The sequence below is a fragment of the Streptomyces sp. NRRL F-5123 genome (assembly GCF_000721495.1).
In the GTDB taxonomy this organism is placed as follows: Bacteria; Actinomycetota; Actinomycetes; order Streptomycetales; family Streptomycetaceae; genus Actinacidiphila.
This window is the reverse complement of record NZ_JOHY01000054.1, coordinates 1-57671: the sequence shown is the minus strand read 5'-3', so window position 1 is coordinate 57671 and position 57671 is coordinate 1. Positions and strand designations below refer to the sequence as shown.

The following is a 57671-nucleotide window of genomic DNA, read 5'->3' as shown; positions in this document are numbered from 1 at the left end:
TGACGATGACCGCGTAGCGGCACTCGGCCTCGGTGCTGTTGTGGAAAGCGCATGGCGCGGGCTCTGCGAGTTCCAAGGTGTCACCGGTGTCGAGTTCGTGGACAGTGGCGCCCTCATGGAAGGTCAGGTGACCGTCGAGGACCCAGATGACCTGGCGGATGAACGCGAACGCGGCAGCCGGGTAGGCCACGCGGGCTCCGGCGGGCAGGCAGATCTCGGAGACCTCCGCCGGGAAGGTCGCCCCGGAGATCTGGCGCCGCCGGTATCCCGTATCAGGGTCGCACCACTCGGTGGCGCGGGCACGGCGGGTGAGTCCGGCTGATCTGTCCGAGTCCTGGCTCGCGGACTGCTCGGCGAGGGCGAGCAGTTCGGACACGCTGAGCTGGAACGCGGCGGACAGTTTGCCCAGGACAACGGCGGTGGGGCTGCTCTCGCCGTTCTCGATCCGGCTGATCATCGCGCGGGACACGCCGGAAGCCTCTGCCAGTTGGGCCAGGGTCCAGCGGTGCCGGTTGCGCTCGGCGCGGATACGGGTTGCGATCTGCCCGACCAGTGGTTCTATTATATTGGACATGAATCTAGTATATAAGAATAACCAGGTCGTGGTGCGCCCAGCCATCCCACAGGACGCGGAGGCGGTCCGCTCGATCCGGAATCGAGCGATCGAGCACTCGACTGCGCTGTGGACGAACACCCCGCTGTCGGGAGCCGATGGCGCCGCCTGGCTGGCCCCTCACCTCCGACGGGGCTCAGCGTTCACCGCCGAGGCATCGGGAGAGGTGGTCGGCTTCGCCGTGTACGGGCCGTGGCGGCACTCCGACGGCTACTGCCACACCGTCGAGGACTCGGTCTACGTCGACGACGGCGAACACCGGCGCGGCATAGGCTCCGCCCTGCTGGGCACACTCATCGACGCGGCCCGCCACGCCGGCCACCGCATCGTCATCGCTGACATCGAAGCCGGGAACACCGCCTCCATCAAGCTGCACGAACGATTCGGATTCGAGCACGTCGGCACCATCCGCGACGCCGGCACCAAGTTCGGGCGCTGGCTCGACCTGACGATCATGCGTCTGCCCCTTGCCTGACCGCACCAGTGCCTTGCACCGGTAAAGCACTGCATCGGCCCACGCCAGGCCGGACGCCTCGGCCCACTGCGCGAACTGCTCCAGCGGCGCCCGGGCCGCAGGACCGAGCCGGGCGGACGCCTCGACGCGGTCCGGCGTGAAACACACGCTCTGGATCTGGCGGCGGACGGGGCCTGCCTGTACCGCGTCCGAGCGCTCCAGGGCCGCCGCGAACCGACCCTGCACGAGGTCTCCCGGCGCCGGCGCCGCCGACCCCGCCCGGCTCGGCGAGCAGCTCGCGCGAGGGACTGACCGCCGTCCAGGCACGGAAGGCTCCGAGAGAGCTGAACGACGAGAACGGCCGGCTCAGCCGCTGCGCGCTCAGCACTCGATGACGTTGACGGCCAGCCCGCCGCGGGCGGTCTCCTTGTACTTGACCTTCATGTCCGCGCCCGTCTGCTTCATCGTGCGGATGACCTTGTCGAGGGAGACGTGGTGGCGGCCGTCGCCGCGCATCGCCATCTTCGCCGCCGTCACGGCCTTGACCGCCGCCATGCCGTTGCGCTCGATGCAGGGGATCTGGACGAGGCCGCCGATCGGATCGCAGGTCAGGCCGAGGTTGTGCTCCATGCCGATCTCCGCGGCGTTCTCGACCTGTTCGGGGGTGCCGCCGAGGATCTCGGCGAGGCCGCCGGCGGCCATCGAGCAGGCGGAGCCGACCTCGCCCTGGCAGCCGACCTCGGCGCCGGAGATCGAGGCGTTCTCCTTGAAGAGCATGCCGACGGCGCCCGCCGCGAGGAGGAAGCGGACGACGCCGTCGTCGTCGGCGCCGGGGACGAAGCGCCGGTAGTAGTGCAGGACGGCCGGGATGATGCCGGCGGCGCCGTTGGTGGGGGCGGTGACGACGCGGCCGCCCGCGGCGTTCTCCTCGTTGACCGCCATCGCGTAGAGGGTCAGCCACTCGGTGGCGTGTGCGGCCGGGTCGCCTTCCGCGCGCAGCTGGCGGGCCGACACCGCTGCCCGGCGGCGGACCTTCAGGCCGCCGGGGAGGATGCCCTCGCGGGACAGGCCGCGCTCCACGCAGTCCTGCATGACCTGCCAGATCTCCAGCAGGCCGGTGCGGATCTCGGTCTCGGTGCGCCAGGCCTTCTCGTTCTCCAGCATCAGCGCGGAGATCGACAGGCCCGTCTCACGGGAGCGCTGCAGCAGCTCGTCGCCGGTGCGGAAGGGGTGGCGCAGCACCGTGTCGTCGAGCTTGATGCGGTCGGCGCCGACCGCGTCCTCGTCGACGACGAAGCCGCCGCCGACGCTGTAGTACGTCTTGGCCAGCAGCAGCTCGCCGCCGTGCCCGCGGGCGGTGAGCGTCATGCCGTTGGCGTGGTAGGGCAGTGAGCGGCGGCGGTGCAGCACCAGGTCGGCCGCCGGGTCGAAGGGCACCTCGTGCGCGCCGAGCAGCGCGAGCCGCCGGGCGGCGTGCACGGCGGCCACCTCGTCGTCGGCGGTCTCGACGTCGACCGTGCGCGGGGAGTGGCCGGCCAGGCCCAGCAGCACCGCCTTGGGGGTGCCGTGCCCGTGGCCGGTCGCGCCGAGCGACCCGAACAGCTCGGCCCGGACGCCGGCGGTCGCGGTGAGCAGGTCCTCGTTCTTCAGCCGCTGCGCGAACATCCGGGCAGCGCGCATCGGGCCCACCGTGTGCGAACTGGAGGGGCCTATGCCGATGGAGAAGAGGTCGAATACGGAGATAGCCATGGCTCGTGTGCTCCCTGGTCACCGCGGACGCCGTTGTCCGCGGGGTGCTGCCGGGTGGTACGGGGTCCCGCGGGTCGCGCGGGGTCCTGCTCGGGCGGCGCGGTCGCGCCGGTGCTGCGGTGGCGCGGGGTCGCGCCGGGGGGCCTGCCGGTGGTGCGGGTCCGCGGCCGCGGGGCGTGTCGTGCCCCGCGGCCGCGGGCGGTCAGGCGCCGAGCCCCGGGTAGAGGGGGAAGCGCTCGGCGAGCGCGCTCACCCTGCCCCGAAGGCTGTCGGCGTCGAAGACCGGCTGGAGGGCGGCCGCGATGATGTCGGCCACCTCCCGGAAGGCGTCGGCGTCGAAGCCGCGGGTGGCCAGCGCCGGGGTGCCGATCCGCAGGCCCGAGGTGACCATCGGCGGGCGCGGGTCGTTCGGGATCGCGTTGCGGTTGACCGTGATGCCGACGTCGTGCAGCCGGTCCTCGGCCTGCTGCCCGTCGAGGGCGGAGTCGCGCAGGTCGACGAGCACCAGATGGACGTCCGTGCCGCCGGACAGCACCTTGACGCCGACCGCCGCGAGGTCCTCCCGGCCCAGCCGCTCGGCGAGGATGGCCGCACCCTCCAGCGTACGGGCCTGGCGGCCGCGGAACTCCTCGGTCGCCGCGGCCTTGAAGGCCACCGCCTTGGCGGCGATCACATGTTCCAGCGGGCCGCCCTGCTGGCCGGGGAAGACCGCGGAGTTGATCTTCTTGGCCAGGTCGGCGGTGGACAGGATGACTCCGCCGCGCGGACCGCCGAGCGTCTTGTGCGTCGTGGTCGTCACCACGTGCGCGTGCGGGACGGGCGAGGGGTGCAGCCCCGCCGCGACCAGCCCGGCGAAATGCGCCATGTCGACCATGAGGTACGCGCCGACCCCGTCCGCGATCCGCCGGAAGGCCGCGAAGTCCAGCTGCCGCGGATACGCCGACCAGCCGGCGATGACCAGCTGCGGCCTGTGCTCCTTGGCCAGCCGCTCCACCTCGTCCATGTCGACCCGGCCGGTCTCGGCGTCGACGTGGTAGGCGGCGACCTTGTAGAGCTTGCCGGAGAAGTTGATCTTCATGCCGTGCGTCAGGTGCCCGCCGTGCGCCAGATCCAGGCCGAGGATCGTGTCGCCCGGCTTGAGCAGGGCGAACATCGCGGCGGCGTTCGCCTGGGCGCCCGAATGCGGCTGGACGTTCGCGGCCTCGGCGCCGAAGAGCGCCTTGATCCGGTCGATGGCCAGCTGCTCTACGACGTCGACGTGCTCGCAGCCGCCGTAGTAGCGGCGCCCGGGATAGCCCTCGGCGTACTTGTTGGTCAGCACCGAGCCCTGGGCTTCGAGGACCGCGACGGGCGCGAAATTCTCCGACGCGATCATTTCCAGGGTGGACTGCTGGCGGCGCAGCTCGGCGTCGACCTCGGCGGCCACCTCGGGGTCGAAATCGTGCAGTGACTGGTTCAGGAGCGACATGGGATCTTCCCTCGGGTACGGGGTGGGGACGACGGCTCAGGCCGCGGTGAAGTCGTCGTACTCGGCAGCGGTGAGCAGCTCCGCGTCCTCGTCGGCGACCCGCACCTTGAACAGCCAGCCGCCCTCGAAGGGCGCGGAGTTGACCAGCGAGGGATCGTCGGCCACGTCCTGGTTGACCTCGGTGACCTCGCCGGACACCGGGGCGTACAGCTCGCTCACGGACTTGGTGGACTCCAGCTCGCCGCAGGTCTCGCCCGCGGTGACCGTCGAGCCCGCCTCGGGGAGCTGGACGAAGACGACGTCACCGAGCGCGTCGGCGGCGTGCGAGGTGATGCCCACGGTGGACACGCCGCCATCGGCGGGCGAGACCCACTCGTGCTCCTTGCTGTAGCGCAGGTGCTCAGGATTGATGCTCATGACGGAATTCTCCCGGATGCGAAGGGTTGCTGGTGGAGGCGGCGCGGCGGCCTGTGGATAACTCTCGTCACCCCGGGCGGCCGCGCCGGACGGAGATCGGCGTGGACGGGCCTGGACGGGCCTGGATCGGCCTGGGCCGGTGTGGATCGGTGGGGAGGCGCAGGACGGGCGCGGCTCGCGGGCGGACCGCCCGGTGGTCCTTCCCGGCCGGCGCCCGCGGGCTCAGCGCTCGCGGCGGTAGAAGGGCAGCGCCACGACCCGGTACGGCTCCCGGCTGCCCCGGATGTCGACGGCGACGTCCGCCGTGTCCGGCGCGGCGGCGGACTCGTCGACGTACGCCATCGCGATGGGCACCCCGAGCGTGGGGGACGGGGCGCCCGAGGTGACCTCGCCGACGACCGCGCCGTCCGGGCCCGTGACCGCGTACCCCGCGCGCGGCACCCGGCGGCCCTCGGCGACCAGCCCGACGAGCGTGCGCGGCGGCTGCTCGGCGGCCCGTGCCGCGGCCGCCAGCAGCGCCTCGCGGCCGACGAAGTTGCCCGGCTTGTCGAATTTCACGACCCGCCCGAGCCCGGCGTCGAAGGGCGTCACGTTCGCCGTCAGCTCGTGCCCGTACAGCGGCATCCCGGCCTCCAGGCGCAGCGTGTCGCGGCAGGACAGGCCGCACGGCACGAGCCCGGCCCGAGCCCCGGCCGCGAGCAGCGCCTCCCACAGCCGTTCGGCGTCCGCCGGCGCCACGAACAGCTCGAAGCCGTCCTCGCCGGTGTAGCCCGTGCGGGCGATCAGCGCGGGCACCCCCGCGACCGTGCCCGGCAACCCCGCGTAATAGCGCAGGCCCGGCAGGTCCGCGTCGGTCAGCGAGCCGACGATGCCGGGCGCCTCGGGGCCCTGCACGGCGAGCAGCGCGTACGCCTCCCGGTCGTCGGTCACGGTCGCGTCGAACTCCGCGGCGCGCAGCGCGAGGGTGTCCAGCACCGTCTGGGCGTTGGAGGCGTTGGCCACGACCAGGTAGTGCTCCTCGCCGAGCCGGTAGACGATCAGGTCGTCCAGGATGCCGCCGTCCGGGGCACACACCATCGTGTAGCGCGCCCGGCCGACCGCGAGCGCCGACAGGTGGCCCACCAGGGCGTGGTCCAGCGCCTGCCCGGCCTGCGGGCCGGTCACGGTGATCTCGCCCATGTGGGAGAGGTCGAAGAGCCCGGCCCTGGTGCGCACGGCCTGGTGCTCCTCGCGCTCACTGCCGTACCGCAGCGGCATGTCCCAGCCGGCGAAGTCGGTCATGGTGGCGCCCAGCGCGCGGTGGACCGCGTCGAGCGCGGTGCGGCGCGGTGCGGCGGAGGAAGGGCTCGGTGCTGCGCTCATCGAAGGTGCTCCCAAAAGCGGCGGACGGGTCGTGGACTGCCGGCCGGGGCTGACCCCGGCCTCCCCATCTGTCATCGGAACCTGAGAGGTTCACCGTGACCCTGCGGGCCCCGGCTTGCACCTTGGGTGGGGCGGGACCGGTGAACGCGGCCCGCCCGCTTTTCAGATCTGCCTCGTCCGCGCGGTATCTGTGCCTGAGAGATTCAAGGGAGGACTTGCTCCTTCGGCGCCCGGCCCCCGCCGTCGTCCGGTGGGGCGGGACTCTCCCGCGCGGCCTTCGAACGGCCGGTATGCGAATTGTGGGTACTGCTCGTGCCGCCGGCGCAGGTCGTGCCCTTCCCGCCGCCGGTACGCGCCGCCATCATCGCATGCCCGGGCGGGGGCGGCGGCCAGCCGATAGGGTTTCCCGGCAGGCAACGGGTGCCGCCGACGGCGGCACACAGCGCGGACGAGGATGGACATGGACAATCCGGCACCGTACATATGGCCGGCGAACGAGCTGGAGGAGGTGCTCGCGGCCAGCCTCGGCAACCCCGCCGCGACCCCCCGGCTGCTGGAGGTACTCGGCCGCTCCCACGTGTGGGTGCCGCTGCCCAACGGCGGCTCGCCCGCGTCCACCGACCTCGACCTGCCCACCGTGGAGCTGGGCGGCGCGCCCTATGTGCCGGTCTTCAGCTCGGAGCAGCAGTACCGGCTCGCCGCCGAGGGCATGGCCTGCACGGTCGCGCCGGTCCGCGACTTCGCCCGCGGCCTGCCCCCGATGGTCGGCATCGCCGTCAACCCCGGCGGAGCCGTGGGAGTGCCGCTGCCGCCCGCCGCGGTCGCCGAGCTGTGCCGCGGGGCCCGGACGCCCGGGGCGTACGGCGAGCAGGTCCCCGGCGGCGCCAGGGTGCGGCTGTGGGAGCCCGCGCCGGACGAGGAGCCGGTCGACTTCCTGGCCATCGCCGCCGCGGAGTACGCCGTCACGCCCGTGGTGCTGAGCGCCCGCCGCGCCATGGCCGCCGTCGAGGAGGAGCCGCCCGCGCTCTTCGTCGGCGTCGAGCTGGACGGCTGGCAGGAGAGCGACCGCGCCGCCGCCATGGACGCGCTCGGCCGGGCACTGGGCGCCGCGCCGCTGCCCTGGCCGGTCCATCTGATCCTGCTCGACGTCGCCCAGGACCCGGTGGCCGACTGGATGCTGGAGACCGTCCGGCCCTTCTACGCCACGGACTGACTCCGGCGGATGCCCGGTGCGGGCGTATACGAGCCGTATACGAGCCATTTAGTCCGTGCCGCTTGAGTCGGTCAGCGTTCCACCGGTCGGAGCCGACCTGATTTGATGGCGTAATGACGGCGTAAGACGAACTGACGGGAAAGGGGCGGTCCGACGTGATCGCGGGCGCGCACGGCGGCGCGGCGGCCGGCCATGTGGAGCAGATGCTGCTCCAGGTGGCGCCCGGCCGCTACGACGCATACGAGAACCTGCTCGCGTCGTTGGCCGACGGCCAGGTCTGGATGCTGCTGTGGCAGGGCGCGCCCGGCACCCCCGACGCCCAGTACGCCGCGATGGAGGTCTCCGGCCACCGCTACGCCCCGTGCTGCACCTCCCCGCGCGAGCTGGGCGCCAGCGGCTGGAACCGCGAGCACGAGGTCGCAACCGGCCGGGACATCGCGCTCAGCCTCTTCCCCGACCACTGCGGCCTGTGGCTCAACCCGCACGCCCCCGGCGGCGGCGTCGGCATCCCCTGGCCCGACCTGCGCCGCGTCGCCGCGGGCCTGGACCTGCTGCCCGCGGGCCCGCTGCGGATCGGCGAGCCGGCGGTGCAGATGCCGCAGTTCTACGCGCTGCTGGCCACGGCGGCGCAGCGTACGCCCGCGGTACGCGCGCTGCGGCAGGCGTGGGTACAGCCCGCGCTGGGCGAGGCGTACCTCGCGATCGGCGTCGAGGTCTACGACTCCTCGCCGCAGGCGGTGGAGGCCGTACGGCTGATGATGCAGCAGGCCGTGCCCGGCGTCCCGGAGGGTCTGCCGGTCTCGACGGTCGCGATGTCCGACCCGCACGACCCGGTCGCGATGTGGCTGCGCGCCAACGCCCAGCCCCTCTTCGACCGCGACGCCTTCAGCAGCCCGCCCGCCTGGGGCCCGCCGCCGCGTTACTGAGCGCCGGGGCGACGCGCAGCGGCGCGGATCCCGGACGGCACGCCCCGGACACGCGCTCAGGTGTCCAGCAGGCCCAGCGGCGGCGCCCCGAGCGCGAGCAACTCGGCGTGGAAGGCCGGCAGCGAGAACGACGCCGAGCGCTCCGCGCGTTCGCGCGCCCGCATGATCTCCAGCTTCCCCCAGGTGTACCGCCCGTATCCGGCGTCGAAGGTCCCGCGGCGCGCCTCCGAGGCGGCCCCCGCCGGGGCCAGATGCGCGTCCCTGACGAACAGGTGCGTGGCCTCGGCCACGTCCATCGCCCCGGTGTGCAGCCCGATCGCGCAGGTCAGCCGGGTCACCCGGACCAGCGCCTCCAGGGCCACGCCGATCGCGAAGCGCGGGTCGCGCGCCCGGAAGCCCTCGTCGAGGCAGACCTCCTCGACGTAATGTGCCCAGCCCTCGCAGAAGGCCAGGCTGTGCAGCACCCGGCGGACCGGGCCGGCCGCCCGGCGCAGGGCGCGGCCGTGCGCGAAGTGGCCGGGCGCGACCTCGTGCACGGTGATCGACGGCAGGCTGGTGCGGCTGAAGACCGTCAGCCACTCCTCCCGCTCCTGCGCGGGCCAGTCCGGCTCGGGCGGGGTCACGTGGTACCAGGACGGCGTCTCGGGCTCGCCCGGGCCCGCCCACGTCATCATGGCCATCGCCCAGCGGCGCGAGGGCGGCGCGGGCCCCACCAGACACTCGCCGTCGAGGTAGGGCGCGAGCTGCCGCTGGCGGGTGAAGGCGATGACCTCCTCGGTGAGCCGGGCGGCGGCCGGGATGACGCCGTCGGCGCCCGGGTGGTCGGCGAGCAGCTCGGGGATGAGGTCGTCGACCGACCGGCGAGGGTCGAGCGCGCGGCAGGAGTCGGCGAGCAGCTGGCCGAGCCGTACGCGCTCCCGGTCCGCCGACTCGGCGAGGGCCGTCAGGTCCACCCGCATGCCCTCCTGGGAGCCCATCAGCGCGGCCAGGCCGGGCCCGCCGAGTCGCGGGTCGGGGTCGCCGTGCTCGGCGGCGTGCTCCAGGTGGGCGGTCAGCCGGGCGTGCGCGTCCAGGGCGTCGGACTCCACACCGTCGTCCGGGTCGAGGCCGAAGGCGAGCCCGCGGGCCGAGCCGAGCAGCGCGGAGGCGACGGGCGCGCTCACCCGGTCGAGCGAGGCCAGGGCGGCGTCCACCGCGTCGGGCCACTGCGCGAGGTGCCTGCGGCGCGCCGCGGCGCGCTCCTTGCGGGAGGCGTATTCCCGGTCGTAGCAGGCGAGTTCGAGGTTGGACAGATGCGGGTAGGGGTCGCGCCGGTGTATTTCCAGCTCGCCGTACTGGACCCGGACCGCCTCTTCGAAGACGCTCAGGTGCGCCTCGTCGTGCGGGTCGGGAAGGCGCGGTGTATTGCGCCGGGCAGTGTCGACCGCGGCAAGGGCGCGGCGTATTCCGTCGGGGGAGAGGTCCTGCACGCGGCCGTCGTACTCGTGCAGCCCGGCCATCTCCCGGACGGTGGGCATCATCAGGTCGCAGACCGCGCGGAGCCGATCATCCATGCTCCGACCGTAGCGTTGCGCGCGCCGTCCGTCTGCCCGCGGGCCGGGCGAGTCGGACCGGGGCGGTGTGTCCACCCGCGGGCGGCGCCGTCAGGTCTGGCCGGCGGTCCTGGCGCGCTCGACGGCCGGGCCGATCGCCCGTACCAGCTCGGCGACCTCCCCGGCGGTCGTGGTGTGGCCGAGCGAGAAGCGCAGCGTCGCGCGGGCGTCCGGGGCGGGGCGGCCCATGGCGAGCAGCACATGACTGGGCTGGGCGACACCCGCGGTGCAGGCCGAGCCGGTGGAGCAGGCGATGCCCTGCGCGTCCAGCAGCAGCAGGAGGGCGTCGCCCTCGCACCCGGGGAAGGTGAAGTGCGCGATCGAGGCGAGCCGGCCCCCGGCGGCCGGGTCGCCGTTGAGTACCGCGTCCGGCACCGCGGCCCGCACCCCGCGCACCAGGTCGTCGCGCAGCGCACCGACCTGCGCGGTGAATTCCGTGCGGTGCCGCGCCGCGAGCGTGCCCGCCGCCGCGAAGGCCGCGATGGCCGGCACGTCGAGGGTGCCCGAGCGGCTGCGCTCCTGCTCGCCGCCGTGCAGCAGCGGCACGGGGGTGTCGTCGCGGCGCAGCAGCAGCGCGCCGACCCCGTAGGGGCCGCCCACCTTGTGCCCGGTCACGGTCATCGCGTCCAGGCCCGAGGCCGCGAAGTCGACGTCCGCCTGGCCGAAGGCCTGCACCGCGTCGGAGTGCATCGGCACCCCGAACTCCGCGCACACCGCGGCCAGCTCCGCGACCGGGAGGATCGTGCCGACCTCGTTGTTCGCCCACATGACGGTGACCAGGGCCGTCTCGTCGGGATGCGCGGCCAGCGCGGTGCGCAGCGCCTCGGGGTGCACCCTGCCGTAGGAGTCGACCGGCAGCCACTCCACGAGGGCGCCCTCGTGGTCGGCCAGCCAGTGCACCGCGTCCAGTACCGCGTGGTGCTCCACCGGGCTCGCCAGCACCCTGACCCGGCGCGGGTCGGCCGCCCGGCGCGCCCAGAACAGGCCCTTGACGGCCAGGTTGTCCGACTCGGTGCCGCCGCCGGTGAAGACGACCTCGCTCGGCCGGGTGCCGAGTGCCTCGGCCAGGGCCTCGCGGGACTCCTCGACCGTGCGCCGGGCCCGGCGGCCGGCGGCGTGGAGTGCCGAGGCGTTCCCGGTCACCGTGAGGTGCGCGGTCAGCGCCTCGACCGCCTCCGGCAGCATGGGCGTCGTGGCGGCGTGATCGAAGTAGGCCATGGTCCGTCGATTCTACGGTCCGCGCGCCGCCCGCTCCCCGGTGCTCTCCGGCCGCCCCCGCGGACCCGGCCCGGCGAGCCCGCCGCCGACCGGCAATACGCCGCGGTCAGGCGCGCAGGGCACGCGCCAGCTGGCGGGACTGCGCCACCAGCCGGTCCTGGGAGTCCCACACCTCGGCGTCCTCCTCGAGCAGCCCGCCCGCCAGGTTGCGGGTGGAGATGGCCACACGCACCGGCCCCGGCGCAGGGGCGGCCCGCAGGTGGACGGTCAGTTCGACCGTCGGCACCCACCCGGCCAGACCCAGGTCGAAGGCGGTCGGCGGCAGGGCGTCGACGGCCAGCAGCAGCGACAGTGCGTCGTGGTCGCGCCCGTCCGCCAGGCCCAGCCAGCCGCGCATCTCGCCCGCGCCGGAGGGCGCCCCGACCGCCCAGCCCGCGGTCGCCGGGTCGAGGCGCAGGTCGAGCCGGTCGAGGATCGCGGTGGAGCCGGTGACGGGCCCGCCGCCGGGCGCGTCCTGCGATCCGACGCAGTCGTCGTAGGAAGGCATCAGCGGCGGCTTGGCCGAGGTGCGGACGTCGTCGGGGAGCGCCCCGAGGTCGCCGTAGCCGGCGATCACCCGGATCCGCTCGACCTCGCGCCCCTCGGCGTCGCGCTGGTGGAGCGAGGCCTGGCCGGTGGACATGCTCCGACCGGCCCGCACGATCTGCGTCCTGACCACCGCGGGCCCGGGCTCGGAGGCCGTCAGGTAGTGCGCGGTGATCGTCAGCGGGTCGGGGTGCGGCAGTGCGGCGCGCAGCGCGCGGGCGACGACGGCCAGCAGGTAGCCGCCGTTGACGGCCCTGATGATCGTCCAGCCCTCGGAGAGCCCGGCGTCGTACGTGCCCGGCTCGTCCGGCCGCGCGACCACTGCCGTGTCGCGGTCGAACTCGCTGTCCCCGATGGCCGCGCGGGCCGGTGCATCTGCCATGGATCGATGTTACCCGTCGGTAGTCGCCGGTTGTCCAGCCCCCCGGGGCGTCCGCCGCAGCACCGCCGCGCCGGGGCGGTCCCGCGGAGGCCGCCGGGCGGCCCCGGTGGTGCAACACCCCGGACCCGCCCGCGTCTTCCGCCCCCGCGGCCCGGATCCGGACGGGCTCGCGCCAGGGCCGCGGCAGGCCTGTGGACAACCGGGAGGCCCGCCGGGAGCGGGCCGTTACCCTGGACTGGTGAACGACTTCCCCCAGCCCGCCGAGCCCCGCCGGCTGCGCGTGCTCGCCGCCATGAGCGGCGGTGTCGACTCCGCGGTGGCCGCCGCCCGCGCCGCCGAGGCCGGGCACGACGTGACCGGCGTCCACCTGGCCCTGTCGGCGAATCCGCAGAGCTTCCGTACGGGCGCCCGCGGCTGCTGCACGGTGGAGGATTCCCGGGACGCGCGCCGCGCGGCGGACGTCATCGGTATCCCCTTCTACGTCTGGGATCTCGCCGAACGCTTCCGTGAGGACGTGGTGGCGGACTTCGTCAGCGAGTACGCCGCCGGCCGCACCCCGAATCCGTGCCTGCGGTGCAACGAGAAGATCAAGTTCGCCGCGCTGCTCGACAAGGCGCTCGCGCTGGGCTTCGACGCGGTCTGCACCGGCCACTACGCCACGATCGTCACCGCTGCGGACGGCACGCGCGAGCTGCACCGGGCGAGCGACGCGGCCAAGGACCAGTCGTACGTGCTCGGCGTGCTCGACGAGCGGCAGCTCGCCCACGCGATGTTCCCGCTCGGCGACACCCTGACCACCAAGGACGAGATCCGCGCCGAGGCCGAGCGGCGCGGCCTGGCCGTCGCCCGCAAGCCCGACAGCCACGACATCTGCTTCATCGCCGACGGCGACACCCAGGGCTTCCTCGCCGGGCGGCTCGGCAGCGCCGAGGGCGCGATCGTCGACCAGGACGGCGCGCGGGTCGGCACCCACCAGGGCGCGTACGGCTTCACCATCGGCCAGCGCAAGGGCCTGCGGCTCGGCGTCCCAGCCGACGACGGCAAGCCGCGCTACGTGCTGGACATCTCGCCGGTCGACAACACCGTGACGGTCGGGCCCGCCGAGGCGCTCGACGTCACGTCGCTCACTGCGATCCGCCCGCGCTGGTGCGGCACCCCGCCGGCCGGCCCCGCGGCGTACACGGCGCAGCTGCGCGCCCACGGCGAGGACGTCGCGGTGACCGCGGAATCCCGTGAGGGCGAGCTGCACGTCCGCTTCGCCGCCCCGGTCCGCGGCGTCGCACCCGGCCAGGCGGTCGTCCTCTACGACGGCACGCGCGTCGTGGGCTCGGCCACCATCGCCACCACCGAGCGGGCCACGGTCGCGGCCGCGACCCGTCACGAGGATCACCAGGACCACGAGGAGAAGCCCGCGGTGAGCGTATGAACATCGGAGTGTTCCTGTCGGCCTCCGACCTCGGCGAGCAGTACACCGAGCCGGCCCGCGAGTTCGGCAAGCTGATCGGCGCCGGCGGCCACGCGCTGGTGTGGGGCGGCTCCGAGTCCGGCCTGATGAAGGTCCTCGCCGACAGCGTCCAGGAGGCCGGCGGGCGGCTCGTCGGGGTCTCGGTGGAATTCCTCCAGCACAAGGCGCGCAAGAACGCCGACGAGATGATCGTCACCACGGATCTCGCCACGCGCAAGGCCGAGCTGCTGCGCCGCAGCGACGCCGTCGTCGTGATGGTCGGCGGCACGGGCACGCTCGACGAGGCCACCGAGATCCTGGAGCTCAAGAAGCACGGGCTGCACTCCAAACCGGTGGTCCTGCTCAACAGCGCCGGTTTCTACGACGGCCTGGAGCTCCAGCTCCGCAGGATGGCGCGGGTGGGGTTCGGGGCGCGCTGTCGCCGAGCGGGCGGAGAAGCGAACGGAGGCGGGCTGTGAGCGACGCACGCGAGGCGGCCGGGCCGCGGGTGGGGTTCGGGGCGCGCTGTCGCCGAGCGGGCGGAGAAGCGAACGGAGGCGGGCTGTGAGCGACGCACGCGAGGCGGCCGGGCCGCGGATGGGGTTCGGGGCGCGCTGTCGCCGAGCGGGCGGAGGCAGGCTGTGAGCCGGGTGCATCTCGTCACCGGGGCCGGGTCCGGGATCGGGAGTGCCGTCGCGCGGCGGCTGCTGGAGCGCGGCGACGAGGTCTGGCTGCTGGCCAGGGACGCCGCGCGGGCCCGGCAGCTCGCCGGGATCCACGAGGGCGCGCGCACCCTCGTCGGGGATCTCGCCGAGCCGGCCCGGCTCTCCTGGGCGATCGGCCACCAATCGCCGCCGGACCGGCTCGACTCGCTGCTGCACATCGCCGGCACGGTCGAGCTGGGCCTCGTCGGCGACCTCACGCCGAAGATCTGGCAGGAGACGCTCGCCGTCAACCTCATGGGCCCCGCCGAGCTGACCCGGCTGCTGCTGCCCCAGCTGCGGCTGTCCCGCGGCAGCGTCGTGTTCGTCAACTCCACCTCGGGACTGAGCGTGAGCGGCGAGTGGAGCGCGTACGGCGCGAGCAAGTTCGGGCTGCGCGCGCTGGCCGACGCGCTTCGCGCCGAGGAGCACGCGGCGGGCGTCCGCGTGACGTCGGTCTACCCGAGCCGCACCGCGACGCCCATGCAGCAGAAGGTCCACCAGCAGGAGGGCAAGCCCTACGACCCCTCCCGCTGGATCGACCCGGAGTCGGTGGCCACCACCGTCCTGACGGCCCTGGACCTCCCGCGGGACGCCGAGCTGACCGACCTCACCGTCCGCCCGGGCCGGTGAGGCGCGGCCCGCGGGCTACCCTTCGGGCGTGATCAGCGACCTGCGCAATCTGCACCTCCCCCCGGCCACCGCCACCGGCGTCGGCTCGATGCCCGGCACCGACGCCCGCGAGGCGGCCCGCGTCGCCACCGAGGCCCCGCAGGGCCTCCCGTTCCTGCCCGAGCTGCCCGCACGCGGCCCCGGCGCGGACATGATCGGCCGCAGCGCCGGCCTGCTCGCGGAGCTGTACGCCCGCCTGGAGCCCAGCGGCTGGCGCTTCGGCGACCACCCGGGCCGGGACACCCGGCGGGCGCGCTCCTGGCTGGGGGAGGACCTGGACGCCCTGGAGGAGTTCACACAAGGCTACGAGGGCCCGCTCAAGCTCCAGGCGGTCGGCCCGTGGACGCTCGCGGCGTCCGTGCAGACCCGGCACGGCGAGGCCGCGCTGGGCGACCCGGGCGCCTGCCGCGACCTGGCCGGCTCGCTCGCGGAGGGACTGGCGGCCCACCTCGCCGACGTCCGCCGCCGGGTGCCGGGCGCGCAGCCGGTGCTGCAGCTGGACGAGCCCTCGCTCGCCGCGGTGCTCGGCGGCCGGGTCCGCACCGCCAGCGGCTACCGCACCTACCGCACGGTGGACCGCGCGGACGTGGAGCAGACGCTCCGCGAGCTGATCGCGGCGGCCGGCGTGCCGGTGGTCGTCCACTCCTGCGCCCCGGACGTCCCCTTCGGGCTGCTGCGCGCGGCCGGGGCGGCCGGCGTGTCCTTCGACTTCGCACTGCTCACCGAACGTGACTGGGACGCCGTGGGGGAGGCAGCCGAGGCGGGCACCGCGCTGCTGGCAGGTGTCGTGCCGGGCACTGACACCCCATTGTCGGACCCTGCCGGTAGCGTGAGTGGTGTTCGGGCGCTGTGGCGCAGGTTGGGGCTGGCACCGGGGGCGTTGGGATCCACCGTCGCCGTGACCCCGTCCTGCGGTCTGGCGGGGGCCTCACCGGCCTACGCCCGTGCCGCTCTCGTGCACTGCGCGAAGGCGGCCCGCTCGCTCGTCGACAACCCTGAGTAGTGAGGAAGGACGGGGTCGTGGAGGACACGGAGATTCCGGCGGAGGCCCGCGAGGAGCACGCGCGCCTCGCCGAGGAGATCGAAGAGCACCGCTTCCGCTACTACGTCAAGGACGCACCCGTCGTCAGCGACGCCGAGTTCGACCGGCTGCTGCGCCGTCTGGAGGCGGTCGAGGACGCGCACCCCGCGCTGCGCACCCCTGATTCGCCGACGCAGAAGGTCGCCGGCGCGTACGAGACGGAGTTCACCTCCGTCGAGCACCGCGAGCGGCTGCTGTCGCTGGACAACGCGTTCACCGACGAGGAGCTGACGACCTGGGCCGACCGGGTCGCCGCCGAGCTGGGCCCGCCGGACAACGCCCGCAGCCCTTACCACTTCCTGTGCGAACTCAAGGTCGACGGCCTCGCCGTCAACCTGACGTACGAGAACGGCCGGCTGACCCGCGGCGCGACCCGCGGCGACGGCCGCACCGGCGAGGACATCACACCGAACGTCCGGACGATCGCCGGCATCCCCGAGCGGCTCGCGGGCGACCGCGTCCCGGAGCTGGTCGAGGTCCGCGGCGAGGTCTACTTCCCCGGCGAGAAGTTCGAGGAGCTCAACGCCCGGCTGGTCGAGGCCGGCGACAAGCCGTTCGCCAACCCGCGCAACGCCGCGGCCGGTTCGCTGCGCCAGAAGGACCCGCGGATCACGGCCTCCCGCCCGCTGCAGATGGTCGTGCACGGCGTCGGGGCCCGCGAGGGCTTCACGATCGAATGCCAGTCGCAGGCCTACGAGCTGCTGCGCGAATGGGGCCTGCCCACCGCGCGGCACAACAAGGTCGTCGCCACCCTCGACGAGGTGCGCGCCTTCATCGCCCACTACGGCGACCACCGGCTCGACGTGGAGCACGAGATCGACGGCGTGGTCGTCAAGGTCGACGAGATCCCGCTGCAGGGCCGGCTCGGCTCGACCTCGCGCGCGCCGCGCTGGGCCATCGCCTGGAAGTACCCGCCGCAGGAGGTCAACACCAAGCTGGTGGAGATCCGGGTCGGTGTGGGCCGTACGGGCCGGGTCACGCCCTTCGCCGTCGTCGAACCGGTGACGGTGGCCGGCTCCGAGGTGGAGTTCGCGACGCTCCACAACCAGGACGTGGTCAAGAAGAAGGGCGTCCTGATCGGCGACACGGTGGTGCTGCGCAAGGCCGGCGACGTCATCCCCGAGATCCTCGGCCCGGTGGTCGACCTGCGGGACGGAACGGAGCGGGAGTTCGTGATGCCCGCCGAGTGCCCGGACTGCGGCACCCCGCTGCAGCCGATGAAGGAGGGCGACATCGACCTGCGCTGCCCCAACGCCCGCTACTGTCCCGCCCAGTTGCGCGAGCGCGTCTACTACCTGGCCGGCCGCCGCAGCCTGGACATCGAGGCGCTCGGCTACGTCGCCGCGACCGCGCTGACCCAGCCGCTGGACGCCGAGCCGCCGCTCAAGGACGAGGGCGACCTGTTCTCGCTGGACATCGAGAGCCTGCTGCCGATCCGCTCCTACGTCCTGGACCAGGACAGCGGCCTGCCCAAGCGGGATCCGGAGACGGGCGAGCCCAAGATCGTCACCTTCTTCGCCAACCAGAAGGGCGAGCCGAAGAAGAACGCCCTGGCGATGCTGGACAACATCCGGGCGGCCCGCGAACGCCCGCTCGCCCGGGTCATCACGGGGCTGTCCATCCGCCATGTGGGTCCGGTCGCCGCCGCCGCGCTGGCCCGCGAGTTCCGTGACCTCGACCGGATCATGACGGCGGCCGAGGAGGAGCTGGCCGCGGTCGACGGCGTCGGGCCCACGATCGCCGCGTCCGTCAAGCAGTGGTTCGCCGAGGAGTGGCATCAGGAGATCATCCGCAAGTGGCGCGAGGCCGGCGTCACCTTCACCGAGGAGGGCTCGGACGAAGGGCCGAGGCCACTCGAAGGGGTGACCGTCGTCGTGACCGGAACGCTTTCGGCGTATACCCGGGATGGCGCAAAAGAGGCCCTGGGCAGCCGAGGTGCGAAAGTCACCGGTTCGGTGTCCAAGAAAACGGACTTCGTGGTCGCCGGTGACAATCCCGGATCCAAGTTCGACAAAGCCGTGCAGCTCAAAGTGCCGGTCCTGGACGAGGCGGGCTTCACCGCGCTGCTCACGGACGGTCCCGAGGCCGCCCGCGCGCTGGCGGTCAATCCCGCGGAGGGCGCGGACACCGGGGAGGCGGAAGGCGCCGCGGAGGGTTCCGCAACGGCCGGAACGGCCGCCGAATCCGGCTGAATGACCCGGAGATGTCACTCGATCGGTCTATATCAGAATACGTCGATGTGCCTGGTCGCATTCGGGCAACCCCGTTCGATCGGTGCCCGGGAAGGCGCGGGGCGGCCTAGTGTTGTGACGCGTCCCCACGGCGGCGATACGTTCCGCCAGCCGTAACGGAACTCCGCTGCGGCCAGGGGGCGGTGGGACCTGCTTGCTTCACCGGGCTGGAAGAGGGACGGGCATGCATCCGACGGAGAGTGCCGCAGCGGCGCCGCTGCCACCGTGCGCGCCCGCCGCCGCGCCGCCCTCCCCCGCTCCGTCCCTCTCCCGCTCGCTGGTGCGGACCGCGGCCCCGCCCGCCGCTGCGATCTGCCTGGCCGTCGGCATCTGCCGGGTGCTCGAGCACGGCCACGCGCTCTTCCCCGCCGGGACGGGAGGCTGGGGCTTCGCGATCCTGACCGGCATCATCGTCGGCCATCTGGTGGCCGTCGGCCGCGACCGCTGGTGGGGCGGCACCGGATCCGGTGCCGCCCTCACGCTCGCCATGCTGCTGGCGCACGGCTGGGTGCCCGCCCTGCTGGTCAGCCTCGCCGTGGTCACCCTGGTCGGCGCCGCCCGCCTGCACCGATGGCGGCAGGCCGCGCTGTACGGCTCCATCGACATCCTCGGCATCGGCGCCGGAGCCGCCGTGCTCAGCCTGTGCGGCGCCCGTCCCACGGTCGAGCATCCCTGGGCCCCCGAGGTCTGGTCGATGACCGCCGTGCCGATCGTCGTGCTCGCCGCGCTGGCGTATCTGGCCGCCACCCGCGCGCTGCTGTGGTGCGCCTTCGCCCCGCGCGGCGAAGGACTGCCGACCTTCGCCCGCTCCGCCCTCATGCGGCAGGGCATGCTCGGCTGCGCGCTGCTCGGCATCTCGCCGCTCATCCTGGTCGTCGCGTGCGACAAGCCGGCGCTGCTGCCGCTCTTCTCGGTGCCGCTCATCGCGCTGGACTCCACCTTGTGGATCGCGCACGCCCGCGCGGAGGAGCAGCTGCGCGACCCGCTCACCGGGCTGCCCAACCGCCAGTGGCTGCTGGAGCGCGCCTGGAGCGCGCTGGACGAGGCGCAGGAGGACTGCGAGCGCGCCGAGCCCGGCTTCCTGGCCGCGTCCGGCGGTACGGGCACGCACCCGCCGGACGGCTGCGGCCGCGTCGGGCTGATCCTCATCGACCTGGACAAGTTCCGCTCCGTCAACGACACGCTCGGCCACCGCGCCGGCGACCGGCTGCTGCTCCAGGTCGCCGACCGGCTGCGTACCGCCCTGCCGCGCGGCGCCGAGGCGGCCAGACTCGGCGGCGACGAGTTCGCCGTCCTGCTGCCGGGCTGCGACTCCACCACCCGCGCCCAGCGTGTCGCCCGCACCCTCGTCGCCGCCCTCGCCTCGCCGCTCAGCCTCGACGGCCTGTCCCTGGTGCTGGAGGCCAGCGCGGGCGTCGCCGTCTTCCCGGACCACGCGCTGGACGCCGAAGGGCTGCTGCGCCGCGCGGACGTGGCGATGTACCAGGCCAAACGCGACCGCAGCGGCGTCGAGGTCTACGAGGCCACGCGCGACGGCAACACCCCCGACCGGCTCGGCCTGCTCGGCGATCTGCGCCGGGCGCTGGACGCCGGCGACGTCGAACTCCACTACCAGCCCAAGGTGCGCTTCGACGGCCGGGTCGCGGGCCTGGAGGCCCTGGTCCGCTGGGAGCACCCGGAGCGCGGCCGGGTCAGCCCGGACGAGTTCATCACCATGGCCGAGACGTCCGGCCTGATGCCGCTGCTCACCGAATACGTGCTGGACACCGCGCTGGCCCAGGTCGCCCGCTGGCGCGAGCTGGGCCTCGACGTACCGGTCGCCGTCAACGTCTCGCCGCGCGACGTCCACAGCCCCGGCTTCGCCGGCACGGTCGCCGCCCGGCTGGCCCGGCATCAGGTGCCGGCCCACTTCCTCCAGCTGGAGATCACCGAGCACGTCCTGCTGGAGGATCCGCAGCGCGCCGCCGACACCCTCCTCGGGCTCACCGGACACGGCGTCAAGATGTCCCTCGACGACTTCGGCACGGGCTACTCCTCGCTCGTCCACCTGCGCCGGCTGCCCGTCAGCGAGCTGAAGATCGACCGCTCCTTCGTGGCCCGGCTCGTCGTCGACGCCGAGGACGCGGAGATCGTCCGCTGCACGGTCGACCTGGCCCACTCGCTGGGCCTCATGGTCGTCGCGGAGGGCGTCGAGGACGACGAGACCTGGGAGCGGCTGCGCGATCTGCGGTGCGACGCCGTGCAGGGGTGGCTGGTCGCCGCCGCGATGCCGCCCGAGGAAGCCACGAAGTGGCTTCTCGCCCGGGGCGAACGCGGCGCCCTCCCCGTCGCCGCCTCCGCCCGCCGCGCCCTCCCGCCCGCGCCGGGCACGCATTCGACGGTCCCGGCCGCAGCGCCGGTCGAGCGCTTGTAGCCTGCGGCCGGCCCGGCGGGTTCTCCAGGGGCGCCTGGGAGGTACCCCCACGCGCCCCTGAAAACGGGTGCCCCGCCCGGCATGCGCGGCCCCTCAGGGGTGAAGGCCCGAGCCCCCAGGCCCCCCTCGGGGGTAAAGGGCTTCGCGGGCGCGGGTCGGAGCCCCATAGGATTGGGGCTCACACCGTTGTCTCACCCGCAGAGGATCGAATGAGCATCACGCGCGAGGAGGTAGCCCACCTCGGCCGGCTGGCACGGATGGAGCTGTCCGCCGATGAGCTGGACCACTTCGCCGGACAGCTTGACGACATCATCGGCGCGGTCGCCCGCGTCTCCGAGGTGGCCGGCGAGGACGTCCCGCCGACCTCGCACCCGCTGCCGCTGACGAACGTGATGCGCGCGGACACCGTCCGGCCGTCGCTCACCCCGCAGCAGGCGCTGTCGGGCGCCCCGGCGCAGGAGCAGCAGCGCTTCAAGGTGCCGCAGATCCTGGGGGAGGACTGACACGATGACGGACATCATCAGGCTGACCGCCGCGCAGACGGCGGCGAAGATCGCGTCCGGCGAGCTGACCGCGGTCGAGGTCACCGAGGCGCACCTGGCCCGGATCGAGGCCGTGGACGAGAAGGTGCACGCCTTCCTGCACATCGACCGGGAGGGCGCCCTGGCGCAGGCCCGCGCGGTCGACGCCAAGCGCGCCGCGGGCGAGCCGCTGGGCCCGCTGGCCGGTGTGCCGCTGGCGATGAAGGACATCTTCACCACCGAGGGCGTGCCCACCACGGTCGGCTCGAAGATCCTGGAGGGCTGGATCCCGCCGTACGACTCGACGGTCACCAAGAAGCTCAAGGCCGCCGGCGTGGTGATCCTGGGCAAGACCAACATGGACGAGTTCGCGATGGGCTCCTCCACCGAGAACAGCGCGTACGGCCCGACCGGCAACCCGTGGGACCTGACGCGTATCCCGGGCGGTTCCGGCGGCGGCAGCGCCGCGGCGCTCGCGGCGTACGAGGCCCCGCTCGCGCTCGGCACGGACACCGGCGGCTCCATCCGGCAGCCCGCGTCGGTGACCGGCACGGTCGGCGTCAAGCCCACCTACGGCGGGGTGTCCCGCTACGGCATGGTGGCCTTCTCGTCCTCGCTCGACCAGGGCGGCCCGTGCGCCCGCACGGTGCTGGACGCCGCGCTGCTGCACGAGGTGATCGGCGGCCACGACCCGCTGGACTCGACGTCGATCGACGCGCCGGTGCCGCCGGTCGTCGAGGCGGCCCGCAGCGGCGACGTGCGCGGGATGCGCATCGGCGTCGTCAAGGAGCTGGGCGGCGAGGGCTACCAGCCCGGAGTGGTGCAGCGCTTCCAGGAGTCCGTCGAGGTGCTGCGCGAACTGGGCGCGGAGGTCGTGGAGATCTCCTGCCCGTCGTTCGAGCTCGCGCTCGCCGCGTACTACCTGATCGCGCCGTCGGAGTGCTCCAGCAACCTGGCCCGCTTCGACGCCATGCGCTACGGCCTGCGGGTCGGCGACGACGGCACGAAGTCCGCCGAGGAGGTCACCGCGCTGAGCCGCGAGGCCGGTTTCGGCCCCGAGGTCAAGCGCCGCATCATCCTCGGCACGTACGCGCTCAGCTCCGGCTACTACGACGCGTACTACGGCTCGGCGCAGAAGGTCCGCACGCTGATCACGCGGGATTTCGCGAAGGCCTTCGAGCAGGTCGACGTGCTGGTGTCGCCGACCACCCCGACCACCGCCTTCCCGCTGGGCGAGCGGGTGGACGACCCGCTCGCGATGTACCTGGTGGACCTGTGCACCATCCCGGTCAACCTGGCGGGCAACGCGGCGATGTCGCTGCCCTGCGGCCTCGCGCCGGAGGACGGTCTACCGGTGGGCCTGCAGATCATCGCTCCCGCACTCCAGGACGACCGGCTCTACCGGGTCGGCGCCGCCGTCGAGGCCGCCTTCGTGACGAAGTGGGGCCACCCGCTCCTTGAGGAGGCACCGCAGCTATGAGCACTCAGGGCAAGAAGAAGGGCAAGGCCGGTACGTACCTGGCCATCGGCAGCACGCTTTTCGCCGCCTTCAGCAACGTCAAGAAGGTCCGCGCCGCGCGCGGCGAGAACGACACCCTCCAGCTCATCGACGGCCTGATCCGGGTGGCCGCCGTGGCCACCGGTGTGGCCCTGCTGGTCCGGGATCTGCGCCAGCCGGACGACGACGTGCTGACGGACTGACAGGCCAGGAGGAAGAAACCACGTGACCGTCACGGAACTGCTGTCCTACGAGGACGCGCTCGCGGCCTACGACCCGGTGATGGGCCTGGAGGTCCATGTCGAGCTGGGCACCAGGACGAAGATGTTCTGCGGCTGCTCCACCGCGCTGGGCGCCGAGCCCAACTCGCAGGTCTGCCCGACCTGCCTGGGCCTGCCCGGCTCGCTGCCGGTCGTCAACGAGACCGGCGTCGAGTCGGCCGTCAAGATCGGCCTGGCGCTGAACTGCAGCATCGCCGAGTGGTGCCGCTTCGCCCGGAAGAACTACTTCTACCCGGACATGCCGAAGAACTTCCAGACGTCGCAGTACGACGAGCCCATCGCGTACGACGGCTACCTGGACGTCCAGCTGGAGGACGGCGAGGTCTTCCGGGTGCAGATCGAGCGCGCCCACATGGAGGAGGACACCGGCAAGTCCACCCACGTCGGCGGTGCCACCGGGCGTATCCACGGCGCCTCGCACTCGCTGCTGGACTACAACCGGGCCGGCATCCCGCTCATCGAGATCGTCACCAAGCCGATCGAGGGCGCGGGCGACCGCGCTCCCGAGGTGGCCCGCGCGTACGTCGCGGAGCTGCGCGAGCTGATCAAGGCGCTCGGGGTGAGCGAGGCCCGCATGGAGATGGGCCAGATGCGCTGCGACGTCAACCTGTCGCTGCGCCCGCGCGGCGAGCAGAAGTTCGGCACCCGCAGCGAGACCAAGAACGTCAACTCGCTGCGCAGCGTCGAGCGCGCCGCCCGCTTCGAGATCCAGCGGCACGCCGCGGTCCTCACCTCCGGCGGCACGATCGTGCAGGAGACCCGGCATTTCCACGAGGAGGACGGCTCGACGACCTCCGGGCGCATCAAGGAGGAGGCGGAGGACTACCGCTACTTCCCCGAGCCCGACCTGGTGCCGGTGGCCCCGTCCCGCGAGTGGGTCGAGGAACTGCGTGCCGGGCTCCCGGAGCTGCCGCGGCTGCGCCGCAAGCGCCTCCAGGAGGAGTGGGGCATCGCCGACCACGAGATGCAGTCGGTGCTCAACGCCGGGGCGCTCGACCTGATCCTCGCCACGATCGCGGAGGGCGCGGACTCCGCGGCCGCCCGCAAGTGGTGGATGGGCGAGCTGGCGCGGCACGCCAACGAGTCGGGCGCCGAGCTGGCAGCGGTGCCGATCACCCCGGCGCAGGTCGCCCGGGTCGCGGCGCTCGTCGCCGCGGGCGACCTCAACGACAAGCTGGCCCGCCAGGTCATCGAGGGCGTGCTCGCGGGCGAGGGCGGCCCGGACGAGGTCGTCGACAGGCGCGGCCTGAAGGTCGTCTCGGACGAGGGCGCGCTCGGCAAGGCCGTGGACGACGCGATCGCGGCGAACGCCGCCGTCGCCGACAGGATCCGCGGCGGCAACCTCGCGGCGGCCGGCGCGCTCATCGGCGCGGTGATGAAGGCCACCCGGGGCCAGGCGGACGCCAAGCGGGTCCGCGAGCTGGTCCTGGAGAAGCTGGGCGTCCAGGGCTGATCCGCGGCCCACCCGATCGCCCCGCCCCGTACGGCGGAACGAAGGACGGCACCCCACCCGGGGTGCCGTCCTTCGGCGTTTCCGGGAATATTCCTTATCCGTCTTTTACCGCTTGTGAGGAAGGGCACGAAAGTCCCAAAGGATCATTTCCTCCTGCAAGAGTGGGGCAACGTCCGAGCACACAGGAGCAGCTGGTTCATGGCCGCACTCGCACGGTGGTGTCTGCGCCGCCGCCTCACCGCCGTGCTGCTGTGGCTCGCGGTCCTCGTCGGCCTCACCGCCGCCGCGGGCGTCGCGGGCTCGGCGTACTCCCGGCACTACGAAGCCCCCGGCACCGAGTCCGGGCACGCCTCCGCCCTGCTGCGGGAGGCCTTCCCCGGGCAGGCGGGCGACACCGACACCGTCGTGTGGCACACCGGGCACGGCACCGTACGCGACGCCGGTGTCCGGCAGACCATGACCGCGGTCCTGGACACGGCCCGCCACCTGCCCGGTGTGGCCTCCGTCGACAGCCCCTACGCCGCCGAGGGCGGTAAGCAGATCAGCGCCGACGGGCGTACCGCCTACGCCGTCGTCGGCTTCGCCGCGGACGCCGACGCCGTACCGCGCTCCCAGGCCGAGGCCCTGGTGAACGCCGCCACCGCCGCCCGGCACGGCGACCTCCAGGTGGAACTGGGCGGCCAGGCCGTCGGCAGCACCGAGGGCACGAGCGCGCACCTCAGCGAGATCGTCGGGGTCGGCGTCGCCGCCGTGGTGCTGCTCGTCGCCTTCGGCTCCTTCGCCGCGATGCTGCTGCCCATCGCGACCGCGCTGGTCGGCTGCGGCACCGCCTACATGGCGATCGTGCTGCTCGGCCACGCCATGACCGTCGCCGACTTCGCGCCCATGCTGGGCATGCTCATCGGGCTCGGCGTCGGCATCGACTACGCCCTCTTCATCGTCAGCAGGCACCGCAGAGGTCTCAAACGCGGCCTGGACGTCGCCGAGGCGGCGCAGCAGGCCGTCGCCACGACGGGACGCGCGGTGGTCTTCGCGGGCGGCACGGTGTGCGTCGCGCTGCTCGGCATGCTGGTGCTGCGGCTGAGCTTCCTCAACGGGGTCGCCGTCGCCGCGGCGCTCACCGTGCTGCTCACCGTCGCCGCGTCCGTCACGCTGCTGCCCGCGCTGCTCGGCTTCATCGGCGAGCGCGCCCTCAGCCGCCGCGAGCGCCGCGCGCTCGCCGAGCACGGCCCGCGCCCCGAGCCGCCCGCGGGCCTCGCCGCCCGCTGGTCGGCCTTCGTCGAGCGGCACCCGAAGCTGCTGGGCGTGGCGGCGGCGGTACTCATGGCCGTCCTGGCGCTGCCCGCGCTCACCCTCCACCTCGGCACCTCCGACCAGGGCAACGGCCCGGCCGGGGCCACCACCCGGCAGGCCTACGACCTGCTCGCGGAAGGCTTCGGCCCGGGCACCAACGGCCCGCTCACCCTCGTCGCCACCACGGACGGCGCGCAGGCCAGGATCGCCCTGGACCACCTCCCCGAGACGCTGCGCGAAACCCCCGGCGTCGCCGCGGTCACCCCCGTCGAGCTGTCCGGCGGCACCGGCGTCATCACCGTCACCCCCGACAGCGCCCCGCAGTCCGGCGCCACCTCGCAGCTCGTCGACCGGCTGCGGCACGACGTGCTGCCCGCCGCCGAGCAGGGCAGCGGGCTGCGCGTCTACGTCGGCGGCCCGACCGCGAGCTACGACGACTTCGCGGACGTCGTGGTCGGCAAGCTGCCGCTGTTCGTCGGCAGCGTCGTGGGCCTCGGCTGCATCCTGCTGCTGGTCGCCTTCCGCTCGGTCGGCATCCCCGTCAAGGCCGCGGTGATGAACGTCGCCGCGGTCGCGTCGTCCTTCGGGGTCGTCACCGCGGTCTTCCAGTGGGGGTGGGGCGACGAGTGGCTGGGCCTGGGGAGGGCGGGCCCGATCGAGCCCTTCCTGCCGGTGATCATGGTCTCGGTGCTCTTCGGGCTGTCCATGGACTACCAGGTCTTCCTGGTCAGCCGGATGTACGAGGAGTGGCGCGAGACCCGCGACAACTGCCGGGCGGTTCGTGTCGGGCTCGCCGAGACCAGCCGGGTGATCACCTCGGCCGCGGTGATCATGATCGCGGTCTTCCTGGCCTTCGTGCTCAGCGGCGACCGGGTGATCGCGATGTTCGGCATCGGCCTGGCCGCCGCCGTCGCGCTCGACGCGTTCGTGCTGCGCACGCTGCTGGTGCCCGCGCTCATGCACGTCCTCGGCGACGCCAACTGGTGGCTGCCCGGCTGGCTGGACCGCAGGCTGCCGCGCATCAGCATCGACGGCCCCGCACCGGCCCCGTTGCCCGCCCCCGCCGTGCCGCAGACCGCTCCGGTGCTGGTGTCTCAGGGGATCAGCGTCGGGTCGCCCAGCACGGTGGTCGGGCAGTTCAACTCGTCGTCCGAGACCCACTCCACGCGCAGCCGCAGCACGCCGGAGACGTCGAACTTCTTGTGAAACGGCTTCCCGACCGTCGCCCGGTCGCGGAAGATCCGCTTGCCGTCGGCGATGACGGTGAAGGTGTCGCCGGTGTTCGGGCTGTTGTCGTCCAGGCCGAGGACGACGTCGAGCGTCGCGTACTTCTTGCCGAGGTTGTACTCCCCGAAGCCGTCGAGGCCGGAGGCGTCCCGGTAGCAGTACGACGACGTGAGCGAGTCCTGGTACTGCACGCCGTCGACGGCCGCGGCCTTGCGCTCCAGGGAGAAGATGCTCTCGTCGGTGGGGGTGAGGTCGGCGAGCGAGACCTCGTCGGCGGCGGAGGGGTCCGAGGTGTCGCCGCCGGAGTCGCCCGTGCCGCTGCCGCCGCCGCCGGCGTCGGTGGGGGCGCCCGTCGGGGTGCCCGTGGCCGTGCCGTCGCCGGCGGCCGGCTGCTGCGAGGTGGTCCCGCCGGTGCTGCCGCCGGTCGCGGCGGGCGTGGTCGGGGGGCGCTTGCCTGCGTCGTCGCCCTTGTCCCCGCCGGACAGGACGACGCCGAGTACGGCCCCGCCCCCCACGAGCGCCGCCGCGACGACCGCGGCGACCGTGATCCGCAGCCCCTGCCGCCTGGCCGGCGGCTCCGGGACGGTGGGCGGGAGGACGGGCACGGGCGACCGGAAGACCGGCTGCGGCGCGTGCACCGGCTGCGGCGGCAGGGCCGGCGGTACGGGCGGCCCGGGCGGCGGCAGAGGGGGTACGGGCGCGGCCGCCGGTACGGGCGGCTGCTCGGGGCGGGTGGCCGAGACGACGAGGGAGCGCATTTCCCGCACCCACGAGGTGAGCGACGTGGGCCGCGACTCCGGGTCCGCCGCGAAGATCGCCGCGACCCGGGCGGCCTTCTCCGGGCTCAGCCCGGCCAGCGCGGGGAGCGCGAGCAGCGCCGCGCGCAGCGTCTCCGGGACGGTCGCCGGGGATTCACCGCTCAGCAGGAAGTACGCGATGGCGCCGAAGGCGTAGCGGTCCGTGGCAGGACTGCGGATGCCGTCGAAGACCTCGGGCGCGGCGAAGCCGGGGGTGAACCACACCTCGGCGGTCCGGTGGTCGGCGGCGAGCTTGCTCAGGCCGAAGTCCACGAGGGTCGCCTGGCCGTGCTCGTCGATCATCACATTGCCGGGGGAGAGGTCGCCGTGCACGACCCGGCGGCCGGAGGGGGTCGCCGCGCCGCTGTGCAGCCAGTCCAGCACCTCTGCGAGCTGCTCCAGGCAGCGCACCGCCGCGCGGCGCTCGTCCGCGGACTCCAGGGTGCGCTCGGCGCGCCAGTCGCGCAGGTCGAGGCCCTGCACATGGTTCATCACGAGGTAGAGCGCCCGGCCGGCCGCCTCCGGCAGGGTGCCCGCGGGGTGCGCGGACGGCCCCTCGAAGTGCTCCCGGATCCCGACCACGCCGGGCCGGTGCACGAAGCGCAGCAGCTCGGCCTGCTCCCGCCACTTCGCGCTGACCCGCGCGAACAGTTCCCGGGAGAGGGCCTGCCGGTCGTCGAGCATCTTGACGACGACCGGCTCCGTCGCGCCGCCCAGTTCCAACTCGGCGAGGTAGAGCACGGCTTCGCCGCCGCGGCCGATCGACCGCCGCAGGCGGTATCTGTCCGGCGCGTCGTCCGGCCCTATGTACGAGGCGGTGTCCACGCCGCTCAACTTACCGCCGGGGGTGCGCTCGGGGGTGCCTCTTGCTGTGGGCCCGCGATCTTCCGCCGGTGGCGCCAACGCGCCTGCCTGAACTGAGCCTTAGGCACCTCACCCGCGGGCGCGCCCCATTCGCCCGGGCCTAAGGACGTAGGCGCAGCGGCTAAGGCACCCGCGGGGCCGGGGTTCGGGCAGGTGCCCGATGTGGGGGGACCGCCTCAGGGACGAAGCTGGGAGCACCGAGAAGGAAACCAGCTCTCAGGAGAAGAAGATGTTCGCGTACGAACTGCACCAGGCCCGCAGGGCCGACCTCACGCGGCAGGCCGACGAGTGGCGCCTCGCCCAGCAGGCCAGGTCCGCCCGGGCCGAGCGCCGCGCCGCGGCCCGCCGCACCGCCGCCAGACCGGCGGTACGAACCGACCGGGAGGCCGCGGAGAGTCCGACCCCCCGCCGCCACCTGCGCGCGCACAGCGCGTCATGACGGTCGCGCCCGCGGAGGCCCCGCCGGGGGCCGGGGCCTCCGCCGCGGCTGCCAGAACGGATACGGCGGACGAAGCGCGCAAAGTATTGGGTGTCGGCACCGCCCCCGGGCGTGACATGCTCGGGGGCGTGCAGACGCAGTCGTTCAGCCCCGTTTTCATCGGCCGGGACACCGAGCTGACACGGCTCGCCTCGGCGCTGGCGGCGGCGCACAACGGCGAGTCGCAGGCCGTGCTGATCGGTGGCGAGGCCGGCGTCGGCAAGACGCGGCTGACGGAGGAGTTCCTGGCCGCCGCTCGTACCGCGGGAGCGGTCACCGCGCTGGGCGCCTGCGTGGAGATCGGCGCGGAGGGCCTGCCCTTCGCCCCGGTCTCCGGCGCGCTGCGGGACCTCTACCGCCAGCTCGGGCCCGAGCTGACCGCCGCCGCGGCCGGCCAGCAGGCCGAACTGGCGCGGCTGCTCCCGGAGCTGGCGAGCCCGGACGGCTCCGCGCGCGAGGCCTACGACGAGGACGGCCGCGCCCGGCTGTTCGAGCTCACCGTCCGCCTGCTGGAGCGCCTCGGCGAAAACCGCACGGTCGTCGTGGTCGTCGAGGACCTGCACTGGGCCGACCGCTCCACCCGCGAGCTGCTCGCGTACCTCTTCCGCTCGCTGCAGCGCTGCCGGGTGCTGCTCGCGGCGACGTACCGCGCGGACGACATCCACCGCCGCCACCCGCTGCGCCCCTTCCTCGCCGAGACCGACCGGCTGCGCCGGGTCGAGCGCCTGGAGCTGTCGCGCTTCACCCGCGCGGAGGTCCGCAGCCAGCTGACCGCGATCCTGCCGGACGCGCCGGACGAGTCGGTCGTCGACAAGGTCTTCGAACGCTCGGACGGCAACCCGTTCTTCGTCGAGGAGCTGGCCTGCAGCCTGGGCCTCGGCTGTGCGACAGGACTGAGCGACTCGCTGCGCGACCTGCTGCTGGTGCGGGTGGAGGCACTGCCCGAGGACGCCCAGCGGGTGGCGAAGTTCGTCGCCGAGGGCGGCAGCACCGTCGAGTACCGGCTGCTCGCGGCCGTGACCGGGCTGTGCGAGGACGACCTGCTGGACGTGCTGCGCACCGCCGTGGGCGCGAACATCCTGCTGCCCACCGACAGCGGCGAGGGCTACCGCTTCCGCCACTCCCTGGTACGGGAAGCGGTCGGCGACGACCTGCTGCCCGGCGAGCGCAGCCGTATCAACCGGCGGTACGCCGAGGCGGTCGAGGCCGACCCCTCGCTGGTGCCCGCCGACGAGCGCGCCGTGCGGCTGGCCAACTACTGGTACGCCGCCCATGACACCGGCCGCGCGCTGCCCGCGGCACTCAGCGCCGCCGTCGAGGCGCGGCACCGGCACGCGTACGCCGAGCAGTACCGCCTGCTGGAACGCGCGCTCGAACTGTGGGAGGACGTGCCCGCGGACGTACGCGCCGAGCTGCGCCCCACCGACTACACCGAGGCGTATCCGCCCTGCGACTGCCCCAGCGACCAGCCGCTGGACCTCGTCGACCTGCTCGCCGAGATCACCGTGGCCGCTCGGCTCAGCGGCGAGGAGGAGCGCTCGTACACGATGGCCAAGCGGGCGCTGCGGCTGATGGAGCGCCTCGGCAGCCACGATCCGCTGCGGGCCGCCTGGTTCTGGGCGCAGCGCGCCTACGCCGCGGAGAACCTGGGCCGCAGCGACGGCTGGGAGGAACTGGCCAGGGCCCGCGAACTGGTCCGCGGGCTGCCGCCGTCGGCTACGCACGCCGAGGTGCTGGTGCGGATAGCCGGCTGGATCATGGTCCACAAGTCCGGCGCCGAGGGCACCGCCATCGCCGGCCAGGCCGCCGAGCTGGCGAAGACCAGCGGGGCCCGCGACACCGAACTGCACGCCCGCATCACCCTCGGCCTGCTCCAGGCCGACGCCGGCGACGTCGACGGCGGCATCGCGGTCGTCGAGGAGGTGCGCCGGCAGATCGCCGACTGGGGCGCACCGCGGCTGATATCCCGCACCTACGGCAATCTGTCCTCCGTCCTGGAGAGCGCCGGCCGCTCCTGCGAGGCGGTCCGGGTCAGCCGCGAGGGCCAGGAGCGCGTCGCGGGCCACGTGGCCAACGCCACCAACTCCTGGCTGCTCGCCAACGAGGCCGAGTCGCTGCTCATGCAGGGCCGCCTCCGAGAGGCGGAGCCCAAGCTCGCCGCCGCCCGCCGGGCCCAGACCGTCGAGGGCAACGTGCTGTGCGCGGGCGTGGAGATGTTCCAGGGCTTCCTCGCGCTCGCCGTCGGCGACACCGAGACCGCCGAGAAACGCCTCGCCTTCGCCACCGAGGGGCTGCGCTTCGACACCCAGCCGCAGCACCAGATCCCGCTGCGCGGCCTGGGCCTTCGGCTCGCCGCCGCCCAGGGGCGGTACGAGGAGGCGCGGCACCGGCTGCTCGCCGCGATCGACGCCGGATTCCCCAACGGGACCGCCCGCTACGCCTGGCCGCTGCTCGCCGACGGCGCCGCCGCCGAGGCGGACGGACCGTGGCCGCTCACCGGCGACCCGGCGCGCGGGCACGTCCTGGAGCGGATCCGCGCCGCCGCCCGCGAGACCGCGCGGCCCTCGCCCGTCCACAAGGCGTACGCGCTGCGCGTCGAGGCGGAACTGGCCCGCGCGGAGGGGCGCCACGAGCCCGAGCTGTGGGCCGCAGCGGAGGCCGCCTTCGCGGTGGAGGAACGGCCCCTGGAGCTTGCGTCGGTGCGCTACCGGCACGCCGAGGCCCTGCTCGGACGCGGGCCCGACACCCGCGAGGCCGCGGGTGCCCTGCTGGCCCTCGCGCACGAGGTCGCCACCGCGCTCGGGGCGAAGCCGCTGGCCGCGGACGTCGCCGCGCTCGCCGCGCGGGCCAGGCTGCCCCTCGACGCGCCCGCGGCCCCCGCGCCCGCCCCGGCGGAGCCCGCCGACCCGGCCGGAGCGCTGGGCCTGACGGCCCGGGAGCGCGATGTCCTGCGGCTCGTCGCCGACGGGCGGACGAACCGGCAGATCGCGGAGGAGCTCTTCATCTCGCCGAAGACGGCGAGTGTGCACGTGTCGAACATCCTGGCCAAGCTCGCCGTCGCCACCCGCGGCGAGGCCGCCGCCCTCGCCCACCGCCTCCACCTCTTCGCTCCGGCGGGGTGAGCGTTCTCGCTTCCGCGGGGTGAGCGCTCCGCTCCGGGGTGCCTCCTGCGGCGGCGCCGCGACCTTCTGCCGAGGGTGGGCCGGCCGCGCAGTTCTCCCCCAGGCTTCGCCCGGAAGGTGCCCCCACGCGCTCCTGAGGACGTTCACCCCGCAGGAGCGGAAACGCTCAGCTCACGGAAACGCGGAGGATACGGTCGTCGCCCGGCTCGGGTGTGCCGCGCCCGTCCGTGTTGCTCGTCGTCACGAGCAGGGTGTGGTCGTCGACGGCCACGACCGTCCGCAGGCGGCCGTACGTCTTGACGAAGAACGCCTGCGGGGCGGCCGCCGCCTTCGTTCCGTCGAGCGGGATCCGCCACAGCCGCTCGCCCTTGAGCGAGGCCATCCAGATACAGCCCGCCGCGTAGGCGATCCCGCTGGGCGAGGCCTCGTCGGTGTGCCACTGCGCGACGGGGTCCACGTACCCCGCGCGATGCGCGACGCCCTCCACCACGGGCCAGCCGTAGTTCTTGCCGGGCTCGATGAGGTTGAGCTCGTCCCAGGTGTCCTGGCCGAACTCGGAGGCCCACAGGTGGCCTTCGGGGTCCCAGGCGAGGCCCTGGACGTTGCGGTGGCCGGGGGAGTAGACGAGGGAGCCGGGGACGGGGTTGTCCGGCGCGGGCTGCCCGTCGGGCGTCATCCGCAGGATCTTGCCGCCGAGCGACGACACGTCCTGGGCGAGCCCGCGGTCCCCGGTCTCGCCGGTCCCGGCGTACAGCATGCCGTCGGGGCCGAAGGCGATCCGCCCGCCGTTGTGGATCGAGCCGGTGGGGATGCCGCGCAGGATCGTGTCGGGGGCGCCGAGCTGGTCGCCGGCCGACCGCGCGGGGTCGTACAGCATCCGCGCGATGCGGTTGTCGGAGTCGGTGCTGAAGTACGCGTAGACCAGGTGGTCCGTGCCGAAGTCGGGGGAGAGGGCGAGCCCGAGCAGGCCGTTCTCGCCGCCCTGCGTGTGGGTGACGCCGGGGACGGTGCCGGCCAGTACGGTCGTGCCCTTCTCCGGGTCGACGAGGGAGACCTTCCCGGTGTCGCGCGAGCCCACGAGCAGCGTGCCGTCGGCGAGCTGGGCCACACCCCAGGGAGCGGCGAGCTTCGTGGCGACCGTGGCGTCGGCCTTGGCGCTGCCGGTGGCGGCCGCGGCGGGCGTGGTCGGGGTGGCCGAGGCGCTCGGCGCGGCACCGGTGGTCGCGGCGGTGGACGTGGTCGGCGCGCCCTTGGAGTGCGACGCCGAGGGGTTCTGCAGGCCCGGCGGGGCCCCGCCCGAGCACCCCGCGGCCAGCAGCGCGGCCGCTGCCGCCACCGCCGCCCCGCGCGCGACCGCGCGCGCCCGGCCCCGACGCCCTGTGCTCACCGTCTGCCCTCGCCAATCGTCCGCCGTGATCATGTTTCCCCGTCCCGTCCCCCACCCAAGCACACGGCCGCCCGCGCCGCCCGCAGAACGGCGCCACCGGCCCGGGCTCCCGGCCGCCGGGGCGTGCCCTAGCCTCCTGGCCATGAACGACATCACCCAGGACCCCGCCGCAGGCCCCCGGCCGCAGGTCTGGCTGTCCCTGCCGCCCGAGGAGATCGAGGGGCTGCCGGACGCCTTCGACTACGTCCACTGGGACGGCACCGGGGAATTCCCCGCCGATCCCGCGGAGGCCGCCTTCTACGTCGTGCCCTACATGAAGGGAGCGACCGCCGGCGCGCTGCCGCTGCCGCACATGACGTCGGTGCGCGTCATCCAGACCCTGAGCGCCGGGGTGGACCACATCGCGCCGCACCTGCACCACTTCGCGCCGGGCGTGCGCCTGTGCAACGCGCGCGGGGTGCACGAGGCGAGCACCGCGGAGCTGGCCCTCGCACTGATCCTGGCCTCGCTGCGCGGCATCCCGCGGTTCGTCCGCGGCCAGGACGAGGAGAAGTGGTACGGCGGCTTCTATCCCGCACTGGCCGACCGCCGGGTGCTGATCGTCGGCTACGGCGCGATAGGAGCCGCCGTCGAGGACCGGCTGGCGCCCTTCGAGGTCGAGGTCACCCGGGTCGCGCGCAGCGCCCGCGGCTCCGCGCGCGGACCGGTGCACGCGCTGGCCGACCTGCCCGCGCTGCTGCCGCGGGCCGACGTCGTGGTCCTCACCACCCCGCTGACCGAGCAGACCAGGGGCCTGGCGGGCGCGGAGTTCCTCGCCGCGATGAGGGACGGCGCGCTGCTGGTGAACGTCGCGCGCGGCCCGGTCGTCGACACCGGCGCACTGCTGGCCGAGACCGGGGCGGGGCGGCTGACGGCGGCCCTGGACGTCACCGACCCCGAGCCGCTGCCCGCCGGGCACCCGCTGTGGCACGCGCCGGGCGTCCTGATCAGCCCGCACGTTGGCGGCAGCACATCGGCGTTCCTGCCCCGGGCCCAGCGTTTGATCCGCGCCCAACTGGCCAGGTTCGCAAGCGGGGAGGACCTCGCGAACGTCGTCCACGTGACCGGCTGAGCGAGCCGCCCGCCGCGCAACGGCACCGGCCGACTGCGGCGGGTGTACGCCCACCCCTTCGTGGTTACGCTCAGTAGAGAGACCCTATCGCTGAGTGACGATTCTGGTGTATCGTCCGGAAGCGGGGGCGTCGCGTGCGGAGCAGACGACCGCGGCGAGGGAACGACGAGCGAGTGAGGGGGCGACGGGCGATGGACGGACCGAGGCGGTTCCCCGGCAGGCACACCCAGCGCACCGCACGACCCGGCCGGCCGCGCGCCGGACGTCCGCTGTGCCCCGCGCGCCGGCGGCGTCCCGCGCGCCCGGCAGCCACGGCGTACGGGACACCGAAGTGACCACCACCGGCGCGGTGCTCGCCGGAAGCCGGTCGCGCGCCGCCGGCGGCCTGCTGCCGCAGCTCCTGCTGAGCCTGGCGTGCGCGGGCTACACCGCGGGGGCGGTGCTCGGCTGGGGCAGCGGCGAGGTGGCCGCCTTCATGGGCGACTTCGGGCTGTCGGCCGCCGCCGCGGCCGCCGCCGTCTCGATGCTGCTGTACGCCCGCAGATGCGGCCCCGGCCACCGGGCGGCCTGGGTTCTCTTCGCGGTGTCCTCACTGATGGCCGCCCTCGGCAATGCCGTGTGGGGGTGGTACGAGGTGGTCCTCGGCCGCCCGGTCCCGCAGACCTCGGCCGCCGACTTCTGCTTCCTGCTCTTCGCGCCGCCCGCCGTGATCGGCCTGCTGGTGCTCGCCAAGCGGCCGGTGACGAAGGCCGGCTGGATCTGCCTGGGCCTGGACACCTGGCTCATCGGCGGCTCGCTGCTCACGCTGTCCTGGAGCCTCGCGCTCGCCCGCGCCGCCACCTACGACGGCCCGAGCACCGCCAAGGTCGCCCTGTCGCTGGCCTATCCGCTGCTGGACATCGTGCTGGTGAGCATGGTCCTGGCCCTGCACTTCCGCCGCTCCGCCGCCAACCGCGCGGCCGTCAACACCGCGCTGGCCGCGCTCGCGCTCACGGTGCTGTGCGACGCGCTGTTCACCTCGCCGCTGCTGCGCGAGCACTACCACTCGGGCCAGATCCTGGACGCCGGCTGGTTCGCCGGCAGCATGCTCATGGCGTACGCCCCCTGGGTCGGCCGCCACGAGCTGCCGCTGCTGCGCCCGAGCGTCACCACCCGCCGGGTGACGGGCTCGCTCGCCGCCCTCACCCCCTACCTCGCGGCGGCGGTCTGCACCCTCGGCATCCTCTACGACGTGATCACCGGCGAGAAGTGCGACAAGGTCGTGCTGCTCACCGGCAGCACCGTGGTCCTCGCCCTGGTGGTCCGGCAGGCCATCATGCTGCTGGACAACATCGCGCTGACCCAGGAGCTGGCCCAGAAGGAGAACCACTTCCGCTCCCTGGTCCAGGGGTCGAGCGACGTCATCATGATCGCCGCCCCCACCGGCGTGCTGCGCTACGTCAGCCCCGCCTCCGCGGGCGTCTACGGGCGTGATCCGGAGGAGATGGTCGGCACCGAGCTGTCCGCCCACATCCACCCCGACGACCTCGGCCGGGTCGTGCACGAGGTGCGCCGCTTCCTCGCCGCCCCGCCCGGCGAGGAGTCCGCCACCCGCATCGAGTGCCGCATCCGCTCCGGCCACCGCGGCGGCCCGCACGGCGGCGAGGACGGCTGGCTCAACGTGGAGTCCAGCGTCACCCGCTACCAGGGCGGCCTCATCTTCAACAGCCGCGACGTCACCGAGCGCGTCCGCCTGCAGGCCCAGCTGCAGCACAACGCCTCCCACGACCCGCTCACCGACCTGCCCAACCGATCGCTCTTCCTGGACCGGGTCGGCAAGGCGCTGGCCGGCCGCCGCCCGGGGGACGAGCGGGCCGCGGTCCTGTACGTCGACCTCGACGGTTTCAAGGGTGTCAACGACTCCATCGGCCACCAGGCCGGCGACCACCTGCTCACCCAGGCCGCCCGCCGGCTCCAGGGCGCGCTGCGGGCCGGCGACACCGCCGCCCGGCTCGGCGGCGACGAGTTCGCCGTCCTGGTGTGCGGCGCCGACGAGGAGCAGGCCGCCGAGATCGCCGAGCGGCTGCGCGCCGCGCTGTGCGAGCCCTACCGGGTGGACGGCGGCGAGGTGCGGGTCGGCGCCAGCATCGGCATCGCCTTCGGCGAGCCCGGCGGCTCCGCGGGCGAGCTGATGCGCGACGCCGACCTGGCGATGTACCGCGCCAAGCAGGCCGGCAAGGGCCGCGTCGAGGTGTACGCCCCGCAGCTGCGGGCCGCCGCCGTACGCCGCACCGAGATGGCGACCCGGCTGCACCAGGCGCTGGACGACGGCGAGTTCACCCTGCTGCACCAGCCGGTCGTGGAGCTGTCCTGCGGCCGGATCGCCGGCGTCGAGGCGCAGGCGCGCTGGCGCTCCTCGCAGGGCATCCTCTTCACCCCCGCCGAATTCCTCCAGGCCGCCGAGGACACCGACCGCACCGCGGAGCTGGGACGCTGGCAGCTGGAACAGGCGGTCGCCCAGGCCGCGCTGCGGTACGGCGCCGGCCACCGGGTGCCCGTCACCGTCAAGCTGTCCGCGCTGCGGCTGCTGCACCGCGACCTGCCGCCCGGCACCGTCGAGGGCCTGCTGGAGCGGTACGGGCTGCCGCCCGGCGCCCTGGTCGTGGAGCTGACCGGCGGTGCCCCCGGCGTGGCGCTGGACGAGCTGGAGCGGCGGCTGCGCCAGCTGCGCCGCACCGGTGTGCGGATCGCGCTCGGCGGCTTCGGGACCGGCCACGCCGCGCTCGGCGCGCTGCGCACCCTCCCGGTGGACGCCGTCAAGCTCGACCGGGTCTTCGTCGAGGGCATGGCCGACTCCTCGCGGCTGCGGACGATCACCCGCGGGCTGCTGCGGATGGCCACCGACCTCGGGGTGCGCACCGTCGCCGACGGGGTGGACCGCCCGGAGCAGGTGCACGCGCTGCGCGAGATGGGCTGCGGCCAGGGCCAGGGCATGGCCTTCTCCGGGCTGCTGGACGAGCACCGGCTGCGCGGCTCGCTGACCCGCGGCGGATACCCCCTGCCGGGTGATCCGGACCGCCACGGCGGCCCCGACGGCGCCCGCCCCGTACCCCAGGAAACCGCACGTGAGCAGGTCAGCCGGCGCGCCGTGCAGCTACCGTCCTGCCGATCACATAGTGAGACGCGTGTCCCACCGGCTTGACACCCCCCGGGGGGCCGGAGGAAGGTCGAAGCCATGCGCACCCGAATTCTCGTACTTGGAAAGCGCGTCGGCTGACCGAGGCATCTACGCCTCGCACTCGCACCGGCGCGCTCCCCTCGCTTGCCTCACGGCACGAGGGGTTTTTTGTTGTCCGGCGACCGGCCGACGAGCCCACCGCCCCCACTTCACCACCCTCATCTTCGAGAGAAGAGAACGCAGATGACCGAGCAGGCCACCGGGTCCCACCATCCGCAGCCGCGGACCCGCACCGCGGTTCCCGCCGCTGCCCCCGCCGAGCGCATGACGGGTGCGCAGGCGCTCATCCGCTCCCTTGAGGCCGTAGGCGTCGACACCGTGTTCGGCATCCCGGGCGGTGCGATCCTGCCGGCGTACGACCCGCTGATGGACTCCTCCAAGGTCCGCCACGTCCTGGTCCGGCACGAGCAGGGGGCAGGGCACGCGGCCACCGGCTACGCGCAGGCCACCGGCCGGGTCGGGGTGTGCATGGCGACCTCGGGCCCGGGCGCGACCAACCTGGTCACGCCGATCGCCGACGCGCACATGGACTCGGTGCCGATCGTCGCCATCACCGGCCAGGTCGCGTCGAAGTCCATCGGCACCGACGCCTTCCAGGAAGCGGACATCTGCGGCATCACCATGCCGGTCACCAAGCACAACTTCCTGGTGACCGACCCCGCCGACATCCCGCACACCATCGCCGAGGCCTTCCACATCGCCTCCACCGGCCGCCCCGGCCCGGTCCTGGTCGACATCGCCAAGGACGCGCTGCAGAACCAGACGACCTTCTCCTGGCCGCCGCAGCAGGACCTGCCCGGCTACCGCCCGGTGACCAAGCCGCACGCCAAGCAGATCCGCGAGGCCGCCCGGCTGATCAACGAGTCCCGCCGCCCGGTCTTCTACGTCGGCGGCGGCGTGGTCAAGGCGCACGCCACCGCGGAGCTGAAGATCCTCGCCGAGCTGACCGGCGCCCCGGTCACCACGACCCTGATGGCGCTCGGCGCCTTCCCGGACAGCCACCCGCAGCACGTCGGCATGCCCGGCATGCACGGCGACGTCTCGGCGGTCACCGCGCTGCAGAAGTCGGACCTGATCGTCGCGCTCGGCGCCCGCTTCGACGACCGCGTCACCGGCCGGCTGGACACCTTCGCGCCCAACGCCAAGGTCGTGCACGCCGACATCGACCCGGCCGAGATCTCCAAGAACCGGATCGCCGACGTGCCGATCGTCGGCGACGCCCGCGAGGTGCTGGCCGACCTGATCGTGGCCGTCCAGGCCGAGCACGAGTCCGGCCACAAGGGCGACTACTCGGAGTGGTGGAACCACCTGAACTTCTGGCGGAACACCTACCCGCTCGGCTACGACGTCCCCGCGGACGGCAGCCTCGCCCCGCAGCAGGTCATCGAGCGGATCGGGCAGCTCGCCCCGGAGGGCACCCTCTTCGCCGCGGGCGTCGGCCAGCACCAGATGTGGGCCGCGCAGTTCATCAAGTACGAGCACCCGGGCACCTGGTTCAACTCCGGCGGCGCCGGCACCATGGGCTACGCCGTCCCGGCCGCGATGGGCGCCAAGGCCGGCCGCCCGGACGCCACCGTGTGGGCGATCGACGGCGACGGCTGCTTCCAGATGACCAACCAGGAACTGGTCACCTGCGCGCTCAACGGCATCCCGATCAAGGTCGCCGTCATCAACAACGGCGCGCTGGGCATGGTCCGCCAGTGGCAGAACCTCTTCTACGGCGAGCGGTTCTCCAACACCGTGCTGCACTCCGGCGCCGAGAACGTCCCCGGCTCCACCCAGGGCGTCGGCTCCATCACCAACCGCGGCACCCGCGTCCCGGACTTCGTGAAGCTGGCCGACGCGATGGGCTGCGTGGGCCTGCGCTGCGAGTCCGCCGACGACCTCGACAAGGTCATCGCCGAGGCCAACGCCATCAACGACCGGCCCGTCGTCGTCGACTTCATCGTCCACGAGGACGCCATGGTCTGGCCCATGGTCGCGGCCGGCACCTCCAACGACGAGATCATGGCGGCGCGCGACGTGCGTCCCGATTTCAGCGACGACCTCGACGACTGACCGCGCGGAAGAGCGAGAGAAGGAAGCACGAACAAATGTCCAAGCACACGCTCTCCGTCCTGGTGGAGAACAAGCCCGGCGTCCTGGCCAGGATCACCGCGCTGTTCTCCCGCCGCGGCTTCAACATCGACTCCCTCGCCGTCGGCACCACCGAGCACCCGGACATCTCCCGGATCACCATCGTCGTCAACGTCATCGACGAACTGCCGCTGGAACAGGTGACGAAGCAGCTCAACAAGCTGGTCAACGTGCTGAAGATCGTCGAGCTGGACCCTGCCGCGGCGGTCGCACGCGAACTCGTCCTGGTGAAGGTGCGCGCCGACAACGAGACGCGCTCCCAGATCGTGGAGATCGTCCAGCTCTTCCGCGCCAAGACCGTGGACGTCTCGCCCGAGGCGGTCACCGTCGAGGCCACCGGATCCGCCGGCAAGCTGGAGGCCATGCTCAAGATGCTGGAGCCGTTCGGCATCAAGGAGCTGGTCCAGTCCGGCACCATCGCCATCGGGCGCGGGGCCCGGTCCATCACCGACCGCTCGCTGCGCGCGCTGGACCGCTCGGCATAACGCCGTACGCCCCGCCCGCGCTCGCCGATCCGCATGGCGAGACCCGAAAACCCGTATCCGCCCGCCCGACGTACGGTGGGCCGCACAACCCGAAACAAGGAGAACCCCAAGTGGCCGAGCTGTTCTACGACGACGACGCCGACCTGTCCATCATCCAGGGCCGCAAGGTCGCGGTCATCGGCTACGGCAGCCAGGGCCACGCCCACGCGCTGTCGCTGCGTGACTCGGGTGTGGACGTGCGCGTCGGCCTGCACGAGGGCTCGAAGTCGAAGACGGTTGCCGAGGAGCAGGGCCTGAAGGTGCTGCCGGTCGCCGAGGCCGCCGCCGAGGCCGACGTCATCATGATCCTGGTGCCGGACCCGATCCAGGCCAAGGTCTACGAGGAGTCCATCAAGGACAACCTCAAGGACGGCGACGCCCTGTTCTTCGGCCACGGCCTCAACATCCGCTACGGCTTCATCAAGCCGCCGGCCGGCGTCGACGTGTGCATGGTCGCCCCCAAGGGCCCGGGCCACCTGGTGCGCCGCCAGTACGAGGAGGGCCGCGGCGTCCCGTGCATCGCGGCCGTCGAGCAGGACGCGACCGGCAAGGGCTTCGCGCTCGCGCTGTCGTACGCCAAGGGCATCGGCGGCACCCGCGCCGGCGTCATCAAGACCACCTTCACCGAGGAGACCGAGACCGACCTCTTCGGCGAGCAGGCGGTGCTGTGCGGCGGCACCTCCGCGCTGGTCAAGGCGGGCTTCGAGACCCTGGTCGAGGCCGGCTACCAGCCGGAGATCGCGTACTTCGAGTGCCTGCACGAGCTCAAGCTCATCGTGGACCTGATGTACGAGGGCGGCCTGGAGAAGATGCGCTGGTCGGTCTCCGAGACCGCCGAGTGGGGCGACTACGTCACCGGCCCCCGCATTATCACCGACGCCACCAAGGCGGAGATGAAGAAGGTCCTCGCCGAGATCCAGGACGGCACCTTCGCCAACAACTGGATCGCCGAGTACAACGCCGGCCTGCCGAAGTACAACGAGTACAAGAAGGCCGACGAGGACCACCTGCTGGAGACCACCGGCAAGAAGCTGCGCAAGCTCATGAGCTGGGTGGACGACGAGGCGTAAGGCCTCCCGCGCGGCGGCCCGCCGCGCACCCGGGTTGCGTCGCTCCGTGGCGTCCGCACGGTGCCGTGTGCACCGTGCACCGGTGGCTGACCGCCATCTGGTACGCACTTTGTACGAAGCGACGCAACCCCTCCGGGTGATCCTTCCATTTCGGCGAAGGCGCGGATTCGCCCCGCCGATACACTGCTCCGACAAGCGCGTTCAGGCTCACAGCGTCGTGCGTCTTCCACGCGGCAAGCCCCCCGAAACCTCCCTGGTAGCGGTCGTACGGGACTCGGCCGCCCACGAAGGACAAGTGAGGACCACGTGAGCCAGAAGCCTGTCGTACTCATCGCAGAAGAGCTGTCGCCGGCCACGGTGGACGCGCTCGGGCCGGACTTCGAGATCCGGCACTGCAACGGTGCCGACCGAGCCGAACTGCTTCCCGCCATCGCCGACGTGGACGCGATCCTGATCCGCAGCGCCACCAAGGTGGACGCCGAGGCCATCGCCGCCGCCCGCAAACTCCGGGTCGTCGCCCGGGCCGGGGTCGGCCTGGACAACGTCGACGTCGCCGCCGCCACCAAAGCCGGCGTGATGGTCGTCAACGCGCCGACCTCCAACATCGTGACCGCCGCCGAGCTGGCCTGCGGCCTGCTGATCGCCACCGCCCGCAACATCGCGCCGGCCAACGCCGCGCTGAAGAACGGCGAGTGGAAGCGCAACAAGTACACCGGCGTCGAGCTGAGCGAGAAGACCCTCGGCGTGGTGGGCCTCGGCCGCATCGGCGTCCTGGTGGCGCAGCGCATGTCGGCCTTCGGGATGAACGTCGTGGCGTACGACCCCTACGTGCAGCCCGCGCGCGCCGCCCAGATGGGCGTCAAGCTGCTGACGCTGGACGAGCTGCTGGAGCAGTCCGACTTCATCACCGTGCACCTGCCCAAGACGCCGGAGACCCTCGGCCTCATCGGCGACGAGGCGCTGCACAAGGTCAAGCCCTCGGTGCGGATCGTCAACGCCGCCCGCGGCGGCATCGTCGACGAGGAGGCGCTGGCCTCGGCGCTCAAGGAGGGCCGGGTCGCGGGCGCGGGCCTGGACGTCTTTTCGAAGGAGCCGTGCACCGACTCGCCGCTCTTCCAGTTCGACAACGTCGTGGCCACCCCGCACCTGGGCGCGTCCACCGACGAGGCCCAGGAGAAGGCGGGTATCGCCGTCGCGAAGTCGGTGCGGCTGGCGCTGGCCGGCGAGCTGGTCCCGGACGCGGTCAACGTCCAGGGCGGTGTCATCGCCGAGGACGTCAAGCCCGCGCTGCCGCTGGCCGAGAAGCTCGGCCGGATCTTCACCGCGCTGGCCGGCGAGGTCGCCGCCCGGCTCGACGTCGAGGTCTACGGCGAGGTCACCCAGCACGACGTGAAGATCCTCGAACTGAGCGCGCTCAAGGGCGTCTTCGAGGACGTCGTCGCCGAGACCGTGAGCTACGTCAACGCGCCGCTGTTCGCGCAGGAGCGCGGTGTCGAGGTGCGGCTGACCACCAGCTCGGAGTCGCCCAACCACCGCAACGTGGTGACCGTGCGCGGCACGCTCGCCGACGGCACCGCGGTGGCGGTGTCCGGCACGCTGGCCGGCCCCAAGCACCTGCAGAAGATCGTCGCGGTCGACGACAACGACGTGGACCTCGCGCTCGCCGACCACATGGCCTTCCTGCGCTACACCGACCGCCCCGGCGTCGTCGGCACCATCGGCCGTATCCTCGGCGAGGTCGGCGTCAACATCGCCGGCATGCAGGTCGCCCGTTCGACCGCCGGCGGCGACGCGCTGGTGGCCCTCACCGTCGACTCGACGATCCCGGCGGGCGTGCTCACCGACATCGCCGGCGAGATCGGCGCCACCTCGGCCCGCGCGGTCAACCTGACGGACTGACCCGGTCCGACCCCGGTACGGCACCGGCGCCGCTCCCCTCGCACCGAGGGGGCGGCGCCGGAGCGCTGTGCGGACGGGCGTCAGAGCCGGGCGGCCTTGAGCGCCATGTGCAGCAGCAGCCGGGCCTCGCCGTCCGCGAGGTCGAGACCGGTGAGCTGCTCGATCCGGGAGAGCCGGTAGTACAGCGTCTGCCGGTGGATGGCCAGCGCGGTGGCCGTACGCCCGGCCTGGCCCGCGTGGTCGAGGAAGACCTCGGCGGTGTGCGCCAGGTCCTGGTGGTCCGCGGTGAGCAGCGGCGCGACCGCGGGGTCCGGCGGCGCCCCGGAGGGCAGGGCGGTGAGCAGCCGGTAGGGGCCCAGCGTCGACCACTTCGCGATCGGGCCCAGCTCTCCTTGCGCGTGCGCGGCCCGCGCCGCCGACGTGGCCTCCCGCCAGGCCGCGGGCAGCTCGCCGAGCGCGCCGCGCGCCGCGCCGATCCCGGCGACCGCGCCGGCCGAGCCCATCGCGTCCAGCAGCCGGGCCGCGGCGGTACGGGCCGGGCCCAGCACCTGCCGGGAGCGCAGCCGCACCAGCAGCGCGACCAGCTCGCCGCGCCCCCGCTCCGGCACCCGGGCCAGCGCCGCCCCCGCCGGGATGGTGCGCAGCCCCGGCAGCGTGCCCGGCGACTCCCCGGCGGGCGCGCGCACGCACACCAGCGCGTGCGGCTCGTCCGCGTCGCGGTCCAGGGCCAGCCGCAGCGCGTCCTCCGCGGTGTCCCGGTCGACGCGGGTTGCGGCGGCCAGCAGCCCGCGCAGCGCCCGCCCGGTCTCGGCCCCGGCCAGCGACATCGCGGCGAGCCGCTCGCCCATCCGGCCGGCCACCCCCATCGCGGCCGACAGCTGTGCGGGGGAGTGCTCGGCCTCGTCCAGCAGCCACACGTAGCCGTAGACGAACCCGGCGTGCCGCACCGGCAGGCACAGCCGCCCGCGCACCACTCCCGCGTCGGGGGCGGCGGGGATGCGGACCGGTCCCGAGGCGTGTGCGATGCCGTACCGCTCGAACCAGGCGCGCACCTCGGCGGTGGAGTGCCGGGTCAGGATGGAGCGGGTGCGGACCGGGTCGAGCGCCGCGGCGTCGTCGCTGTCGTGCACCCCGAAGGCGATCAGCCGGAAATCCCGGTCCTCCAGCGTGGCAGGGGCGCCGAGCAGCGCCGACACCTCGTCGACCAGGTCCTGGAGGTCGCTGTGGTCCCCGTACTCAGCTCGCACCCGGCCATTGTCCCTCATACATCTGTATGAGGGACGGCGGGGCGATGCGTGACAGGTGTCGATGGCCCGGCCCGGGGGAGAAGCCTAGATTCACGGTGTCGGAGCCTGTCCGCCGACGATTCCGCTGTTCCGGCCGTGTTCTGGAGGACACCCCGTGTTCGGTCCCGTGTTGCTCGCCGCCTCGCGCAGCGACCGTATGCGCCGCGTCGTCGCCGCCGCGCCCGTCACCCGCCCGGTGGTGAACCGGTTCGTCGCCGGTGACGCCCTGCACCCCGCCCTCGACACCGTCCGCGCCCTCACCGCGAGCGGTCTCGAGGTCACCCTCGACCACCTCGGCGAGGACGTCACCGACAGGGCCACCGCCACCGCGACCCGCGACGCCTACCTGAGGCTGCTGGAGACGCTGCGCGACGAGCGGCTCGGCGACCGCGCCGAGGTGTCGGTCAAGCTCTCCGCCTTCGGCCAGGCGCTCCCCGACGGCGGGCACGACATCGCGCTCGAAAACGTCCGGGCGGTCGCCGAGCTGGCCTCCGGGTCCGGCACCACGGTGACGCTCGACATGGAGGACCACACCACCGTGGACTCCACGCTCGCCATCCTCGCCGAGCTGCGCAAGGAGCACCCGGGCACCGGCGCGGTCCTCCAGTCGTACCTGTTCCGCACCGAGGAGGACGCCCGCGCGCTCGCCGTCGCCGGCTCCCGGGTACGGCTGGTCAAGGGCGCCTACAAGGAGCCCGCCCGGGTCGCCTTCCAGAGCAAGCGGGACGTCGACAAGGCCTACGTCCGCGCGCTGCGCACGCTCTTCGCCGGCGACGGCTACCCGATGGTCGGCTCGCACGACCCGCGCATGATCGCCATCGCGCAGGAGTTCGCCGCCCGCTACGGCCGGGCGCCCGGAACGTACGAATTCCAGATGCTCTACGGCATCCGCACCGCCGAGCAGCGGCGGCTCGCGGACGAAGGCGAGCGTATGCGGATCTACGTGCCGTACGGCGCAGACTGGTACGGCTACTTCATGCGCCGCCTCGCCGAGCGCCCCGCCAATCTGGCCTTCTTCCTGCGCTCCTTCGCCCCCGCCGCCGGCCGCTGACGGCCCGACCCTCCAAGGAGACATCCCCCATGGACGCCGTGACCCAGGTCCCCGCCCCGGTCAACGAGCCGGTGCACACCTACGCCCCCGGCAGCCCCGAGCGGGCCCGTCTCGAGGCCAAGCTCAAGGAGCTCGCCGCGCACCGCGCCGAGCTGCCGATGACCATCGGCGGCGTCGAGCGGATGGGCGGCGGCGAGCGCTTCGACGTCGTCCAGCCGCACAACCACGGCCAGGTGCTGGGCACCTACGCCAACGCCACCGAGGCCGACGCGCGCGACGCGATCGACGCCGCGCTGGCCGCCGCCCCGGCCTGGCGGGCGCTGCCCTTCGACGAGCGCGCCGCGGTCTTCCTGCGCGCCGCCGAGCTGATGTCCGGGCCGTGGCGCGAGACGCTGGTCGCCTCCACCATGCTCGGCCAGTCCAAGACCGTGCAGCAGGCCGAGATCGACAGCCCCTGCGAGCTGGTCGACTTCTGGCGCTTCAACGTCCACTACGCCCGGCAGATCCTCGCCGAGCAGCCGGTGGCGAACGCGCCCGGCGTGTGGAACCGGCTGGACCACCGCCCGCTGGAGGGCTTCGTCTACGCGATCACGCCCTTCAACTTCACCGCCATCGCCGGCAACCTGCCCACCGCGCCCGCCCTCATGGGCAACGTCGTGGTGTGGAAGCCCTCGCCCACCCAGACCCACTCGGCCGTGCAGGTCATGCGGGTGCTGCGGGAGGCGGGCCTGCCCGACGGCGTCATCAACCTGGTGACCGGCGACGGCCTGGCGGTCTCCGAGGCCGCGCTGCCGCACCCGATGCTGGCGGGCATCCACTTCACCGGCTCCACCCGGACCTTCCAGCACCTGTGGCGCACGGTCGGCGAGAACATCGCGCGCTACCGCTCCTACCCGCGGATCGTCGGCGAGACCGGCGGCAAGGACTTCCTGGTCGCCCACCCCTCGGCCGACCCGGCGGTGCTCAAGACCGCGCTGACCCGCGGCGCCTTCGAGTACCAGGGCCAGAAGTGCTCGGCGACCTCGCGCGCGTACATCCCGCGCTCGATCTGGGAGTCCGGCTTCAAGGAGGACTTCGCGGCCGAGGTCGACGGCATCACGATGGGCGACGTCACCGACCTGTCCAACTTCGTGGGCGCCCTCATCGACGAGCGGTCCTTCGCCAAGAACAAGGCCGCCATCGACCGCGCCAAGGCCGACCCGACGATCGAGGTCGTCGCGGGCGGCACGTACGACGACTCGGTGGGCTGGTTCGTCCGCCCGACCGTGCTCGTCTGCACCGACCCGGACAACGAGGTCTTCACCCAGGAGTACTTCGGGCCCGTGCTGGGCGTGTACGTCTACGAGGACGACGCGTACGACGCGATGCTGGAGCAGATGGAGTCGGTGGCCGACTACGCGCTGACCGGGTCGGTCGTCGCGCGGGACCGGGCCGCGGTGACGTACACGATGGAGCGGCTGCGGGACGCGGCGGGCAACTTCTACGTCAACGACAAGTCGACCGGCGCGGTCGTCGGCCAGCAGCCCTTCGGCGGCGGCCGGGCGTCGGGCACCAACGACAAGGCGGGCGCGGCGCAGAACCTGATGCGCTGGACGTCCACCCGGGCCATCAAGGAGACCCTGGTGCCGCCCACGGACTACCGCTACCCGCACATGGGCTGACGGGCGGCGCCACCGGGCTCACCCGGGCCGACCTCGGACGATCACCCGTTCGCGACCGCAGAGGTCCGCGAACGGGTGATCGTCCGTCTCAGATAGTAGGAAGTCCGAGTAATTGTGGCGACAGGACGAGCAGGCTGCCCTAGCTTTGTAGGAGCTGAACGTCTCGCCCATCCGGCGAGCGGCGGACGCGCGTCCACCAGGCCTCCTGTGCGGGTCACCCCCGCGGCCGGACCCCCGCCCCGTTCCGCTTCCTCCACGGAATCACCGCGGCACCTCCGCCCGTTTTCCCCGCTTTCCCCAGGAGTTGATCCCTCATGGACGACACCGCCCGCCAGAACGCCCTGCGTGCCCTCCAGCGCAGCCTGGACCGCCGTGACAACGGCGGCAGCACCGGCCACGAGAACCACTGAGCCCGCCCGCGTCTCAGCCCCCGTCGCCGCCTCCTCCCGCGGCCTCGCGCCCCTGACCGGGCCACAGGCCGCCGATGTCCGACATGCGGACATCGGATGTCACCGGCTGGGATGGGGAGTACGGTGCCGGACATGTCTCGAAGCCTCAGCCTCGCAGTGATCCCCGGTGACGGAATCGGCCAGGAAGTGGTCGCCGAGGGCCTCAAGGTTCTCTCCGCCGTCCTTCCCTCCGACACCAAGCTGGAGACGAAGGAGTTCGACTTCGGCGCCAAGCGCTACCACGCCACCGGGCAGACCCTCACCGACGAGGACCTGGAGCAGCTCAAGCAGCACGACGCGATCCTGCTGGGCGCCATCGGCGACCCGTCCGTGCCCTCGGGCGTGCTGGAGCGCGGCTTCCTGCTCAAGCTGCGCTTCGCCTTCGACCACCATGTGAACCTGCGCCCGAGCAAGCTCTACCCGGGCGTCGGCACCCCCCTCGCGGGCAGCCCGCAGATCGACTTCGTCGTCGTCCGCGAGGGCACCGAGGGCCCCTACACCGGCAACGGCGGGGCGATCCGCGTCGGCACCCCGCAGGAGGTCGCCACCGAGGTCAGCCTCAACACCGCGTTCGGCATCGAGCGCGTGGTGCGCGACGCGTACGAGCGCGCGCAGGCCCGCCCGCGCAAGAAGCTCACGCTGGTGCACAAGAACAACGTGCTGGTGCACGCCGGCCACCTGTGGACCCGGATCTTCGAGCAGGTCGGCCGCGAGTACCCCGAGGTCAGCACCGACTACCTGCACGTCGACGCCGCGACCATCTTCCTGGTCACCCAGCCCGAGCGGTTCGACGTCATCGTCACCGACAACCTCTTCGGCGACATCATCACCGACCTCGCCGCGGCCGTCTCCGGCGGCATCGGCGTCGCCGCGAGCGGCAACATCAACCCCGGCCGGGAATTCCCGTCGATGTTCGAGCCGGTCCACGGCTCGGCCCCGGACATCGCCGGCCAGTCCAAGGCCGACCCGACCGCGACCGTGCTGTCCGTGGCGCTGCTGCTGCGCCACCTCGGCTACGACGCGGAGGCCGACCGGATCGACACCGCGGTCCAGGCCGACCTCGCCGAGCGCACCGGCAAGCCCGCCCGGTCCACCGTCGAGATCGGCGACGCGCTGGCCGCCCGGGTTTCCGGCTGACCGCGCACCAGCGGTAGGTACCCGGCCCCGCCACTGCGATAATCGGAGGCGGGGCCGCGTTACGGCCTAGAACTTGGACGTCCTAGCACTCGGGCGCCACAGGTGGCAGCGGGACACGGCAGCAGAACACGACGCACCTGAAGGACACACATCATGACGACGCCCACGATCGAGCTGAAGCCGTCCGCCCACCCGCTGCCCGTCGCCCAGCGCGAGGCGATCCTGGCCGACCCCGGCTTCGGCCGCCACTTCACCGACCACATGGTCACCATCAAGTGGACCGAGGGCCGCGGCTGGCACGACGCGCAGCTCGTGCCGTACGCGCCGCTGTCGATCGAGCCCGCGAACATGACGCTGCACTACGCGCAGACCATCTTCGAGGGCCTCAAGGCCTACCGGCAGCCCGACGGGTCCGTCGCCACCTTCCGCCCGGAGGCCAACGCCGAGCGCTTCCGGGCCTCGGCCCGCCGCCTCGCCATGCCCGAGCTGCCGGTCGAGACCTTCATCGAGGCCTGCGACGTGCTGGTCCGGCAGGACCGCGGCTGGGTCCCCAGCGCCGGTGAGGCCTCGCTCTACCTGCGGCCCTTCATGTTCGCCACCGAGGTCGGCCTCGGCGTCCGCCCGGCCAACGAGTACCTCTTCGTCGTCATCGCCTCCCCGGCCGGGGCGTACTTCTCCGGCGGTGTCCAGCCCGTCTCCGTCTGGCTCTCCGAGGAGTACGTCCGCGCCGCGCCCGGCGGCACCGGCGCCGCCAAGACCGGCGGCAACTACGCGGCCTCGCTCGTCGCCCAGGCCCAGGCCATCGAGCACGGCTGCGACCAGGTCGTGTGGCTCGACGCGATCGAGCGCCGCTGGATCGAGGAGATGGGCGGGATGAACCTGTACTTCGTGTACGGCAACCGCATCGTCACCCCCGAGCTGAGCGGCTCCCTGCTCCCCGGCATCACCCGCGACTCGCTGCTGCGCATCGCCGCGGACCTCGGCTACGAGGTGGCCGAGGGCCGCATCAGCGTCGACGACTGGCGCGCCCGCACGGAGGACGGCACCCTCACGGAGGTGTTCGCCTGCGGCACGGCCGCGGTCATCACGCCGGTCGGCTCGGTGAAGTCCACCCGGGCGAACTGGCTCGTCGCCGACGGGACCCCGGGCGAGGTCACCATGCGGCTGCGGGCGGCCCTCCTCGACATCCAGACGGGCCAGGCCCCGGACCCCCACGGCTGGATGCATCCACTCGGCGCGTGAGCGCTCGACGGTGCCCCTGCCGAGCAGGGCGGTGAGCGTTTTGAGGGGCGCGGGGAACTGCGCTCCCCAGAGCTTCGCCTGGGAGGTGCCCCCAGCCCCCACCGGGGCGCGGGTCGTCACCGACCCAAGGGGTCTCTTCGGTCCGATCCGGACCACCGGCCGCTGGGTGGTTGCTCGCGCAGTTCCCCGCGCCCCTTCAGGGCGCTCCGCTCGCATCGTGAGACCCCGTCCCGTGGGGCGGGGGGGTGTGCGACACTGACCGCGTGCATCTCGCCGTCATTATTGGCAGCAAGCACGCCGGTCCGCAGTGACGTTGCCCTGACCCCAGTGGAACGCCACCGTGTCCCAGACCCGCGTGCAGACCTCTCGCATCCGCGAGAGGTTTTTTCGTTTCCGGACCACCCGCGCCGGAGGCGGAAACGCACGGGGGATGATGGGGGCAAGTGGAGCTGGATCCGCCCGAGGCCGGAGCCTCGGGCGGTAACCCACTCACCACCCGACAGGAGTTACTCAAGCCATGACTGCCGCACCGCACGACAGCTTCCACGTGTTCGACACCACGCTGCGCGACGGCGCCCAGCGTGAGGGGATCAACCTCACCGTCGCCGACAAGCTGACGATCGCCCGGCACCTGGACGAGTTCGGGGTGGGCTTCATCGAGGGCGGCTGGCCCGGGGCGAACCCACGGGACACGGAGTTCTTCGCTCGCGCCGCCCAGGAGCTGGACCTCAAACACGCCACGCTGGTGGCGTTCGGCGCGACCCGCCGGGCCGGCGGGAAGGCCGCGGACGACGCGCAGGTCAAGGCGCTGCTCGACTCGGGGGCACCGGTGATCACGCTGGTCGCCAAGTCGCACGACCGGCACGTCGAGCTGGCGCTGCGCACCACGCTGGACGAGAACCTGGCGATGGTCGCCGACACCGTCTCGCACCTGGTGGCGCAGGGCCGCAGGGTGTTCGTGGACTGCGAGCACTTCTTCGACGGCTACCGCGCCAACGCCGAGTATGCCACCGCGGTCGTACGGGCCGCGCACGAGGCGGGCGCCTCCGTGGTGGTGCTGTGCGACACCAACGGCGGGATGCTGCCCGCGCAGGTGCAGGCCGTGACAGGCCTGGTGCTCGCGGACACCGGCGCGCGGCTCGGCATCCACGCGCAGGACGACGGCGGCTGCGCGGTCGCCAACACGCTGGCCGCGGTCGACGCGGGCGCCACGCACGTGCAGTGCACCGCCAACGGCTACGGCGAGCGGGTCGGCAACGCCAACCTCTTCCCGGTCGTCGCCGCGCTGGAGCTCAAGCACGGCCGCCGGGTGCTGCCGGAGGGCGCGCTGGCGAAGATGACCAGCATCTCGCACGCCATCGCCGAGACCGTCAACCTGCCGCCGTCCACGCACCAGCCGTACGTCGGGGTGTCGGCGTTCGCGCACAAGGCTGGCCTGCACGCCTCGGCGATCAAGGTGGACCCGGACCTCTACCAGCACATCGACCCCGAGCTGGTCGGCAACACCATGCGGATGCTGGTGTCCGACATGGCCGGCCGCGCCTCGATCGAGCTCAAGGGCCGCGAGCTGGGCATCGACCTCGGCGAGGACCGCGAGCTGGTCGGCCGGGTGGTCGCCCGCGTCAAGGAGCGCGAGCTGCAGGGCTACACGTTCGAGGCGGCAGACGCGTCCTTCGCGCTGCTGCTGCGCGGCGAGATGGACCGCGACACGGACGGCGGCCCGCGGCGCTTCTTCCGTACCGAGTCCTGGCGGGTCATCACCGAGGACCGCCCCGACGGTGTGCACGCCAACGAGGCGACGGTCAAGCTGTGGGCCAAGGGGGAGCGGATCGTCGCGACCGCCGAGGGCAACGGCCCGGTCAACGCGCTGGACCGGGCGCTGCTGAACGCGCTGGAGCGGATCTACCCCAAGCTCGCCGACTTCTCGCTCGTCGACTACAAGGTCCGCATCCTGGAGGGCACCCGCGGCACCGACTCCACGACCCGGGTGCTGATCACCACCACCGACGGCGAGTCCGAATGGTCCTCGGTCGGCGTCGCGGACAACGTCATCGCCGCGAGCTGGCAGGCGCTGGACGACGCCTACGCCTACGGGCTGCTGCGGGCGGGCCTCGAACCGCAGGAGTGACCACCGCGTACGGAAGCCGGGCCCCGGCGGGATCATGCCCGCCGGGGCTCAGTAACGACATGTTCACTTCAAAGGTATGGCGACGCGCGTAGACCTCGGGCACACTCCTGCTGCACCACCCGCACCACTTCGACGCACTTCCGTCCCAGCCGAACCAGCAGGAGGAACGTATGCGACTGCGTGCCCGTACCGCGATGAGCGCCCTCACCCTCGTCGCCACCGCGCTCTTCGCCCCCGGCGTCGGCGTGACCGCGTCCACCGACGCCTTCGCGGTCACCAAGCTCACCCAGGCCCAGGCCACGGCCATGTTCTCGGCCGCCGGTATCACCTGGTCCTCGTCCGGCGGCTGTTCCAACCGCAACGTGTCGACCTGCACCTCCTTCGACGGCCTCAACCAGGCCACCGCCCAGGGCGCCGTCACCCTCAAGCACGCGAGCGGCTGCGCCCTCAACATCACCGGTGGCACCGAGACCGGCCACGCCAGCGGCACCTACTCGCACTGGAACGGCTACAAGCTCGACTACAGCAAGAACACCTGCATCAACAACTACGTGCACAACGCCTTCAGCTACATCGGCCTGCGCGGCGACGGCTACCCGCAGTGGCAGGCCGCCTCCGGCAACATCTACGCGGACGAGGGCACCCACTGGGACGCCCTGTACTACACCTGCGGCTGCTGACGCCGGCGGGGCGGGCCGTCCGGCGGCGGCCCGCCCCGCGCGCGTCAGTGCCCGGTGGGGACGGGGCGATCGCGCACCATGGGGTCGGCGGACCTGACGTCCGGTGACCAACAGCACACATACTGACGGGTAACCTCCGCGGCCCGGCGGCCATAGGGTGAGCGGCGAACCCTCGACCCGACCCACCGGGAGAACGCATGCGCTCGGCGAAGGACTTCTTCCGCCCGCTGGCCGTGGGGGCGCCGGCCCCCCTGCGCGAGGTGCCGCTGCGGCCCTCGCGGATGATCCACTTCTTCGACCCAGGCAACGAGAAGATGGCCGCCAAGGTGCCCGCCCTCGCCGCGCGGGTGGACGTGCTGCTCGGCAACCTGGAGGACGCCGTCCCCGCCGACCGCAAGGAGGCCGCCCGTGCGGGGCTGGTCTCCGTCGCCCGGCAGGCCGACCTCGGCGGCACCCAGCTGTGGACCCGGATCAACAGCCTGGACTCGCCCTGGGCGCTGGACGACCTGGTCACCCTGGTCACCGAGGTCGGCGACCGGCTCGACGTGGTGATGGTGCCCAAGGTGGAGGGCCCCCAGGACATCCACTACGTGGACCGGCTGCTCGCCCAGCTGGAGGCCCGAGCGGGCCTGGACCGGCCGCTGCTGGTGCACGCGATCCTGGAGACCGCCGCCGGCGTCGCCAACGTCGAGGAGATCGCCGGCGCCAGTCCCCGCATGCAGGGCATCTCGCTCGGCCCCGCCGACCTGGCCGCGAGCCGCCGGATGAAGACCACCCGGGTCGGCGGCGGCCACCCCGGCTACCTGGTCCGCGAGGACCCCCAGGGGGACGCGCCCCGGGTCACCCACCAGCAGGACCTGTGGCACTACACCATCGCCCGCATGGTGGACGCCTGCGCCGCGCACGGCATCCTTCCCTACTACGGCCCCTTCGGCGACATCCAGGACCTCACGGCGTGCGAGGACCAGTTCCGCAACGCCTTCCTGCTCGGCTGCGTCGGCGCGTGGACGCTGCACCCGGTGCAGATCGACGTCGCCAAGCGGGTCTTCTCGCCGGCCCCGGCCGACGTCGCCTGGGCCCGGCGGGTGATCGACGCGATGGGCGACGGCACCGGGGCCGTCATGATCGACGGCAAGATGCAGGACGACGCCACCTACAAGCAGTGCCGGGTGGTCGCCGAACTCGCCGACGCGCTCGCCGCGCGCGACCCCGAGCTGGCTGCGTCCTACGCGGCCGCCGAGAAGGCGGGCCTGTGATGACCGCGCCCACCGCCGCCGCCCCCATGACCGCCCCGCGCCCCCGCCGCTCCGTCCTGTACATGCCCGGCGCCAACGAGCGCGCCCTGGAGAAGGCCCGCACCCTGCCCGCCGACGCGCTGATCCTCGACCTGGAGGACTCCGTCGCCCCCGACGCCAAGCCCGCCGCCCGCGAGCGGGTCGCCGCCGCCGTCGCGGCCGGCGGCTTCGGCCACCGTGAGGTCACCGTACGGGTCAACGCGCCCGGCACCCCGTGGCACGCCGACGACCTGCGGGCCGCCGCCGAGGCCGGGCCGGACGCCGTCGTGGTGCCCAAGGTCGACGACCCCGGCACCGTCCGCGCCGTGGCCGCCGCGCTGGAGGCGGCCGGAGCCCCGGACCGCACCGCGGTGTGGGCGATGGTCGAGACCCCGGCGGCGATGTTCGCCGCCCGCGCGGTCGCCGCCGCCTCCGAGCGGCTGACCGTGCTGGTCATGGGCACCAACGACCTCGCCAAGGAACTGCACGCCGAGCACGTGCCGGGCCGCGCCCCGCTGCTCGGGGCGCTCTCCCTCGCGCTGCTCGCGGCCCGCGCCGAGGGCAAGGCCATCTTGGACGGTGTCTACAACGACGTCACGGATCTGCCCGGATTCGAAGCGGAAACCCTCCAAGCCCGCCAGTTCGGCTTCGACGGCAAGACCCTCATCCACCCGAAGCAGATCGACCCCTGCAACCGGATCTTCGCGCCGGCCGGTGCGGACGTGGAAAGGGCCCGGCGTATCGTCGAGGCCTTCGATCAGGCCACGTCACAGGGCCGCGGGGTGGTCACCGTGGACGGCAGGATGATCGAGAACCTGCATGTCGAAGAGGCCCGTCGGCTGCTCGCGCTGGCCGCCGCGGTCGAGGGCCGCTGACCCGTACGGGCCGGGCGACCGGGGCGGGGCGCGCGCGATCCGCGGGCCCCGCAGCTCCCGGCGGAATGCCGCCGCCGAGGCCTGTCTGTGGGGTTCCGCCATGAAGCGGCGACGGACACTGTACGAAGTCGATGGCCCATTTCTCGGCCGTCGGCTCGTACTGTCGTTGCATGACCACATCGGAAGAGGTGCCCGCAGAGGTGACCGACACCCGGGGGCGGGTGGCCGAGCTCCTCGCCATCCGCGCCCAGGTCGTCGCCGGACCCAGTGAGAAGGCGACCGAGGCACAGCGCGCCAAGGGCAAGCTCACCGCCCGCGAGCGGATCGACCTGCTGCTCGACGAGGGCACCTTCCGCGAGGTGGAGCCGCTGCGGCGGCACCGCGCGACGGGCTTCGGGCTGGAGGAGAAGCGCCCCTACACCGATGGCGTGATCACCGGCTGGGGCACGGTCCACGGCCGGACGGTCTTCGTCTACGCACACGACTTCCGGATCTTCGGCGGCGCGCTCGGTGAGGCGCACGCCACCAAGATCCACAAGATCATGGACATGGCCATCGCGGCCGGCGCCCCGCTGATCTCGCTCAACGACGGCGCCGGCGCCCGTATCCAGGAGGGCGTCTCCGCGCTCGCCGGCTACGGCGGCATCTTCCAGCGCAACACCCGCGCGTCCGGTGTCATCCCGCAGATCAGCGTGATGCTCGGCCCGTGCGCGGGCGGCGCCGCGTACTCCCCGGCGCTCACCGACTTCGTGTTCATGGTCCGCGAGACCTCGCAGATGTTCATCACCGGCCCGGACGTGGTCCAGGCCGTCACCGGCGAGCAGATCACCCAGAACGGCCTGGGCGGCGCCGACGTCCACTCCGCGGTCTCCGGCGTGGCGCACTTCGCGTACGACGACGAGCAGACCTGCCTGGAGGAGGTGCGCTACCTGCTCTCGCTGCTGCCGCAGAACAACCGGGAGAACCCGCCGGCCGTCGAGAGCCAGGACCCCTCCGACCGGCGCAGCGAGGCGCTGCTCGACCTGGTGCCCGCCGACGCGAACCGCTCGTACGACATGCACAAGGTCATCGAGGAGATCGTCGACGACGGCGAGTACCTGGAGGTCCACGAGCGCTGGGCCACCAACATCATCTGCGCCCTGACCCGGCTCGACGGCCAGGTGGTCGGCATCGTCGCCAACCAGCCCGCCTCGCTCGCCGGCGTGCTGGACATCGAGGCGTCCGAGAAGTCGGCCCGCTTCGTGCAGATGTGCGACGCCTTCAACATCCCCATCATCACCCTGTTGGACGTCCCCGGCTTCCTCCCGGGCGTCGCCCAGGAGCACGGTGGGATCATCAGGCACGGTGCCAAGCTGCTGTACGCCTACTGCAACGCCACCGTGCCGAGGATCTCGCTGATCCTGCGCAAGGCCTACGGCGGTGCGTACATCGTGATGGACAGCCAGTCCATCGGCGCCGACCTGACCTACGCGTGGCCGACCAACGAGATCGCGGTGATGGGCGCCGAGGGCGCGGCCAACGTCATCTTCCGCCGGCAGATCGCCGGCGCCGACGACCCCGAGGCCATGCGCGCGGCGATGGTCAAGGAGTACAAGGCCGAGCTGATGCATCCCTACTACGCCGCCGAACGCGGCCTGGTGGACGACGTCATCGACCCGACGGAGACCCGCGAGGTGCTGATCAGCTCGCTGGCCATGCTCCGCACCAAGCACGCGGATCTACCCTCGCGCAAGCACGGCAACCCGCCGCAGTAGCCCGCACCGCAGCCGCACACCCGCGAACCTGCCACCCGGCAACCGCAACCACCCCGGTAGCCAGTACCCATGGAGACCACTGTGAGCACTCCCGCCGATTCCCTCGTGCGCGTCGAGAAGGGCCATGTCGCCCCCGAGGAGCTGGCCGCGATCACCGCGATCCTGCTCGCCCGGGCCGCGGCCGGCGGCGACGCCGCCCCCGGCCGTCCCGCCCGCTCCACCGCCGGCTGGCGCCGGCTGGAGCGCACCCCGGGCTTCCGCGCCCCGCACTCCTGGCAGGGCTGAGCACGCCCCGCGCGCCGAGCGCAGTACGCGAGAGGGCCCCGCAACCGATCGGTTGCGGGGCCCTCTCGCGTCTCGGTGCCGGTGCCGGTGCCGGTGCCGGTGCCGCGCTCAGCGCAGGCGTGCCAGCAGGGCGTGCTCGACCAGGGTGATGAGGGCGCTCTTGGCCTCGGCGCGGTGCCGGGCGTCGGTGGTGATGATGGGTGCCTCGGGGCCGATCTGCAGCGCCTCGCGGACCTCTTCGGGGTTGTAGGGCTGGTGCCCGTCGAAGCCGTTGAGGGCGATGACGAAGGGCAGGCCGCTGTTCTCGAAGTAGTCGACGGCGGGGAAGCAGTCGGCCAGCCGCCTGGTGTCGACGAGGACGACGGCGCCGATCGCGCCGCGTACCAGGTCGTCCCACATGAACCAGAAGCGGTCCTGGCCGGGGGTGCCGAACAGGTAGAGGATCAGGTC

General features: G+C 73.1%; 44 protein-coding genes and 1 riboswitch (1 of these 45 running past the window's edge). Of the genes, 32 read left to right on the top strand and 12 right to left on the bottom strand.

The features are described 5' to 3' along the window. Window positions 1–574 carry the 5' portion of a helix-turn-helix domain-containing protein gene (locus tag IH54_RS0131125; RefSeq protein WP_031523301.1) on the bottom strand. It extends 23 nt beyond the left edge of the window, so only the first 574 of its 597 coding nucleotides appear in the window; its start codon is at window positions 572–574; its stop codon lies beyond the left edge, outside the window. Between IH54_RS0131125 and IH54_RS0131120 the strand changes: the two genes are divergently transcribed. Then, complete coding sequence (locus IH54_RS0131120; RefSeq protein WP_031523299.1) at window positions 573–1088, top strand: GNAT family N-acetyltransferase; 516 nt, start codon at window positions 573–575, stop codon at window positions 1086–1088. The genes IH54_RS0131125 and IH54_RS0131120 overlap by 2 nt on opposite strands. A 360-nt stretch (window positions 1089–1448) precedes the next feature. Here the strand turns inward: IH54_RS0131120 and IH54_RS0131115 are convergent, their stop codons facing one another. The 4 genes from IH54_RS0131115 to gcvT all read right to left on the bottom strand — a co-directional run bounded on the left by IH54_RS0131115 (window position 1449) and on the right by gcvT (window position 6063). Further along, window positions 1449–2816: an L-serine ammonia-lyase gene (locus tag IH54_RS0131115; protein ID WP_031523297.1), complete on the bottom strand. Its 1368-nt coding sequence runs from the start codon at window positions 2814–2816 to the stop codon at window positions 1449–1451. Window positions 2817–3018: 202 nt separating this feature from the next. Then, window positions 3019–4284: a serine hydroxymethyltransferase gene (glyA, locus tag IH54_RS0131110; protein ID WP_031523295.1), complete on the bottom strand. Its 1266-nt coding sequence runs from the start codon at window positions 4282–4284 to the stop codon at window positions 3019–3021. A gap of 36 nt (window positions 4285–4320) precedes the next feature. Continuing rightward, window positions 4321–4701, bottom strand: a complete 381-nt coding sequence (gene gcvH / locus IH54_RS0131105) for a glycine cleavage system protein GcvH (protein WP_031523293.1) — start codon at window positions 4699–4701, stop codon at window positions 4321–4323. Window positions 4702–4923: 222 nt separating this feature from the next. Further along, on the bottom strand, window positions 4924–6063 hold the full coding sequence (gene gcvT / locus IH54_RS0131100; protein WP_031523290.1) for a glycine cleavage system aminomethyltransferase GcvT: 1140 nt from the start codon (window positions 6061–6063) through the stop codon (window positions 4924–4926). A 172-nt stretch (window positions 6064–6235) separates the two neighbouring features. Beyond that, window positions 6236–6342, bottom strand: a riboswitch (glycine riboswitch). Window positions 6343–6523: 181 nt separating this feature from the next. On the opposite strand from gcvT, the gene IH54_RS0131095 reads away from it, so the two are divergent. Continuing rightward, window positions 6524–7276: an enhanced serine sensitivity protein SseB gene (locus IH54_RS0131095; RefSeq protein WP_031523288.1), complete on the top strand. Its 753-nt coding sequence runs from the start codon at window positions 6524–6526 to the stop codon at window positions 7274–7276. A gap of 203 nt (window positions 7277–7479) precedes the next feature. Further along, the gene (locus IH54_RS0131090) at window positions 7480–8202 is read left to right on the top strand and encodes an enhanced serine sensitivity protein SseB C-terminal domain-containing protein (RefSeq protein ID WP_052398072.1); all 723 of its coding nucleotides are present in this window, start codon (window positions 7480–7482) and stop codon (window positions 8200–8202) included. A gap of 56 nt (window positions 8203–8258) precedes the next feature. Here IH54_RS0131090 and IH54_RS0131085 read toward each other — a convergent pair whose 3' ends face one another. The 3 genes from IH54_RS0131085 to IH54_RS0131075 form a co-directional block, all read right to left on the bottom strand. Then, window positions 8259–9755, bottom strand: a complete 1497-nt coding sequence (locus IH54_RS0131085; protein WP_031523283.1) for a DUF885 family protein — start codon at window positions 9753–9755, stop codon at window positions 8259–8261. 90 nt (window positions 9756–9845) lie between these two features. After that, window positions 9846–11012 (bottom strand): cysteine desulfurase family protein, encoded by a 1167-nt coding sequence (locus tag IH54_RS0131080; RefSeq protein ID WP_031523280.1) that lies wholly within the window; start codon window positions 11010–11012, stop codon window positions 9846–9848. A 106-nt stretch (window positions 11013–11118) separates the two neighbouring features. Continuing rightward, complete coding sequence (locus IH54_RS0131075; RefSeq protein WP_031523277.1) at window positions 11119–11979, bottom strand: thioesterase family protein; 861 nt, start codon at window positions 11977–11979, stop codon at window positions 11119–11121. 238 nt (window positions 11980–12217) lie between these two features. Between IH54_RS0131075 and mnmA the strand changes: the two genes are divergently transcribed. The 11 genes from mnmA to IH54_RS0131020 all read left to right on the top strand — a co-directional run bounded on the left by mnmA (window position 12218) and on the right by IH54_RS0131020 (window position 26773). Beyond that, a complete protein-coding gene (gene mnmA / locus IH54_RS0131070) occupies window positions 12218–13405 on the top strand; it encodes a tRNA 2-thiouridine(34) synthase MnmA (RefSeq protein ID WP_052398067.1) in 1188 nt (395 codons plus the stop codon). Then, the gene (locus IH54_RS0131065; protein ID WP_052398066.1) at window positions 13402–13902 is read left to right on the top strand and encodes a TIGR00730 family Rossman fold protein; all 501 of its coding nucleotides are present in this window, start codon (window positions 13402–13404) and stop codon (window positions 13900–13902) included. Before mnmA ends, IH54_RS0131065 begins: the two co-directional genes overlap by 4 nt. 162 nt (window positions 13903–14064) lie before the next feature. Further along, window positions 14065–14757 (top strand): SDR family oxidoreductase, encoded by a 693-nt coding sequence (locus tag IH54_RS0131060; RefSeq protein ID WP_078862663.1) that lies wholly within the window; start codon window positions 14065–14067, stop codon window positions 14755–14757. Between the two features lie 88 nt (window positions 14758–14845). Next, a complete protein-coding gene (locus IH54_RS0131055; protein ID WP_052398071.1) occupies window positions 14846–15799 on the top strand; it encodes a methionine synthase in 954 nt (317 codons plus the stop codon). 17 nt (window positions 15800–15816) lie between these two features. Then, window positions 15817–18069, top strand: coding sequence for an NAD-dependent DNA ligase LigA (gene ligA, locus IH54_RS0131050; protein ID WP_234344081.1), 2253 nt, complete (start codon window positions 15817–15819; stop codon window positions 18067–18069). A 223-nt stretch (window positions 18070–18292) separates the two neighbouring features. Further along, complete coding sequence (locus IH54_RS0131045) at window positions 18293–20521, top strand: putative bifunctional diguanylate cyclase/phosphodiesterase (protein WP_031523264.1); 2229 nt, start codon at window positions 18293–18295, stop codon at window positions 20519–20521. 209 nt (window positions 20522–20730) lie between these two features. Then, entirely contained in the window at window positions 20731–21024 is a 294-nt protein-coding gene (gene gatC / locus IH54_RS0131040) for an Asp-tRNA(Asn)/Glu-tRNA(Gln) amidotransferase subunit GatC (protein ID WP_031523262.1), read from the top strand. A gap of 4 nt (window positions 21025–21028) precedes the next feature. Continuing rightward, window positions 21029–22522, top strand: a complete 1494-nt coding sequence (gene gatA / locus IH54_RS0131035; RefSeq protein WP_031523260.1) for an Asp-tRNA(Asn)/Glu-tRNA(Gln) amidotransferase subunit GatA — start codon at window positions 21029–21031, stop codon at window positions 22520–22522. After that, the gene (locus tag IH54_RS0131030; RefSeq protein WP_031523257.1) at window positions 22519–22743 is read left to right on the top strand and encodes a hypothetical protein; all 225 of its coding nucleotides are present in this window, start codon (window positions 22519–22521) and stop codon (window positions 22741–22743) included. Before gatA ends, IH54_RS0131030 begins: the two co-directional genes overlap by 4 nt. A gap of 22 nt (window positions 22744–22765) precedes the next feature. Then, complete coding sequence (gatB, locus tag IH54_RS0131025) at window positions 22766–24274, top strand: Asp-tRNA(Asn)/Glu-tRNA(Gln) amidotransferase subunit GatB (protein WP_031523254.1); 1509 nt, start codon at window positions 22766–22768, stop codon at window positions 24272–24274. A gap of 198 nt (window positions 24275–24472) precedes the next feature. Then, window positions 24473–26773 (top strand): MMPL family transporter, encoded by a 2301-nt coding sequence (locus IH54_RS0131020; protein ID WP_078862662.1) that lies wholly within the window; start codon window positions 24473–24475, stop codon window positions 26771–26773. On the opposite strand, the gene IH54_RS0131015 is transcribed toward IH54_RS0131020, so the two are convergent. Next, on the bottom strand, window positions 26662–28416 hold the full coding sequence (locus IH54_RS0131015) for a protein kinase domain-containing protein (protein ID WP_031523250.1): 1755 nt from the start codon (window positions 28414–28416) through the stop codon (window positions 26662–26664). The two genes, IH54_RS0131020 and IH54_RS0131015, sit on opposite strands and share 112 nt — an antisense overlap. Window positions 28417–28684: 268 nt before the next feature. On the opposite strand from IH54_RS0131015, the gene IH54_RS0131010 reads away from it, so the two are divergent. Then, complete coding sequence (locus IH54_RS0131010) at window positions 28685–28894, top strand: hypothetical protein (RefSeq protein ID WP_159012184.1); 210 nt, start codon at window positions 28685–28687, stop codon at window positions 28892–28894. A 116-nt stretch (window positions 28895–29010) separates the two neighbouring features. Beyond that, window positions 29011–32055: a helix-turn-helix transcriptional regulator gene (locus tag IH54_RS0131005; RefSeq protein WP_031523245.1), complete on the top strand. Its 3045-nt coding sequence runs from the start codon at window positions 29011–29013 to the stop codon at window positions 32053–32055. A 166-nt stretch (window positions 32056–32221) separates the two neighbouring features. On the opposite strand, the gene IH54_RS0131000 is transcribed toward IH54_RS0131005, so the two are convergent. Then, window positions 32222–33475, bottom strand: coding sequence for a PQQ-dependent sugar dehydrogenase (locus IH54_RS0131000; protein ID WP_078862661.1), 1254 nt, complete (start codon window positions 33473–33475; stop codon window positions 32222–32224). Window positions 33476–33584: 109 nt separating this feature from the next. On the opposite strand from IH54_RS0131000, the gene IH54_RS0130995 reads away from it, so the two are divergent. The 6 genes from IH54_RS0130995 to serA all read left to right on the top strand — a co-directional run bounded on the left by IH54_RS0130995 (window position 33585) and on the right by serA (window position 43399). Next, window positions 33585–34553 (top strand): 2-hydroxyacid dehydrogenase, encoded by a 969-nt coding sequence (locus IH54_RS0130995; RefSeq protein WP_031523241.1) that lies wholly within the window; start codon window positions 33585–33587, stop codon window positions 34551–34553. 331 nt (window positions 34554–34884) lie between these two features. Next, entirely contained in the window at window positions 34885–37734 is a 2850-nt protein-coding gene (locus IH54_RS0130990; protein WP_031523239.1) for a putative bifunctional diguanylate cyclase/phosphodiesterase, read from the top strand. A 219-nt stretch (window positions 37735–37953) separates the two neighbouring features. Further along, entirely contained in the window at window positions 37954–39828 is a 1875-nt protein-coding gene (locus IH54_RS0130985) for an acetolactate synthase large subunit (protein ID WP_031523237.1), read from the top strand. Window positions 39829–39863: 35 nt separating this feature from the next. Then, window positions 39864–40391: an acetolactate synthase small subunit gene (gene ilvN, locus IH54_RS0130980; RefSeq protein WP_031523235.1), complete on the top strand. Its 528-nt coding sequence runs from the start codon at window positions 39864–39866 to the stop codon at window positions 40389–40391. Between the two features lie 110 nt (window positions 40392–40501). After that, window positions 40502–41500 (top strand): ketol-acid reductoisomerase, encoded by a 999-nt coding sequence (gene ilvC, locus IH54_RS0130975; protein ID WP_031523233.1) that lies wholly within the window; start codon window positions 40502–40504, stop codon window positions 41498–41500. Window positions 41501–41806: 306 nt separating this feature from the next. Then, a complete protein-coding gene (gene serA, locus IH54_RS0130970; RefSeq protein WP_031523231.1) occupies window positions 41807–43399 on the top strand; it encodes a phosphoglycerate dehydrogenase in 1593 nt (530 codons plus the stop codon). 80 nt (window positions 43400–43479) lie between these two features. Here the strand turns inward: serA and IH54_RS0130965 are convergent, their stop codons facing one another. Beyond that, window positions 43480–44664, bottom strand: coding sequence for a PucR family transcriptional regulator (locus IH54_RS0130965; protein WP_199923492.1), 1185 nt, complete (start codon window positions 44662–44664; stop codon window positions 43480–43482). Window positions 44665–44800: 136 nt separating this feature from the next. Here IH54_RS0130965 and IH54_RS0130960 point away from each other — a divergent pair, with 136 nt between their 5' ends. The 10 genes from IH54_RS0130960 (at window position 44801) to IH54_RS0130910 (ending at window position 57221) form a co-directional block, all read left to right on the top strand. After that, entirely contained in the window at window positions 44801–45736 is a 936-nt protein-coding gene (locus tag IH54_RS0130960; RefSeq protein ID WP_031523229.1) for a proline dehydrogenase family protein, read from the top strand. A 29-nt stretch (window positions 45737–45765) separates the two neighbouring features. Continuing rightward, window positions 45766–47397: an L-glutamate gamma-semialdehyde dehydrogenase gene (gene pruA, locus IH54_RS0130955; RefSeq protein ID WP_031523227.1), complete on the top strand. Its 1632-nt coding sequence runs from the start codon at window positions 45766–45768 to the stop codon at window positions 47395–47397. 542 nt (window positions 47398–47939) lie between these two features. Beyond that, a complete protein-coding gene (locus tag IH54_RS0130945; protein WP_031523225.1) occupies window positions 47940–48983 on the top strand; it encodes a 3-isopropylmalate dehydrogenase in 1044 nt (347 codons plus the stop codon). 153 nt (window positions 48984–49136) lie between these two features. Continuing rightward, the gene (locus IH54_RS0130940) at window positions 49137–50225 is read left to right on the top strand and encodes a branched-chain amino acid aminotransferase (RefSeq protein ID WP_031523223.1); all 1089 of its coding nucleotides are present in this window, start codon (window positions 49137–49139) and stop codon (window positions 50223–50225) included. Between the two features lie 517 nt (window positions 50226–50742). Continuing rightward, on the top strand, window positions 50743–52353 hold the full coding sequence (gene cimA / locus IH54_RS0130935; RefSeq protein ID WP_031523221.1) for a citramalate synthase: 1611 nt from the start codon (window positions 50743–50745) through the stop codon (window positions 52351–52353). Between the two features lie 170 nt (window positions 52354–52523). Then, complete coding sequence (locus IH54_RS0130930; protein ID WP_031523216.1) at window positions 52524–53033, top strand: hypothetical protein; 510 nt, start codon at window positions 52524–52526, stop codon at window positions 53031–53033. A 197-nt stretch (window positions 53034–53230) separates the two neighbouring features. Beyond that, window positions 53231–54289 carry an HpcH/HpaI aldolase/citrate lyase family protein gene (locus tag IH54_RS0130925; RefSeq protein WP_031523214.1) on the top strand — a complete coding sequence of 353 codons (1059 nt, stop codon included), beginning with the start codon at window positions 53231–53233 and terminating at the stop codon, window positions 54287–54289. Beyond that, window positions 54289–55182 carry an HpcH/HpaI aldolase/citrate lyase family protein gene (locus IH54_RS0130920; protein ID WP_234344078.1) on the top strand — a complete coding sequence of 298 codons (894 nt, stop codon included), beginning with the start codon at window positions 54289–54291 and terminating at the stop codon, window positions 55180–55182. The genes IH54_RS0130925 and IH54_RS0130920 overlap by 1 nt, the downstream gene beginning before the upstream one ends. A 170-nt stretch (window positions 55183–55352) precedes the next feature. After that, window positions 55353–56936: an acyl-CoA carboxylase subunit beta gene (locus IH54_RS0130915; protein WP_031523210.1), complete on the top strand. Its 1584-nt coding sequence runs from the start codon at window positions 55353–55355 to the stop codon at window positions 56934–56936. 69 nt (window positions 56937–57005) lie between these two features. After that, window positions 57006–57221, top strand: a complete 216-nt coding sequence (locus IH54_RS0130910) for an acyl-CoA carboxylase subunit epsilon (RefSeq protein WP_031523208.1) — start codon at window positions 57006–57008, stop codon at window positions 57219–57221. Window positions 57222–57329: 108 nt separating this feature from the next. On the opposite strand, the gene IH54_RS0130905 is transcribed toward IH54_RS0130910, so the two are convergent. After that, window positions 57330–57671: GTP-binding protein (locus IH54_RS0130905; protein WP_031523205.1), on the bottom strand; the 342-nt coding region annotated here is incomplete at its 5' end.

Bases quoted from the DNA above. Each gene is read 5' to 3' on its own strand.
- IH54_RS0131000 (WP_078862661.1), bottom strand. From the start codon at position 33,475: ATGATCACGGCGGACGATTGGCGAGGGCAGACGGTGAGCACAGGGCGT.
- IH54_RS0130940 (WP_031523223.1), top strand. From the start codon at position 49,137: ATGACGACGCCCACGATCGAGCTGAAGCCGTCCGCCCACCCGCTGCCC.
- IH54_RS0131010 (WP_159012184.1), top strand. From the start codon at position 28,685: ATGTTCGCGTACGAACTGCACCAGGCCCGCAGGGCCGACCTCACGCGG.
- IH54_RS0131075 (WP_031523277.1), bottom strand. From the start codon at position 11,979: ATGGCAGATGCACCGGCCCGCGCGGCCATCGGGGACAGCGAGTTCGAC.
- cimA (WP_031523221.1), top strand. From the start codon at position 50,743: ATGACTGCCGCACCGCACGACAGCTTCCACGTGTTCGACACCACGCTG.
- IH54_RS0130930 (WP_031523216.1), top strand. From the start codon at position 52,524: ATGCGACTGCGTGCCCGTACCGCGATGAGCGCCCTCACCCTCGTCGCC.
- glyA (WP_031523295.1), bottom strand. From the start codon at position 4,284: ATGTCGCTCCTGAACCAGTCACTGCACGATTTCGACCCCGAGGTGGCC.
- IH54_RS0131005 (WP_031523245.1), top strand. From the start codon at position 29,011: ATGCTCGGGGGCGTGCAGACGCAGTCGTTCAGCCCCGTTTTCATCGGC.
- IH54_RS0131090 (WP_052398072.1), top strand. From the start codon at position 7,480: ATGCTGCTCCAGGTGGCGCCCGGCCGCTACGACGCATACGAGAACCTG.
- IH54_RS0131095 (WP_031523288.1), top strand. From the start codon at position 6,524: ATGGACAATCCGGCACCGTACATATGGCCGGCGAACGAGCTGGAGGAG.
- pruA (WP_031523227.1), top strand. From the start codon at position 45,766: ATGGACGCCGTGACCCAGGTCCCCGCCCCGGTCAACGAGCCGGTGCAC.
- IH54_RS0130915 (WP_031523210.1), top strand. From the start codon at position 55,353: ATGACCACATCGGAAGAGGTGCCCGCAGAGGTGACCGACACCCGGGGG.
- IH54_RS0130910 (WP_031523208.1), top strand. From the start codon at position 57,006: ATGGAGACCACTGTGAGCACTCCCGCCGATTCCCTCGTGCGCGTCGAG.
- IH54_RS0130965 (WP_199923492.1), bottom strand. From the start codon at position 44,664: ATGAGGGACAATGGCCGGGTGCGAGCTGAGTACGGGGACCACAGCGAC.
- IH54_RS0131120 (WP_031523299.1), top strand. From the start codon at position 573: ATGAATCTAGTATATAAGAATAACCAGGTCGTGGTGCGCCCAGCCATC.
- gatC (WP_031523262.1), top strand. From the start codon at position 20,731: ATGAGCATCACGCGCGAGGAGGTAGCCCACCTCGGCCGGCTGGCACGG.
- IH54_RS0131065 (WP_052398066.1), top strand. From the start codon at position 13,402: ATGAACATCGGAGTGTTCCTGTCGGCCTCCGACCTCGGCGAGCAGTAC.
- IH54_RS0131080 (WP_031523280.1), bottom strand. From the start codon at position 11,012: ATGGCCTACTTCGATCACGCCGCCACGACGCCCATGCTGCCGGAGGCG.
- ilvN (WP_031523235.1), top strand. From the start codon at position 39,864: ATGTCCAAGCACACGCTCTCCGTCCTGGTGGAGAACAAGCCCGGCGTC.
- IH54_RS0131085 (WP_031523283.1), bottom strand. From the start codon at position 9,755: ATGGATGATCGGCTCCGCGCGGTCTGCGACCTGATGATGCCCACCGTC.
- IH54_RS0130945 (WP_031523225.1), top strand. From the start codon at position 47,940: ATGTCTCGAAGCCTCAGCCTCGCAGTGATCCCCGGTGACGGAATCGGC.
- IH54_RS0131055 (WP_052398071.1), top strand. From the start codon at position 14,846: ATGCCCGGCACCGACGCCCGCGAGGCGGCCCGCGTCGCCACCGAGGCC.
- gatA (WP_031523260.1), top strand. From the start codon at position 21,029: ATGACGGACATCATCAGGCTGACCGCCGCGCAGACGGCGGCGAAGATC.
- IH54_RS0130985 (WP_031523237.1), top strand. From the start codon at position 37,954: ATGACCGAGCAGGCCACCGGGTCCCACCATCCGCAGCCGCGGACCCGC.
- IH54_RS0131020 (WP_078862662.1), top strand. From the start codon at position 24,473: ATGGCCGCACTCGCACGGTGGTGTCTGCGCCGCCGCCTCACCGCCGTG.
- IH54_RS0130925 (WP_031523214.1), top strand. From the start codon at position 53,231: ATGCGCTCGGCGAAGGACTTCTTCCGCCCGCTGGCCGTGGGGGCGCCG.
- IH54_RS0130920 (WP_234344078.1), top strand. From the start codon at position 54,289: ATGACCGCGCCCACCGCCGCCGCCCCCATGACCGCCCCGCGCCCCCGC.
- gcvH (WP_031523293.1), bottom strand. From the start codon at position 4,701: ATGAGCATCAATCCTGAGCACCTGCGCTACAGCAAGGAGCACGAGTGG.
- IH54_RS0131030 (WP_031523257.1), top strand. From the start codon at position 22,519: ATGAGCACTCAGGGCAAGAAGAAGGGCAAGGCCGGTACGTACCTGGCC.
- gcvT (WP_031523290.1), bottom strand. From the start codon at position 6,063: ATGAGCGCAGCACCGAGCCCTTCCTCCGCCGCACCGCGCCGCACCGCG.
- IH54_RS0131115 (WP_031523297.1), bottom strand. From the start codon at position 2,816: ATGGCTATCTCCGTATTCGACCTCTTCTCCATCGGCATAGGCCCCTCC.
- IH54_RS0131045 (WP_031523264.1), top strand. From the start codon at position 18,293: ATGCATCCGACGGAGAGTGCCGCAGCGGCGCCGCTGCCACCGTGCGCG.
- IH54_RS0130995 (WP_031523241.1), top strand. From the start codon at position 33,585: ATGAACGACATCACCCAGGACCCCGCCGCAGGCCCCCGGCCGCAGGTC.